At 53.3% G+C, this 55,650-nt stretch carries 62 protein-coding genes (1 of these 62 only partly in view); 37 read left to right on the forward strand and 25 right to left on the reverse strand.

Annotated elements, in window-relative coordinates; all coding sequences use genetic code 11:
* The first annotated feature begins 333 nt into the window (after positions 1–333).
* The 4 genes from ghrA (at position 334) to ACFX4U_RS00020 (ending at position 3,254) form a co-directional block, all read left to right on the forward strand.
* Entirely contained in the window at positions 334–1,272 is a 939-nt protein-coding gene (gene ghrA, locus ACFX4U_RS00005) for a glyoxylate/hydroxypyruvate reductase GhrA (RefSeq protein ID WP_313507190.1), read from the forward strand.
* An 85-nt stretch (positions 1,273–1,357) separates the two neighbouring features.
* Positions 1,358–2,095: a phosphatase gene (locus ACFX4U_RS00010; protein WP_175272494.1), complete on the forward strand. Its 738-nt coding sequence runs from the start codon at positions 1,358–1,360 to the stop codon at positions 2,093–2,095.
* Positions 2,096–2,114: 19 nt separating this feature from the next.
* Positions 2,115–2,669 (forward strand): molecular chaperone, encoded by a 555-nt coding sequence (locus tag ACFX4U_RS00015; protein ID WP_305736424.1) that lies wholly within the window; start codon positions 2,115–2,117, stop codon positions 2,667–2,669.
* A gap of 102 nt (positions 2,670–2,771) precedes the next feature.
* Positions 2,772–3,254, forward strand: coding sequence for a DUF1097 domain-containing protein (locus tag ACFX4U_RS00020; protein WP_305736423.1), 483 nt, complete (start codon positions 2,772–2,774; stop codon positions 3,252–3,254).
* 22 nt (positions 3,255–3,276) lie between these two features.
* Here the strand turns inward: ACFX4U_RS00020 and csgG are convergent, their stop codons facing one another.
* Genes csgG through csgD form a run of 4 tightly spaced genes read right to left on the reverse strand, consistent with a single transcriptional unit; the run spans position 3,277 to position 5,623 of the window.
* Positions 3,277–4,110 carry a curli production assembly/transport protein CsgG gene (gene csgG, locus ACFX4U_RS00025; RefSeq protein WP_305736422.1) on the reverse strand — a complete coding sequence of 278 codons (834 nt, stop codon included), beginning with the start codon at positions 4,108–4,110 and terminating at the stop codon, positions 3,277–3,279.
* Between the two features lie 25 nt (positions 4,111–4,135).
* The gene (gene csgF, locus ACFX4U_RS00030) at positions 4,136–4,549 is read right to left on the reverse strand and encodes a curli production assembly/transport protein CsgF (protein WP_020457403.1); all 414 of its coding nucleotides are present in this window, start codon (positions 4,547–4,549) and stop codon (positions 4,136–4,138) included.
* Between the two features lie 26 nt (positions 4,550–4,575).
* Positions 4,576–4,968, reverse strand: coding sequence for a curli production assembly/transport protein CsgE (gene csgE / locus ACFX4U_RS00035; protein ID WP_313507186.1), 393 nt, complete (start codon positions 4,966–4,968; stop codon positions 4,576–4,578).
* A gap of 4 nt (positions 4,969–4,972) precedes the next feature.
* Positions 4,973–5,623 (reverse strand): biofilm master transcriptional regulator CsgD, encoded by a 651-nt coding sequence (csgD, locus tag ACFX4U_RS00040; RefSeq protein ID WP_175272491.1) that lies wholly within the window; start codon positions 5,621–5,623, stop codon positions 4,973–4,975.
* 588 nt (positions 5,624–6,211) lie between these two features.
* On the opposite strand from csgD, the gene csgB reads away from it, so the two are divergent.
* The 5 genes from csgB (at position 6,212) to ymdB (ending at position 8,592) form a co-directional block, all read left to right on the forward strand.
* A complete protein-coding gene (gene csgB / locus ACFX4U_RS00045; protein ID WP_305737615.1) occupies positions 6,212–6,667 on the forward strand; it encodes a curli minor subunit CsgB in 456 nt (151 codons plus the stop codon).
* 40 nt (positions 6,668–6,707) lie between these two features.
* A complete protein-coding gene (gene csgA, locus ACFX4U_RS00050) occupies positions 6,708–7,157 on the forward strand; it encodes a curli major subunit CsgA (protein ID WP_313507184.1) in 450 nt (149 codons plus the stop codon).
* Positions 7,158–7,209: 52 nt separating this feature from the next.
* Positions 7,210–7,530 carry a curli assembly chaperone CsgC gene (gene csgC / locus ACFX4U_RS00055; protein WP_305736419.1) on the forward strand — a complete coding sequence of 107 codons (321 nt, stop codon included), beginning with the start codon at positions 7,210–7,212 and terminating at the stop codon, positions 7,528–7,530.
* A 190-nt stretch (positions 7,531–7,720) separates the two neighbouring features.
* Entirely contained in the window at positions 7,721–7,981 is a 261-nt protein-coding gene (locus ACFX4U_RS00060; protein WP_380217736.1) for a hypothetical protein, read from the forward strand.
* 80 nt (positions 7,982–8,061) lie between these two features.
* Entirely contained in the window at positions 8,062–8,592 is a 531-nt protein-coding gene (gene ymdB, locus ACFX4U_RS00065) for an O-acetyl-ADP-ribose deacetylase (RefSeq protein ID WP_305736417.1), read from the forward strand.
* A gap of 36 nt (positions 8,593–8,628) precedes the next feature.
* Here ymdB and mdoC read toward each other — a convergent pair whose 3' ends face one another.
* Positions 8,629–9,777 (reverse strand): glucans biosynthesis protein MdoC, encoded by a 1,149-nt coding sequence (gene mdoC / locus ACFX4U_RS00070; RefSeq protein ID WP_313507179.1) that lies wholly within the window; start codon positions 9,775–9,777, stop codon positions 8,629–8,631.
* A gap of 273 nt (positions 9,778–10,050) precedes the next feature.
* Between mdoC and mdoG the strand changes: the two genes are divergently transcribed.
* The 3 genes from mdoG (at position 10,051) to ACFX4U_RS00085 (ending at position 14,407) form a co-directional block, all read left to right on the forward strand.
* On the forward strand, positions 10,051–11,586 hold the full coding sequence (gene mdoG, locus ACFX4U_RS00075) for a glucans biosynthesis protein MdoG (RefSeq protein ID WP_020457411.1): 1,536 nt from the start codon (positions 10,051–10,053) through the stop codon (positions 11,584–11,586).
* The gene (gene mdoH, locus ACFX4U_RS00080) at positions 11,579–14,107 is read left to right on the forward strand and encodes a glucans biosynthesis glucosyltransferase MdoH (protein ID WP_313507177.1); all 2,529 of its coding nucleotides are present in this window, start codon (positions 11,579–11,581) and stop codon (positions 14,105–14,107) included. The genes mdoG and mdoH overlap by 8 nt, the downstream gene beginning before the upstream one ends.
* A gap of 72 nt (positions 14,108–14,179) precedes the next feature.
* Positions 14,180–14,407 (forward strand): YceK/YidQ family lipoprotein, encoded by a 228-nt coding sequence (locus tag ACFX4U_RS00085; protein WP_200552831.1) that lies wholly within the window; start codon positions 14,180–14,182, stop codon positions 14,405–14,407.
* Here the strand turns inward: ACFX4U_RS00085 and ACFX4U_RS00090 are convergent, their stop codons facing one another.
* The 3 genes from ACFX4U_RS00090 to ACFX4U_RS00100 all read right to left on the reverse strand — a co-directional run bounded on the left by ACFX4U_RS00090 (position 14,408) and on the right by ACFX4U_RS00100 (position 17,446).
* Positions 14,408–14,797 carry a MysB family protein gene (locus tag ACFX4U_RS00090; RefSeq protein ID WP_313507176.1) on the reverse strand — a complete coding sequence of 130 codons (390 nt, stop codon included), beginning with the start codon at positions 14,795–14,797 and terminating at the stop codon, positions 14,408–14,410.
* A gap of 342 nt (positions 14,798–15,139) precedes the next feature.
* Positions 15,140–16,387, reverse strand: a complete 1,248-nt coding sequence (gene mdtG / locus ACFX4U_RS00095) for a multidrug efflux MFS transporter MdtG (protein WP_313507175.1) — start codon at positions 16,385–16,387, stop codon at positions 15,140–15,142.
* A 138-nt stretch (positions 16,388–16,525) separates the two neighbouring features.
* Positions 16,526–17,446 (reverse strand): Kdo(2)-lipid IV(A) acyltransferase, encoded by a 921-nt coding sequence (locus ACFX4U_RS00100; RefSeq protein WP_313507174.1) that lies wholly within the window; start codon positions 17,444–17,446, stop codon positions 16,526–16,528.
* 217 nt (positions 17,447–17,663) lie between these two features.
* On the opposite strand from ACFX4U_RS00100, the gene ACFX4U_RS00105 reads away from it, so the two are divergent.
* Positions 17,664–18,713 carry a rhodanese-related sulfurtransferase gene (locus tag ACFX4U_RS00105; RefSeq protein WP_305736412.1) on the forward strand — a complete coding sequence of 350 codons (1,050 nt, stop codon included), beginning with the start codon at positions 17,664–17,666 and terminating at the stop codon, positions 18,711–18,713.
* Between the two features lie 34 nt (positions 18,714–18,747).
* Here the strand turns inward: ACFX4U_RS00105 and ACFX4U_RS00110 are convergent, their stop codons facing one another.
* The 10 genes from ACFX4U_RS00110 to mdtH all read right to left on the reverse strand — a co-directional run bounded on the left by ACFX4U_RS00110 (position 18,748) and on the right by mdtH (position 26,170).
* On the reverse strand, positions 18,748–19,323 hold the full coding sequence (locus ACFX4U_RS00110) for a YceI family protein (protein ID WP_020457417.1): 576 nt from the start codon (positions 19,321–19,323) through the stop codon (positions 18,748–18,750).
* A gap of 1 nt (position 19,324) precedes the next feature.
* Positions 19,325–19,891 carry a cytochrome b gene (locus ACFX4U_RS00115; RefSeq protein ID WP_305736411.1) on the reverse strand — a complete coding sequence of 189 codons (567 nt, stop codon included), beginning with the start codon at positions 19,889–19,891 and terminating at the stop codon, positions 19,325–19,327.
* Positions 19,892–20,139: 248 nt separating this feature from the next.
* Positions 20,140–20,265, reverse strand: coding sequence for a YceO family protein (locus ACFX4U_RS00120; RefSeq protein ID WP_313507173.1), 126 nt, complete (start codon positions 20,263–20,265; stop codon positions 20,140–20,142).
* A gap of 51 nt (positions 20,266–20,316) precedes the next feature.
* Positions 20,317–21,435 carry an N-methyl-L-tryptophan oxidase gene (gene solA / locus ACFX4U_RS00125; RefSeq protein ID WP_313507172.1) on the reverse strand — a complete coding sequence of 373 codons (1,119 nt, stop codon included), beginning with the start codon at positions 21,433–21,435 and terminating at the stop codon, positions 20,317–20,319.
* A gap of 120 nt (positions 21,436–21,555) precedes the next feature.
* Positions 21,556–21,810, reverse strand: coding sequence for a biofilm formation regulator BssS (bssS, locus tag ACFX4U_RS00130; protein WP_017456389.1), 255 nt, complete (start codon positions 21,808–21,810; stop codon positions 21,556–21,558).
* Between the two features lie 277 nt (positions 21,811–22,087).
* On the reverse strand, positions 22,088–22,333 hold the full coding sequence (gene dinI, locus ACFX4U_RS00135) for a DNA damage-inducible protein I (RefSeq protein ID WP_017456390.1): 246 nt from the start codon (positions 22,331–22,333) through the stop codon (positions 22,088–22,090).
* A 75-nt stretch (positions 22,334–22,408) separates the two neighbouring features.
* The gene (gene pyrC / locus ACFX4U_RS00140; protein WP_313507170.1) at positions 22,409–23,449 is read right to left on the reverse strand and encodes a dihydroorotase; all 1,041 of its coding nucleotides are present in this window, start codon (positions 23,447–23,449) and stop codon (positions 22,409–22,411) included.
* Positions 23,450–23,564: 115 nt separating this feature from the next.
* Positions 23,565–24,125, reverse strand: coding sequence for a lipoprotein (locus ACFX4U_RS00145; protein ID WP_305736407.1), 561 nt, complete (start codon positions 24,123–24,125; stop codon positions 23,565–23,567).
* Positions 24,126–24,248: 123 nt separating this feature from the next.
* Positions 24,249–24,896: a glutaredoxin 2 gene (gene grxB, locus ACFX4U_RS00150; protein ID WP_305736406.1), complete on the reverse strand. Its 648-nt coding sequence runs from the start codon at positions 24,894–24,896 to the stop codon at positions 24,249–24,251.
* Positions 24,897–24,961: 65 nt separating this feature from the next.
* Complete coding sequence (gene mdtH / locus ACFX4U_RS00155; protein ID WP_020457424.1) at positions 24,962–26,170, reverse strand: multidrug efflux MFS transporter MdtH; 1,209 nt, start codon at positions 26,168–26,170, stop codon at positions 24,962–24,964.
* A gap of 237 nt (positions 26,171–26,407) precedes the next feature.
* Between mdtH and rimJ the strand changes: the two genes are divergently transcribed.
* From rimJ to murJ, 4 genes are all read left to right on the forward strand, one after another.
* Positions 26,408–26,992 (forward strand): ribosomal protein S5-alanine N-acetyltransferase, encoded by a 585-nt coding sequence (gene rimJ, locus ACFX4U_RS00160; RefSeq protein WP_017456395.1) that lies wholly within the window; start codon positions 26,408–26,410, stop codon positions 26,990–26,992.
* 9 nt (positions 26,993–27,001) lie between these two features.
* The gene (locus ACFX4U_RS00165) at positions 27,002–27,649 is read left to right on the forward strand and encodes a YceH family protein (protein WP_305736403.1); all 648 of its coding nucleotides are present in this window, start codon (positions 27,002–27,004) and stop codon (positions 27,647–27,649) included.
* A 2-nt stretch (positions 27,650–27,651) separates the two neighbouring features.
* Entirely contained in the window at positions 27,652–28,575 is a 924-nt protein-coding gene (locus tag ACFX4U_RS00170; RefSeq protein WP_313507168.1) for a Gfo/Idh/MocA family oxidoreductase, read from the forward strand.
* A gap of 107 nt (positions 28,576–28,682) precedes the next feature.
* Positions 28,683–30,221: a murein biosynthesis integral membrane protein MurJ gene (gene murJ, locus ACFX4U_RS00175; protein WP_175272482.1), complete on the forward strand. Its 1,539-nt coding sequence runs from the start codon at positions 28,683–28,685 to the stop codon at positions 30,219–30,221.
* A gap of 80 nt (positions 30,222–30,301) precedes the next feature.
* Here murJ and flgN read toward each other — a convergent pair whose 3' ends face one another.
* From flgN to flgA, 3 genes are all read right to left on the reverse strand, one after another.
* Complete coding sequence (gene flgN / locus ACFX4U_RS00180; RefSeq protein WP_017456399.1) at positions 30,302–30,724, reverse strand: flagella biosynthesis chaperone FlgN; 423 nt, start codon at positions 30,722–30,724, stop codon at positions 30,302–30,304.
* Positions 30,725–30,728: 4 nt separating this feature from the next.
* Entirely contained in the window at positions 30,729–31,022 is a 294-nt protein-coding gene (flgM, locus tag ACFX4U_RS00185) for a flagellar biosynthesis anti-sigma factor FlgM (protein ID WP_017456400.1), read from the reverse strand.
* A gap of 94 nt (positions 31,023–31,116) precedes the next feature.
* Positions 31,117–31,776 carry a flagellar basal body P-ring formation chaperone FlgA gene (flgA, locus tag ACFX4U_RS00190; protein WP_313507166.1) on the reverse strand — a complete coding sequence of 220 codons (660 nt, stop codon included), beginning with the start codon at positions 31,774–31,776 and terminating at the stop codon, positions 31,117–31,119.
* 157 nt (positions 31,777–31,933) lie between these two features.
* Between flgA and flgB the strand changes: the two genes are divergently transcribed.
* The 11 genes from flgB (at position 31,934) to flgL (ending at position 41,860) form a co-directional block, all read left to right on the forward strand.
* The gene (gene flgB / locus ACFX4U_RS00195; RefSeq protein WP_313507165.1) at positions 31,934–32,350 is read left to right on the forward strand and encodes a flagellar basal body rod protein FlgB; all 417 of its coding nucleotides are present in this window, start codon (positions 31,934–31,936) and stop codon (positions 32,348–32,350) included.
* Between the two features lie 4 nt (positions 32,351–32,354).
* On the forward strand, positions 32,355–32,759 hold the full coding sequence (flgC, locus tag ACFX4U_RS00200; protein WP_020457431.1) for a flagellar basal body rod protein FlgC: 405 nt from the start codon (positions 32,355–32,357) through the stop codon (positions 32,757–32,759).
* 11 nt (positions 32,760–32,770) lie between these two features.
* Positions 32,771–33,451 (forward strand): flagellar hook assembly protein FlgD, encoded by a 681-nt coding sequence (flgD, locus tag ACFX4U_RS00205; protein ID WP_200552846.1) that lies wholly within the window; start codon positions 32,771–32,773, stop codon positions 33,449–33,451.
* 26 nt (positions 33,452–33,477) lie between these two features.
* The gene (gene flgE / locus ACFX4U_RS00210) at positions 33,478–34,755 is read left to right on the forward strand and encodes a flagellar hook protein FlgE (protein WP_305736399.1); all 1,278 of its coding nucleotides are present in this window, start codon (positions 33,478–33,480) and stop codon (positions 34,753–34,755) included.
* A gap of 20 nt (positions 34,756–34,775) precedes the next feature.
* Positions 34,776–35,531 (forward strand): flagellar basal body rod protein FlgF, encoded by a 756-nt coding sequence (locus ACFX4U_RS00215; RefSeq protein WP_065368751.1) that lies wholly within the window; start codon positions 34,776–34,778, stop codon positions 35,529–35,531.
* A gap of 16 nt (positions 35,532–35,547) precedes the next feature.
* Positions 35,548–36,330, forward strand: a complete 783-nt coding sequence (gene flgG, locus ACFX4U_RS00220; RefSeq protein WP_020457434.1) for a flagellar basal-body rod protein FlgG — start codon at positions 35,548–35,550, stop codon at positions 36,328–36,330.
* Positions 36,331–36,387: 57 nt separating this feature from the next.
* Complete coding sequence (gene flgH, locus ACFX4U_RS00225; protein ID WP_040016541.1) at positions 36,388–37,086, forward strand: flagellar basal body L-ring protein FlgH; 699 nt, start codon at positions 36,388–36,390, stop codon at positions 37,084–37,086.
* Between the two features lie 12 nt (positions 37,087–37,098).
* A complete protein-coding gene (locus ACFX4U_RS00230; protein WP_200552848.1) occupies positions 37,099–38,196 on the forward strand; it encodes a flagellar basal body P-ring protein FlgI in 1,098 nt (365 codons plus the stop codon).
* A complete protein-coding gene (gene flgJ, locus ACFX4U_RS00235) occupies positions 38,196–39,152 on the forward strand; it encodes a flagellar assembly peptidoglycan hydrolase FlgJ (RefSeq protein ID WP_305736398.1) in 957 nt (318 codons plus the stop codon). Before ACFX4U_RS00230 ends, flgJ begins: the two co-directional genes overlap by 1 nt.
* A 75-nt stretch (positions 39,153–39,227) precedes the next feature.
* Positions 39,228–40,877 carry a flagellar hook-associated protein FlgK gene (gene flgK / locus ACFX4U_RS00240; RefSeq protein ID WP_305736397.1) on the forward strand — a complete coding sequence of 550 codons (1,650 nt, stop codon included), beginning with the start codon at positions 39,228–39,230 and terminating at the stop codon, positions 40,875–40,877.
* Positions 40,878–40,891: 14 nt separating this feature from the next.
* Positions 40,892–41,860, forward strand: a complete 969-nt coding sequence (gene flgL / locus ACFX4U_RS00245) for a flagellar hook-associated protein FlgL (protein ID WP_065368749.1) — start codon at positions 40,892–40,894, stop codon at positions 41,858–41,860.
* Between the two features lie 80 nt (positions 41,861–41,940).
* Here flgL and ACFX4U_RS00250 read toward each other — a convergent pair whose 3' ends face one another.
* The gene (locus ACFX4U_RS00250) at positions 41,941–43,152 is read right to left on the reverse strand and encodes an MFS transporter (protein ID WP_313507162.1); all 1,212 of its coding nucleotides are present in this window, start codon (positions 43,150–43,152) and stop codon (positions 41,941–41,943) included.
* 161 nt (positions 43,153–43,313) lie between these two features.
* Between ACFX4U_RS00250 and ACFX4U_RS00255 the strand changes: the two genes are divergently transcribed.
* The gene (locus ACFX4U_RS00255) at positions 43,314–44,216 is read left to right on the forward strand and encodes a LysR family transcriptional regulator (RefSeq protein WP_380217723.1); all 903 of its coding nucleotides are present in this window, start codon (positions 43,314–43,316) and stop codon (positions 44,214–44,216) included.
* 39 nt (positions 44,217–44,255) lie between these two features.
* On the opposite strand, the gene rne is transcribed toward ACFX4U_RS00255, so the two are convergent.
* A complete protein-coding gene (rne, locus tag ACFX4U_RS00260; protein ID WP_380217721.1) occupies positions 44,256–47,390 on the reverse strand; it encodes a ribonuclease E in 3,135 nt (1,044 codons plus the stop codon).
* Between the two features lie 570 nt (positions 47,391–47,960).
* On the opposite strand from rne, the gene rluC reads away from it, so the two are divergent.
* Positions 47,961–48,914, forward strand: coding sequence for a 23S rRNA pseudouridine(955/2504/2580) synthase RluC (rluC, locus tag ACFX4U_RS00265; RefSeq protein WP_017456416.1), 954 nt, complete (start codon positions 47,961–47,963; stop codon positions 48,912–48,914).
* Positions 48,915–48,956: 42 nt separating this feature from the next.
* Here rluC and ACFX4U_RS00270 read toward each other — a convergent pair whose 3' ends face one another.
* Positions 48,957–50,108 (reverse strand): alpha/beta fold hydrolase, encoded by a 1,152-nt coding sequence (locus tag ACFX4U_RS00270; protein WP_313507159.1) that lies wholly within the window; start codon positions 50,106–50,108, stop codon positions 48,957–48,959.
* An 85-nt stretch (positions 50,109–50,193) separates the two neighbouring features.
* Positions 50,194–50,778, reverse strand: coding sequence for a nucleoside triphosphate pyrophosphatase (locus ACFX4U_RS00275; RefSeq protein WP_313507158.1), 585 nt, complete (start codon positions 50,776–50,778; stop codon positions 50,194–50,196).
* 141 nt (positions 50,779–50,919) lie between these two features.
* On the opposite strand from ACFX4U_RS00275, the gene yceD reads away from it, so the two are divergent.
* The 7 genes from yceD to acpP all read left to right on the forward strand — a co-directional run.
* Positions 50,920–51,441 carry a 23S rRNA accumulation protein YceD gene (gene yceD / locus ACFX4U_RS00280; protein ID WP_065368743.1) on the forward strand — a complete coding sequence of 174 codons (522 nt, stop codon included), beginning with the start codon at positions 50,920–50,922 and terminating at the stop codon, positions 51,439–51,441.
* Positions 51,442–51,457: 16 nt separating this feature from the next.
* The gene (gene rpmF, locus ACFX4U_RS00285; protein ID WP_007374494.1) at positions 51,458–51,631 is read left to right on the forward strand and encodes a 50S ribosomal protein L32; all 174 of its coding nucleotides are present in this window, start codon (positions 51,458–51,460) and stop codon (positions 51,629–51,631) included.
* A 79-nt stretch (positions 51,632–51,710) separates the two neighbouring features.
* Entirely contained in the window at positions 51,711–52,799 is a 1,089-nt protein-coding gene (gene plsX / locus ACFX4U_RS00290) for a phosphate acyltransferase PlsX (protein WP_313507155.1), read from the forward strand.
* Positions 52,800–52,805: 6 nt separating this feature from the next.
* Complete coding sequence (locus ACFX4U_RS00295; protein ID WP_020457448.1) at positions 52,806–53,759, forward strand: beta-ketoacyl-ACP synthase III; 954 nt, start codon at positions 52,806–52,808, stop codon at positions 53,757–53,759.
* Between the two features lie 16 nt (positions 53,760–53,775).
* Positions 53,776–54,705, forward strand: coding sequence for an ACP S-malonyltransferase (gene fabD / locus ACFX4U_RS00300; protein ID WP_313507154.1), 930 nt, complete (start codon positions 53,776–53,778; stop codon positions 54,703–54,705).
* Between the two features lie 12 nt (positions 54,706–54,717).
* Positions 54,718–55,452, forward strand: coding sequence for a 3-oxoacyl-ACP reductase FabG (fabG, locus tag ACFX4U_RS00305; RefSeq protein WP_017456423.1), 735 nt, complete (start codon positions 54,718–54,720; stop codon positions 55,450–55,452).
* 154 nt (positions 55,453–55,606) lie between these two features.
* Positions 55,607–55,650 carry the start of an acyl carrier protein gene (gene acpP, locus ACFX4U_RS00310; RefSeq protein WP_000103754.1) on the forward strand. It continues 193 nt past the right edge of the window, so 44 of the gene's 237 nt are visible here — the first part of the coding sequence; the start codon lies at positions 55,607–55,609; its stop codon lies beyond the right edge, outside the window.

Consider the following 55,650-nt stretch of genomic DNA (forward strand, 5'->3'; position numbering starts at 1 on the left):
TCGAACCCCCGATACGTTGCCGTATACACACTTTCCAGGCGTGCTCCTTCAGCCACTCGGACACCTCACCACATTGTCTTCCCGATGTTGTCGGGACGGGCGCTAATGTAGGGAAAACCCCGAACGTCGTCAATCCTCTTTTTCAATAAATTAGCGCGTTTAGACAAACTTCAAACAACCTGCTTCTTAAACGTTCTGAAATCGTTTTTTTTCTCGTCACGGTACTTTCTCCGCGTGGTACGGGAGAAATTTGTTATGCTGATCGGCCTTTGCGAAAAAGCATAATTGTTCCGGAAAATAATCGGATACATCACATCAGGTTCTGGAGTTGATATGGAAATTATCTTTTATCACCCCTCATTCGATAATAACGACTGGATCCGCGCATTGCGGCAGGCGCTGCCGCAGGCCAATATCCGCGTGTGGACGCCGGGCGATAATGCCCACGCCGATTATTCGCTGGTCTGGCATCCACCGGTTGAGATGCTCAAGGGCCGACAATTAAAAGGCGTTTTTGCATTGGGGGCGGGTGTTGATTCGATTCTTAGCCAGTTGCAGGCCCATCCTGAGATGCTTCCTGAATCTATTCCGCTGTTCCGCCTGGAAGATACGGGCATGGGGTTGCAAATGCAGGAGTATGCCGTAAGCCAGGTGCTGCACTGGTTCAGACGTTTCGATGATTACCAGGCGCTAAAGCTGCAAGCGAAATGGCAACCGCTGGAGGAATACGAACGTGGAGACTTCACCATTGGTATCCTCGGTGCAGGTGTGCTCGGTGCGAAAGTGGCTGAAAGCCTGCTCCAGTGGGGGTTTCCGCTGCGTAGCTGGAGCCGCAGCCGTAAAAATATGCCCGGCGTGACTAGTTTTGCGGGTGGCGAGGAGTTGCCCGACTTTCTTCATGGCACACGAGTGCTAATCAATCTGCTGCCAAACACCCCGGAAACGGCAGGCATCATTAATGCTGCTTTGCTGAACCAGCTCGCTGACAACAGCTACGTGATAAACCTTGCGCGCGGCGTACATGTTGTCGAGCGTGATTTGCTTGCAGCCCTGGAGAGCGGCAAGCTGAAAGGCGCCATGCTCGATGTTTTTAGCCAGGAGCCGCTACCATCCGATAACCCGTTGTGGGCGCATCCCCGCGTGGCGATGACGCCGCACATGGCGGCGACGACACGTCGCAGTGAAGCCGTGGCTTTTATCGCGCAGGCTATTCAGGCTATTGAGCGAGGTGAAACGGTCAGCGGGCGGGTAGACAGAGCGCGTGGTTATTGACAGACGCCCGGCATCGCCGGGTTTTGTCATTAAACTCGCGAACGATAACTGCTATCCTTTGCAGAAATAACTACAGGAGTGAGTCATGTATCCCGTTGACCTGCATATGCATACCGTCGCCAGCACCCACGCTTACAGTACGCTTCACGATTATATTGCCGAGGCAAAACGCAAAGGGATCAAACTCTTTGCCATTACCGATCACGGCCCGGATATGGCGGATGCGCCGCACTACTGGCACTTCGTGAATATGCGCATTTGGCCACGTCTGGTCGATGGCGTGGGCATTTTGCGCGGTATTGAGGCCAATATTAAAAATACCGAGGGTGAAATCGACTGCACCGGACCGATGGTGACGTCGCTGGATCTGATCATTGCGGGTTTCCATGAGCCGGTATTTCCGCCGCAGGATAAAGCCACCCATACTCAGGCCATGATTGCGACTATCGCCAGCGGCAATGTTCATATTATTAGCCACCCCGGTAACCCGAAATTTGACATTGATATCCCGGCCGTTGCCGCTGCCGCCGCGAAATATGGTGTCGCGCTTGAAATTAACAATTCGTCTTTTGTCCATTCGCGCAAAGGCAGCGAGGCGAATTGCCGCGCCGTGGCTGCCGCAGTGCGGGATGCCGGCGGCTGGGTGGCGCTGGGATCGGATTCTCATACGGCGTTTACGCTGGGCGATTTCAGTGAGTGCCGTAAGGTGCTGGATGACGTCGGTTTCCCGGAAGATCGTATTCTGAATGTCTCGCCGCGTCGTCTGCTGGATTTCCTCGAATCCCGCGGCATGGCACCAATTCCCGAATTTGCCGAACTTTAATACTGACTGGAACAACTGAATGAACGAATTTTCAATTCTCTGCCGTGTACTGGGCTCGCTGTTTTACCGCCAGCCGCAAGATCCTCTGCTGGTACCGCTCTATACCATGATCCGGGAGGGGAAACTGGCGGAAAGCTGGCCGCTGGAGCAGGATGAGCTGCTTGAACGGTTGCAGAAAAACTGTGATGCGCAGGCACTGGCGGCCGATTACAACGCGCTGTTTGTCGGGGAAGAGTGCCGCGTCTCGCCTTATCGTAGTGCCTGGGTGGAAGGTGCTACGGAAGCGGAAGTGCGTTCATTTTTGTCCAGTCGCGGCATGCCGTTGACCGATGCGCCGGCCGATCACATTGGGACGCTACTGCTGGCGGCCTCATGGCTGGAAGATCAGGCCGCAGAAGATGAAAGCGAAGCGCAGGAAACCTTATTCGCCGATTATATTCTGCCCTGGTGCGGCACCTTCTTTGGCAAAGTTGAAGCCCATGCGACAACGCCATTCTGGCGCACCATGGCCCCGCTGGCGCGCGATGCGATTGCCGCAATGTGGGATGAGTTGCAGGAAGAATCAGAAGAGTAATTGTGATTTTAGTCACAATTAAAATGCAACAGAGATTTTTGGTTTTCAAAGAGTGTGCGCATTGTCGCATATCAGCGGCGCGCATCTGCTATGATGCGCGCCATGAACATTCTCCTTTCTATCGCAATTACGACAGGCATTCTCTCCGGCATCTGGGGTTGGGTGGCCGTCTCTCTCGGTTTATTAAGCTGGGCCGGTTTTCTCGGCTGCACCGCCTATTTCGCGTGCCCACAGGGTGGAGTGAAAGGGCTTCTTATTTCCGCCTGTACGGTGATGAGCGGTGTGGCCTGGGCGCAGGTCATTATTCATGGTGCAGCGCTGGCTCCGCATCTGGAGATCGTCGGGTATCTGATGACCGGTGTGGTGGCCTTTTTGATGTGTCTACAGGCGCGGAATCTGCTGCTCTCTTTTGTGCCGGGGACATTTATTGGCGCCTGCGCGACATTTGCCGGGCAGGGCGACTGGCGGCTGGTCATCCCGTCGCTGGCGGTTGGGTTAGTGTTTGGCTATGCCATGAAAAACAGCGGGCTGTGGCTGGCTTCCCGGCGCGCGCAGCCGCTGCTTAAAGAGCAAGAAAAAGCGTGACCGGAAGTCACGCCTTTCTTTTTCAGGACTCCGGCGGCACCGCCATTTCGCGGTATTTTGCCAGCACGGGGTTATGACGATCGGCGCCTTGTTGCAAATCCCATAGTCCCCGATCAATCCCGTCATTTATCAACAAAATCACCCCGGTTTCAATCGCCGACATCAGGCAGAGCATCACCGGTTCGTTGGCGGTATAGCCAATTTCTCCCTCCAGCAGCCGCTGGTAGTCAATAAAGCGAAATACCCCGGCTTGTACTTCATAGGAGAGGATGGTTTTACTGGTGTTGACCGACGAGAGTATTTCTCCGGTCGTGACATTAATCACCCGTAAATTCACCGCAATTTGATCCAACTGATATTGTGTATCTCCGCCAATGCCGAAATAACGCGCACCCACGCCGCCGGATTTTACATTGCTCTCGTAGCCAATAATGGACCCTTCAATCATGATATTTGCGGCAGTCAGCGAGGGCAGCGGGACGCGATTGTTGACGGCCACAGTTCCGTTTTCTTGCGCGGCGCGAATGATTTTTCGTTCATTTAGCAGATTCTGCAAACCCTGGCGTTCCAGCGGTACAAACCAGCGCGAATCTTTCAGCGCCGTAACTAACATTGCAGTCGCGCTTTGCGGGACTGCAGTGGAAAAGTTACTAGCCGGGTAGGGCTTAAATTGTCCGGTTTCATCCTGGATGTTATACACCGAGACGAAAATTTTCCCGCTTGGCATCGGCAGATGTGTCAAGTCCTGATAACTTTGCGCCCGCGGCAACAGCGTCGGTTTAGCGGCTTGTTTTGGCGGCGCAGTCAGGCAACCGCTTAATAAACACACGGCGAATAAAATAAATAGACGCGACATAGTTGTTGTCCTGTTAGACAGTGGCTTAAAAGTCTGTTGAACCGCTTTGCAAGCCCGACACCTGAATTGTTGATGTCTTGCCGGTTTTTCTGTCGGTGACATTTAATTGCAGTTGTCCGTCTTTGTTGGAAATATCCACGATAAAATCGCTGGTCACCATTCGCCCCGGTTTACCGGTATTAATATTGGTAAGTAGCCCGCCTAATATTTGTGATTGTATTGCCTGGGTGAAATTATCCAGCGCGGAAGTGGTTTCCACGCCGTAATCCTTATAGCTGGGATCGGTATAAGAATTTTGTGCCTGGGCGCTATTTAATAAAAATGCACCGTTATTAGGATTGCCGCCGAAATTAGGATTACGAAACTGGAATGTCATGGTTCCCGCCCAGCATGCAGGCGCGATAAGCAACAGCGCAAGCAGGGTATATATGCTACGCATAATAGCCTCCGGAGATTTAATGTATTTTAGAATTCATCACTCGCCATATCGCCAACGCTCAGCAGCGCCTGGTTTATTTGCAGGTGATCGATCGCTTGCTGGGTTTGCGCCAACGCGATTTCAACATTTTTCTCAAAGTCGCGATGCGTAGGAAAAAGAAAAGTCTGGTATACGACACTCTGATTGACGATTATCGTTATCCAGCTTCCCCAACGGGCGCTAGGTCGTTCATTAATGGTTAAATTCCCTTTCCAGCTACTTTCCCACTTATCACTAAATGCACGATAAAAATCGTGTCCGACAGACGATACCGTGTGATCGGCTAACAGCCCGGGAACTTCGACTTCAACAGCCGATACGTTTACGCAGGCAACAAATAATAAAGCGGCGGTTGCCAGACGACACATATAGCGTTTCATGGTGTTAACGCCTGAGATTATCGTTAGCCCAGGAGACGGCTTGCGTACGGTTTTTTACCGCTATCTTCCTGAAAAGATTATAAAGATGGGTTTTAACTGTATTTTCACTAATGAACAGCGAACGGGCTATCTCAACATTTGATGCACCGATACGCAGCTTATTAAGGATCTCTTTTTCGCGGTGGGTAAGCAGTGCGGATTCAGTGCTGTAGTAACGATAATTCCCGGCATGAGTGATGAGATAACTCGCCAGTTTTTGCGAGAAATAGCACTCGCCACGTTGCACACCTTGTAACCCGTCGACCAACTGGCTTCTGTCCTCTGAAATGTAAAATACACCCGTAATATTTGGCCAGTTTTCTACGTCCTGGAATGGGTAATCAAGAGGGGTATTCATCAGCAATAGCTTAATATCACCATTCTTTTGTGACAGGATATTCTGCCATTGCTGAATCAGTTTTTTATCCGCATCCATCATGTCGAATAAGACGATGCTCAATGCGGGAATATCATCGAGAGGCCGTTGAATATTATGGAGCTTTCCGGGCAAAGAGAGCGCAAATTTTAAATGCTGGAGAAGCGCCGTTGCCTGTAATGAAGGTTTTGTTATTAATAATAAAACTGAAATAGCTGAACTATGGACTTCACTAAACATGATGAAACCCCGCGTATTTGTTTTTTGTTCATCAACTTCAACCCCGGTTATTCACCAGGGAAACCAGATGTACTGTCGGATGCGCTGTGCTGTGTTCAGGAATATGTGATCAGCCCGTGTAAGGGAGAAATAATACAAAGTAATGAGTGCTGCGAATTCAATCTAACGCTTGCTAACCTTAAAGCAAGTGTGAATCATGTAACAGAATGTAAAATTAAATATTGAAATGTTATTTTGATGTTCTGATACGTTGATATACAAACGCTAAAGCAGAGTGAGTTTCAAAAGGATGTTGTGCGAAAATTTATAATAAGAACAATAGCCTGACTTTTTTGGCTTCAGGTTTTCCTTATTTTTGCGTTTTGCTGTTGCCACCTATCATTTGCATTGACAGTTATAGCATCGGGATGACTATTTAAGAAAAATCATCTGATGCGGTCTCTGCTGCAAATGGGGGATAATTTTTCTTCATGCTTAAGAATGATATGAGTAATGAAAATCCAACTTGCTGGTGAGATATTTTCTTTTTATCCACGGCATACTCAGTTTTGCAACCCGGTATTAACAAATGAGTTTGGCGGTGACAGCATGAAGAACAAAATAGCCTTTATGATGTTAACCCTGCTAGGAATGCCGTGCCTCGTAACAGCAGCCGGATATGACCTGGCAAACCCGGAATATAATCTGGCGGTGAATGAACTGAGTCAGGCGCCTTATAATCAATCAGCCAATATCGATCAACATGGTGCGAGTAATAATGCGCATATTGATCAACGAGGTTCGAAATTATTAGGTGTTGTTTCGCAAAATGGCGGAAACAATTCAGCGCAAATTAACCAGTCCGGAAGTTATAACCTTGCTTATATCGATCAGGCTGGTAGTGCCAACGATGCGAGTATTACGCAGGGTGCTTATGGTAATAGCGCAGTTATTATTCAGAAAGGCTCGGGCAACCGGGCAAATATCACGCAGTACGGTACGCAAAAAACGGCAGTAGTGGTGCAACGACAGTCGCAAATGGCTATTCGCGTTATTCAACGTTGAAAGTCTTGCGGCTTTAATCTCAATCCAACGGGGGTTTACCATGAAACTTTTCCAAGTGGCAGCATTCGCAGCGATCGTTGTTTCAGCAGGCGCATTTGCAGGCAGTGTCCCGCAGTATGGTAATGGCGGCGGACATGGCGGCGGTAGCAATGGCCCCAATTCTGAACTGAGCATTTATCAATATGGCAGCGCCAACGCCGCCCTGGCTCTGCAAAGCGATGCACGTGAATCTGACCTGACTATTCATCAGTATGGTTCCGCCAACGCCGCCGATGTGGGCCAGGGTTCGGATGCCAGCTCTATCGATCTGGTGCAGAACGGATCGCAAAATAATGCCACTATCGATCAGTGGAATGGCCGCAACTCTGATATCTCTGTGAGCCAGTATGGTGCGGGTAACGGTGCGCTGGTGAACCAGACCGCATCGGGTTCTAGCGTCACTGTCCAGCAAACCGGCTACGGTAATCACGCTACCGCAAATCAGTACTGATCCCCCGGGCAGGAATAAACAGGGCTGCGGCCCTGTTTTTTTTGGAGGCGCGATGCATACCTTATTATTGCTGGCGGCGTTATCCAGCCAGATCACGTTCAATACCACCCGCGACGGCGACAATTACACCATTACGCCGCTGGTGCAGGTTACGCAGGATTGTGTTTGCCAGGTGCAGGTTATAACCGAGCGCGAAGGCGCTGCGGGTGTGAGCCAAAGCCGGCAACGAAACACGATGACTCTCCCGGCGAATCAAACGACCGCGGTTTCGCGTATTCGCTTGAATATTTCCGCGCGCGATAACGTCAAAATTATCGTCACGGTGTCTGATGGTCAGTCGCTACATCTCGCTCAGCAGTGGCCTGCCGAATAATAATTTTCATAATCCACTCAGTGACAAACATATTCCCCGTCTGAATGCTAATTTTAATTAAGGAACGTGCTAACGGCGCCGATATTTAACGTATCAATAGCCGAAGCTCAACCGTCAGGGATGAGTGACTCACGAGGTGTTTATGCGTCTGTTTCAAGCGTTCGTGTTCCCTGTTGTCTGCTTTTGCATAATGTCATCTGCCTATGCGGGAACCCAGCCGGCGGGAGGGGCGATCCATTTTCGTGGTGCCATCGTTGAAGGCGGCTGCGAAACTGACACTCAGAACCAAAATCTGCGGCTCTCCTGTCTGCAAAACAATAAAATGCAGACTCAGCAAATCCATATCACCGATGTAACCGGGCAATCACTCTCTCCACAAGTTGCGCAAGTCCAGATGCGCTATCTCGATGCGCAGCAATCCCGCGCCGAGGTTACCATCACCTATAACTGATGATTTTGAATATGTTGCCCTTGCTATTTCCGGGTACACTTAACGGTGTTAACGGGTTACTGGCCGGAAAGGGGGCAAGAATGCAACCACGTATGCAGGTGCTTCAGGGGGATATCACCACGCTTGAAGTGGATGTGATTGTGAATGCAGCAAACTCATCACTGCTTGGCGGCGGCGGTGTGGATGGCGCGATCCATCGTGCCGCGGGCCCAGCTTTGCTCGACGCGTGCCGACAGGTACGTCAGCAGCAGGGAGAGTGTCCACCAGGCCATGCGGTGATCACGGCGGCAGGAAATTTAAAGGCGAAGGCGGTGATCCACACGGTTGGACCGGTCTGGCGTGGCGGAGAGGAGAATGAAGCTCGCTTGCTGGAGGATGCATACCGCAATAGCCTTCTGCTGGCGGAAGCCAATAGTTACACGAGCATTGCTTTTCCCGCCATCAGTACTGGCGTGTATGGTTACCCAAAAGCCGCGGCGGCAGAAATCGCCGTTAATACCGTCGCTGCGCACCTCATACGTCGGCCTCAACTCCAGCAGGTGATCTTTGTTTGTTTCGATGACGAAATGACGCAGCTTTACCAGCGCTTACTGACTCAGCACATTCAATAAGGCGCGGCTGCTCTGCGGGCAGGGCAGCCGGAAACGTTATCTGGCGTGAGCATGACGCTTCGCGTCGTTTTGTTGCGGCTTACCGGAAAAAAGGAAGCGCAGCAGCGGAATGCGCAGATGGATTTCATACAGCAGCACCGCAATACCAATGACGAAGACCAGTCCGGCAAGAAAACCAAGGAGATTGGACTGGATATGCGGTGTGATCCACGCGCCAAATAGCAACGTCAGCGGATGGTGTACCAGATAGATAAACAGGGACGCGTTCACAAAATAACTGACGCGTGCTGACTGGAAGTTCAGCAATTTGTGGCCTAATGAAAAGACCACATTCACCATCCACAGCCCCAACAGCATGGTGATAACCGCCTCGGTTTCGTACATCCAGCCATCACCATTGCCATAGCGCTGGTTAAGCAAATAAGCACCAAATGCCAGAACCGAGCCGAACATGCACCATGGAGAAGGCGTAGTAAACAGTGACTTCAGACGCGAGTTAATGAACGCCAGCGCACCAAGAATGAAGAACGGAATGTAGAACAAGGTCTGCATGACCGCAAAATTAAACAGCGCGTCACGTAATATATCCGGATACATCATCAATACAATTCGACGCAACGCAGCCCAGGCGATACCTAACAGCAAGAACCAAAGCGACAGTTTCGCCAGCGAAATATTGCCAGCCAGCCGGTTAGCGCTATTTTTTAGTTTTTTAAACAGCACCATGCTAACCGTGGTTAATACCACAAGGACTAATAAGAACCATAAATGGGAGATGAGTTCCCATGACAGCGTGTTGAATTTGTCATAAGTCGATAGGGTGTGCCATTCCGCTGTTTTATCTTTCACATATTGCAACATAATAAATTGAGGTAGCGTCAGCAGCGGGATCGCGGTGAGCATTGGGATGCCGACGCGCTCAACACGCAGTTTCCACCAGCGCTTAAGCGGGTAACGTAAATACAACATGTATGAAAAATAGCCGGAAATAACAAAAAACACCTGCATACGGAACGCATGTATGGCGTCATTGAACAGCGTTAGCCACCATGAAGGGTAGGCGCTGTTTACGTGCCACATATGGCTGGAGTAGATCAGCGAAATATGAAACGGGATCCCAAGCAGCATCAACCACGCGCGTATGGAATCAAGGAAATATTCTCGTTGTGCGGGGGTTTTGGTCATATCACTCCGTACATTCTCAGACTTTTCGTCTTATCCATAAGACAAATAATGATTACATTCGCAACCAACCCTACACTATGACCGATAACCTGTCTCCAGGATAAGCCTGCAAAACGATAAAGGGTTAGTTTCATTTGCTTATTCAATGAGCCTGCATGGAGAACAATGCGGGGATTCAGTTGTCGGATTGCCTGAGTTTCCATTAAAATGGATCGGATCGATTTAAGCACACAAAGGGGGAAGTGCTTAGTTATTATGAAACCTAAATTACGAATGATGAAAATGCGTTGGGTAGGTGCTGCTGTTCTGTTGTCACTTTATACGTCATCAGGCTGGGCCTTTTCTATTGACGATGTCGCAAAACAGGCACAATCACTGGCCGGTAAAGGCTACGAAGCACCCAAGACCAATTTGCCCTCTGTGTTCCGTGAGATGAAATACGCGGACTATCAGCAGATCCAGTTTAACCACGACAAAGCCTACTGGAACGCGATCAACACCCCATTTAAGCTTGAGTTTTATCACCAGGGTATGTACTTCGACACGCCAGTGACCATCAACGAAGTGACGACCACTGCCGTACGTAAAATCAAATACAGCCCGGATTACTTCAATTTCGGCAACGTCCAGCACGATAAAGACACGGTCAAAGACCTCGGTTTCGCCGGTTTCAAAGTTCTGTACCCCATCAATAATAAAGATAAAAACGATGAAATCGTCAGCATGCTGGGCGCAAGCTACTTCCGCGTGATTGGTGCAGGGCAGGTATATGGTCTTTCCGCCCGCGGTCTTGCCATTGACACTGCGCTGCCATCTGGCGAAGAGTTCCCGCGTTTTCGTGAGTTCTGGATTGAGCGTCCAAAACCGACGGACAAACGCCTGACCATCTACGCGCTGCTGGATTCACCGCGTGCAACAGGCGCATACCGTTTTGTGATCATTCCAGGCCGCGATACCGTGGTGGATGTGCAGTCCAAAGTTTACCTGCGCGACAAAGTGGGCAAACTCGGTGTTGCACCGCTGACCAGTATGTTCCTGTTTGGGCCGACTCAACCCTCTCCTGCAACCAACTATCGCCCGGAATTGCATGATTCCAACGGCCTATCGATGCTGGCAGGCAACGGCGAGTGGATTTGGCGTCCGCTGAATAACCCGAAACATCTTGCTGTAAGCAGCTATGCGATGGAAAACCCGCAGGGCTTTGGCCTGCTGCAGCGTGGTCGTCAGTTCTCCCGTTTTGAAGATATCGATGACCGCTACGATCTGCGCCCGAGCGCGTGGGTAACGCCGAAAGGCGAGTGGGGCAAAGGTAAAGTCGAACTGGTCGAAATCCCGACCAATGACGAAACTAACGATAACATCGTCGCTTACTGGACGCCGGATCAACTGCCGGATCCGGGTAAAGAGATGAACTTCAAATACACCATCACCTTTAGCCGTGACGAAGACAAGCTGCATGCGCCAGACAATGCGTGGGTATTGCAGACACGTCGCTCCACAGGGGATGTGAAACAGTCAAACCTTATCCGTCAGCCTGACGGAACTATCGCGTTTGTGGTGGATTTCACCGGCCAGGATATGAAAAAGCTGCCGAAGGATACCCCAGTAACCGCGCAAGCCAGCATTGGCGATAACGGTGAGATTGTGGAAAACACCGTTCGCTATAATCCGGTTACGCAAGGTTGGCGTTTGATGTTGCGCGTGAAAGTGAAAGATCCGAAGAAAACTACGGATATGCGCGCGGCGCTGGTCAACGCCGACCAGAACCTGAGTGAAACCTGGAGCTATCAGCTACCTGCCAATGAATAAGACAACTGAGTATATCGACATGCTGCCGCTTTCCGGGACGGAAAAAGCGGCGCTGCCGACAGAAAGCATTCGCAGCGTGCATGAAGCGCTGGATAAAGAGCATACGAACTGGACGCGTGATGATGATACGCCGCTGGGTTCTGTGACGGCACGTCTGGAACATAGCTGGCCGGATTCGCTCGCCGAAGGGCAATTGATCAAAGACGATGAAGGGCGCGCACAGCTCCAGGCGATGCCGAAAGCCAAACGCTCTTCAATGTTCCCCGATCCGTGGCGTACTAACCCGATTGGTCGTTTTTGGGATCGTTTGCGCGGACGCGAAGTTGCGCCGCGTTACCTTGCGCGTTTGACCAAAGAGGAGCAAGCGCACGAGCAGAAATGGCGCACTGTCGGTTCTATCCGTCGCTATATCCTGCTGGTGCTGACGCTGGCGCAAACCGTCGTCGCCACCTGGTATATGAAAACCATTTTGCCTTATCAGGGCTGGGCGTTGATCAATCCAACGGATATGGCGGGCCAGGATCTGTGGGTTTCCTTTATGCAACTCCTGCCGTATGTGCTGCAAACCGGTATTTTGATCCTGTTCGCAGTGCTGTTCTGCTGGGTTTCCGCCGGGTTCTGGACCGCGTTGATGGGCTTTCTGCAACTGTTGATTGGCCGCGATAAATACAGTATTTCGGCCTCGACGGTGGGCGATGAACCGCTAAACCCGGAGCATCGTACGGCGCTGATCATGCCTATCTGTAACGAGGACGTGGATCGCGTTTTCGCAGGTTTGCGTGCAACCTGGGAATCCGTGAAAGCCACCGGCAACGCGGCACACTTCGATGTCTACATCCTGAGCGACAGCTACAACCCGGATATCTGCGTAGCCGAGCAGAAAGCCTGGATGGAACTGATTGCGGAAGTGCAGGGCGAAGGGCAGATTTTCTACCGTCGCCGCCGTCGTCGCGTAAAACGCAAAAGCGGTAATATCGATGACTTCTGCCGTCGCTGGGGCAGCCAGTACAGCTACATGGTGGTGCTGGATGCGGACTCCGTGATGAGCGGCGAGTGTCTGACCGGGCTGGTACGCCTGATGGAAGCGAACCCGAACGCCGGGATCATCCAGTCGTCACCGAAAGCGTCCGGGATGGATACGCTCTATGCGCGCTGTCAGCAGTTTGCGACCCGCGTTTACGGGCCATTGTTCACCGCGGGTTTGCACTTCTGGCAACTGGGTGAATCCCACTACTGGGGTCATAACGCGATTATCCGCGTGAAACCGTTTATTGAGCACTGTGCGCTGGCACCGCTGCCGGGTGAAGGCTCGTTTGCCGGTTCGATTCTGTCGCATGACTTTGTCGAAGCCGCGCTGATGCGCCGTGCCGGTTGGGGGGTATGGATTGCGTACGATCTGCCTGGCTCGTATGAAGAGCTGCCGCCGAATCTGCTCGATGAGCTGAAACGCGACCGCCGCTGGTGCCACGGCAACCTGATGAACTTCCGCCTGTTCCTGGTAAAAGGTATGCACCCGGTTCACCGCGCAGTGTTCCTCACTGGCGTGATGTCCTATCTCTCAGCACCGCTGTGGTTTATGTTCCTTGCGCTTTCCACGGCTTTGCAGGTGGTGCATGCGCTGACGGAACCGCAATACTTCCTGCAACCGCGCCAGTTGTTCCCGGTGTGGCCGCAGTGGCGACCGGAGCTGGCTATCGCGCTTTTCGCTTCGACCATGGTGCTGCTGTTCCTGCCGAAGTTGCTGAGTATCATCCTGGTGTGGTGCAAAGGGCCGAAAGAGTATGGCGGTTTTATTCGCGTAACAATTTCTCTGCTGCTGGAAGTGCTGTTCTCGGTGCTGCTTGCGCCGGTGCGTATGCTGTTCCACACCGTGTTTGTGGTCAGCGCGTTCCTTGGCTGGGAAGTGGTATGGAACTCGCCGCAGCGTGACGATGACTCCACGCCGTGGGGGGAAGCCTTTATGCGCCACGGTTCTCAGCTGCTGTTGGGGCTGGTGTGGGCTGTCGGGATGGCGTGGCTTGATCTCCGCTTCCTGTTCTGGCTGGCACCAATTGTCTTCTCGCTGATCCTGTCGCCGTTTGTGTCGGTTATCTCCAGCCGATCTACTGTCGGCCTGCGCACCAAACGCTGGAAACTGTTCCTGATCCCGGAAGAGTATTCACCGCCGCAGGTACTGGTGGATACGGATAAATATCTGGAGCTGAACCGCTCGCGCAGCCTGGAAGATGGTTTTATGCATGCGGTGTTTAACCCGTCATTCAACGCGCTGGCAACGGCGATGGCAACGGCTCGCCACCGCGCAAGCCACGTGCTGGAAATTGCCCGCGATCGTCATGTTGAGCAGGCGCTAAACGAAACGCCAGAGAAGCTGAACCGCGATCGTCGCCTGGTGTTGCTGAGCGACCCGGTCACGCTGGCGCGTATGCATTATCGCTTATGGGCGGCACCGGAGAGATATCTGTCATGGGCAAGCTACTATGAAACGCTGAAGCTTAACCCGCTGGCATTAAAGACAAAGTAAGCCGACATTAAGGAAAATACCGGCCTGAGAGCCGGTATTTTTTTATCTGTATCAAACGAGAAGAGGTTGCCTGTGAGAGTGATTCTGGTGGTAGTCATAGCGTGCCTGCTGAGCGGTTGTGGCAGCATCGTCAGCCGGACAATCCCCGGGCAGGGACACGGGAATCAATATTACCCCGGTGTTAAGTGGGATGTCCGCGATTCAGCGTGGCGCTACATTACCGTGCTTGATCTACCCTTTTCACTGGTGTTTGACACACTTTTGTTACCACTGGATGCTAATCACGGCCCTTACGAGTAATCAGCGCTCATCCCACTCATCAGCGGCTGTCTGTCCTTCTTCGGTATCAAGAGGCGGTTCCAGCTGGAATTCACCTTCGTCCCATTCGTGCAGCGTATTCTCTTCCTGCCACTCCTGGCTTATCTCGATTTCATCGAAATCACCGTCAAAGACACTTTGCGCGGCTTCACCGCTCAAAAGAGGCAGACATTCACCTGGCTCTTCTTCATCCGCAAAAAACTCAGCGCGCCACGCGATATCGCCATCCTGAAGAACATACTTTTGCACATTGAATTGCTGCACGCTGATTTCTTCTTCATCAAGATCCGGGTTATCGGCAATAAATAATTCCCGCGCGGCATCAATTGCTTCCGACAGTGTTGAGTAATACTCCAGTTCAGTTTCGGGCATATCATCGCTCCTGAGATAACAGTAAAAAAGGTATGCACAAACCTATAGACGCTGGTTTTGCGAGCGTCAAATTTGTCATAAATGAATCAGCGATTTCATGGCATAACGAGAAACGTGTAGTGCTGAATAGTAGTACGCTTGCAGGAACAGTGAGTGATGTTTGTGGCTGCGTCTTATGTTTAATGTGTCGCAGTAGAGATATTGTCAGCCGCGCCGTTATCCCGCTTTCGGCTTTGATTAACCCGGGAAATATGCACGAAACAGCATTGTTTTTGCGCGCGGGGCAGCATGGATGTAAGGCAAATATCTATTGTATCGGGTGTGCGATTACGCTTTTCAGCGCTACTCCTGGCGCTGAACGCTGCGGGTTGCCTCTGCTCTGGCGCGGCGGGCAGGGCGCTGCAAACTGAACCATGAATAAATGGCATTAAACAGAACAACGCCCGCCGTCACACAGAATACCGCACGAAAACCGTAGCTGGCCGAAACCGCCGCACCCATCAGCGGACCGGTCACATTCCCAATATCGCGAAAAGACTGGTTGTAACTGAATATCCGCCCGGCAATTTGGTTAGTGGAGTTATAGACCAGCAAGGTTTGCACCGCAGGAAGCAGCGCGCCGTCTGCAGCACCGAGCAGGAAGCGCAAAATGCCCAGTTGCCATGGAGTTTGCACCAGGGACATTGGCAGCAGTAACAAGACGGAGATTATCAATGCTGCGACCAGAATTTTCTCCGGGCCGATTTTGTCTCCCAATTTGCCCAGACGGGGGGCGCTAAGTAGTGCCGCTACGCCAGGCACGGAGGCAATCATGCCGCTGATAAAAGCAATATTGCTGACATTACCGGCCAGATCGCGCACATAAAGAGTGAGAATCGGCGCAATAGAACCCGTCGCCACCTGGATGATCATGGTGGTAATAAACAGGCTCAGTACCAGTTTGGGGCTTTTTAGCGAGGCGAAAACCTCTTTGAAGTGCAACATCTCGCGTTTTGCCACCGGGGTGAAATTTTCGCGGATGCAAAGTAGCGTGAGCAGAAAACAGATAAAAAGCACAGACGCGGTAATAAAAAAGACCATCCGCAAGCCCCAGGTATCGGCCAGCAAACCGCCGGCCAGTGGGCCAAGCAGCGCGCCGCTGACGCCTCCCGTCGAGAGCGTACCCAACGCCCAGCCGCTTTTGTTGCGCGGCATTTGCGTAGCGATCAAGGCATTGGCGTTGGGGATAAAACCGCCCAGTAAACCGAGCAGCGCCCGCAGCACCAGAAGTTGCCAGACATTTTGTGCAATGCCCATTAACGCCATAACAATCGCCATGCCGAGAGCGGAGCGCAGCAGCATGATTTTCCGCCCTTTACGGTCGGCAAGGCCGCCCCAGAAGGGGGACGCGATAGCAGAGAACAGGAAGGTGATGCTAAAGACTAAACCGGACCACATATTGAGCACGCCGGGATCGGTGATGCCAAGCTGCTCGACATAGAGGGGGATAAAAGGCATCACCAGGCTAAACGCCGCACCAGTGAGAAAACAGCCAAACCAGGCAACAGTGAGATTGCGCTTCCAGTTTATTGGGGCATCAGAGTGAGACATAACCGTCCATAACAGCAAACATTAATAATAGTCGATAGTAAGCATGCTAATTATGCGCCCGGGTTATGATTGCCGCAATGCGCTGACGCAGGTTTGTATGACAAAAAAAGAGCCTGCATTTGCAGGCTCTTTATCGATTCAGTAGCGAGAGGGGACGTCTTCCGGGCGCGTTTTGAAGCGGCGATGCAGCCACATATATTGCTCTGGCGCCATCATAATGCAGCGCTCAACCACTTTGTTCATCCATGCGGCGGTGGTTTCTGCGTCATCGAGCGGAGGGGAGCACTCCGGCTCGAGAATAATCAGTTCATACCCTTTGCCACCCGGTTTACGACGTGGAACAAAAGGTACGATACAGGCCTGAGACATGCGGGCCAGCATCCAGGTTCCGGACGTAGAAGCCGCATCTTTAACGGCAAAGAAAGGGGCGAAAACGCTGGCGCGCGGGCCGTAGTCATGATCGGGTGCGTACCAAACGACATCGCCCGCTTTCAGGGCGCGGATCATGCCTTTGAGATCTTTACGGTCGATCATGCTTTTATTGGAACGCATGCGGCCCCAGGTTTGCAGCAGGTCAATAACCGGGTTGTCATTCGGGCGATAGACACCAATCCCTGGCTCGTTCAGACCAAACATGCGGGCACCAATTTCCAGCGTCAAAAAATGTACGCCGATCAGCAAGATTCCTCGCCCTTGCGCCTGTACGCTTCTGACATGTTCAAAATCGATAACGTCCATCCAGCGTGACATCCGACGATCGGACCAGAACCAGGCCATGCCGGTTTCCATCAAACCCATGCCAACCGATTCAAAATTTTTCGCGACCATTTTCTGGCGCTCTGTTTCGCTCATGTGCGGAAAGCAGAGTTCGAGATTGCGCTGCGCAATACGCGCACGGCGTCTCATCAGGCGCTGCGCCAGATGGCCAATGCTGCAGCCGAGGCGGTAAATCACGGGATAGGGGAGTTGAACAACTAACCACAGCATGCCGACCCCGAACCAGAGAGCCCAGTAGCGCGGGTGTAGCAGCGATGCCGTAAACTTGGGTAAATGCGTCATGACTGTCCTGTTTGAAGCAACAATTCCCTGTATTCTCGCATTTTTTTGGAATTAACCAAAACCAGGGCGCACAGAATGCCTGCTTTGTCAGGAATTGTTGCGTCGTAATCGTTAGAATGAGAGAAAATGTAGCGCAAAATGTGTGGATGTAAATTATCAGTATTTGCTTTATGATGCCGCCGTTTTTTCACCCCTAACTTTGCAGGACACGTACACCATGCCAGTGTTACATAACCGCATCTCCAATGATGAACTGAAGGCGCGGATGCTCGCGGAAACGGAACCCCGCGTCACCGTCTCGTTCTATAAATATTTCTCGATTATCAACCCACAAGCCACGCGCGACGCGCTCTATCAGGCGCTTAGCCAGTTGAACGTGTTTGGCCGTATATACCTTGCCCATGAAGGTATCAATGCGCAAATCAGCGTGCCACAAAGTAAATTCGACGCCTTTCGCCAGGCGCTTTATGCGTTCGATCCGGCGCTCGACGGCCTGCGTTTAAATATCGCGATTGATGATGACGGTAAATCCTTCTGGGTGCTGCGCATGAAAGTCCGCGACAGGATTGTTGCCGACGGTATCGACGATGAGAGTTTTGACGCCAGCGATGTGGGGGATTATCTGAAAGCGGCGGAAGTGAATGCTATGCTCGACGATCCTGATGCAGTGTTCATTGATATGCGTAATCACTACGAATATGAAGTCGGGCATTTCGCCGGTGCGCTGGAGATCCCGGCAGATACATTCCGCGAGCAGTTACCGAAAGCAGTAGAAATGATGCAGGAACATAAAGATAAAAAAATCGTTATGTACTGCACTGGCGGTATTCGCTGCGAGAAAGCAAGCGCCTGGATGAAGCATAACGGTTTCAATAAAGTGTGGCATATCGAAGGCGGTATTATCGAATATGCGCGCCGCGCGCGCGAACAGGGCTTGCCGGTGCGTTTTATCGGTAAAAACTTTGTGTTTGATGAACGTATGGGAGAGCGCATTTCCGATGACGTTATTGCTCATTGCCATCAGTGCGGCACACCTTGTGATTCCCATACCAATTGTCGTAATGACGGCTGCCATTTGCTGTTCATTCAGTGCCCGGCCTGTGCTGAGAAATTTAACGGTTGCTGCAGTGAGCTGTGTAAAGAAGAGAGCGAACTGCCGGAAGAAGAGCAGCGCAAACGCCGCGCCGGTCGGGAGAATGGCAATAAAATCTTTAATAAATCCCGTGGTCGTCTGAATACCAAACTGGGCATTCCGGATCCGGAATAAAATTTGAGGAGAGGGTTGCCCCTCTCCCGTAATCTTACTTCTGACGCACGCCTTCCACGGAAATAATCAGCTCAACATCCTGAGACGCCGGACCCAGATCGGTGGTGATATTAAAGTCTTTCAGCTTAATTTTGCCGGAAGCCTCAAAGCCTGCGCGCACGCCGCCCCACGGATCATCGCCCTGGCCCATCAGTTTCGCCGCCAGCACTACCGGTTTGGTGACGCCGTTCAGTGTCAGGTTGCCGGTGATATCCAGCCCGTCACCCGCTTTTTTCACCTCAGTTGACGTAAAGGTCGCCTGCGGGAATTTCGCAACATTCAGGAACTCAGCGCTGCGCAAGTGTTTATCACGCTCTGCGTGGTTGGTATCGACACTGTTAGTGTTAATGGTGACGTTCACTTTGTCCGAGGCCGGGTTGGCTTCGTCGAAGCTAAAAGTCCCGTCGAAATCTTTAAACGTGCCATAGAGCCAGCTATAGCCGAGGTGCTGGATCCGAAAATTAACGAAGGCGTGTTGACCCTCTTTATCAATTTTGTAATCCGCAGCGATAGCAGAACCCGTAGTGAACAGCAGCGAAGCGAGAGCGAGTCCCGGCAGGATTTTCTTCATATTATGCTCCAGAGTCAGGCGACGATTTTCCCAGCATGCGCTTGAGAGTGACGTCTTTATCGATGAAATGGTGTTTAACCGCGGCAAGGCCATGCAAAACGGACAGCACGACGACTGTCCATGCCAGCCAGAGGTGAATATTTCCTGCAAGGTCGGCTTGCGATCCGGCATCGGCAAGCGTTGCGGGGATCTCGAAAAGCCCGAAAACGCTGATGGGTTTACCGTCGGCCGTGGAGATCAAATAGCCGCTGAAAAGAATACCGAACAACAGCAAATAGAGTGCGATATGGACAAGTACAGCGCTGATATGCGTCAGACGTGAATAGCTGGCAAGCGGCTTTGGCGGTGGGGAAAGAAAACGCCAGAGAACCCGGTACACGAGGCCCAGCATGAGCAAAATGCCGATGCTTTTATGTAGCTCAGGCGCTTTATGATACCAGCCGTCGTAATAGCTCAGCGTCACCATCCACAGACCCAACGCGAACATACCATAAACCACAATGGCCACCAGCCAGTGCAGCACAATGGAAACGGCGCCGTAGCGCTCAGGTGAATTGCGTAATGGCATAATTGTTAATCGTGGTTAATAACTGGTTAAATTAAAATGGCGGGAGAGAAACAATATTGCAACTCAAAATTACGATATTGAATCGTTATTTTTTCTATATCATCGTTTTTGAATGACTTTGTGGAATAACATTCAGAACATTAGATTGACTGAGGTTTAACTCCTGAATTTATTAAGGTTTTGTTGCGGTGTTAATGTTTAAATATTCTGCCCCGGAAATATATTTTATAAATCTTTGTCAGTTTTTGTCAGTATTTATCAGGGGGCAATACGATATAGATAACATCGAACAGCGCGATAAGTAACCACAGCGAAATATAAATCATCAAATGTTCACGCACGTTATTTATTAAGAAATGAAACAAACGGCGCATATTCTCTCCGCAAAAATGCAATAAGCGACCCCGAATGAGGCCGCGGAAGGTTTACCCGGCAAAGCGGGACAGTGAGAAAGGTTGTAAATCAAAACGCGAGCTTTTGCCGTGGGCAAATTCACAGGCAATTTCACCCAACACGGGCGCAAATTTGAAACCGTGTCCACTAAGACCAGTGACAATCAGCGTGTCGGGGAAGCCCGGCAGCGTATCAATAATAAAGTCTTCATCCGGAGAGTTATCGTAAGTGCAGGATGCACCGTACAAACACCCACCGATGCCGGGCAGGAACTGGCGCAGAAAAGCGAAACATTCGGAACCATCTCCCGGCTCTTCGCCAAACGGCGTACGCTGCTGCGCTTCGCTGATAAGCTGCCCGCCGTTGTGTCGGCCGATTTTTAATTCATTATCTTCTGCCGGGAAACCGTAATACTGGTCGCCATTGGGCATTTCGCCGGTAAACGCCGGGAATGTGTTCTTGGTGCTGTAGCGGCCGTCGGCCTGGAACCATGCAAAAACTTTGCGGACCGGTTGTATTGGCAGTTCAGGCAGCAGTTTTTGCACCCATGTACCCGCGCTGACAAGAACTTTTTTGCCGTGGAATGTCCCTTCCTGGGTATCGATGCTGATGCCGTCATCATGATGATGGAGCGCGGTCACCGGGCAATTAAACAGCTGAGCGCAGCCCGCCTCTTTGGCAAGACGGATCCAGGTTTTTACCGCCAGCTCGCTACGCAGTACACCGGAGTCGGTTTCAAACAGGCCGATGTAATCGTCGGGTACGCGGATTTCCGGCCAGCGTGCCATCAGTGACGGAGCATCGAGTTTTTCGACGGCCAGCTGCCACTGCGCTGCGCTTTGCGCGACGTTAGCCAAAAAAGTGGAATCAGCCGGACCAATGTTGATAACGCCGGTACGGTCAAACACCGCTTCGCCGCTTTCCGCCGCCAGTTGTTCCCACAACTGCTGGGCGCGCAACACCAGCGGAACATATTTCTCGCCTTCGCCGTAAGCGTGGCGAATTAAACGCGTATCACCGTGGTGACTGCCTTCCTGATGGGGCGGCAGGTGAGCGTCGGTCATCAGCACGTTCAGCCCGCTTAGTGTGGCGTAATAGCCTGCCGCAGCGCCGACAGAGCCGCTGCCAATAATAATGAGATCGTATTTCATGGGGGTGTTCTCCAGGCAAATGCGTGTTCAGGAGGGTAATTAACCTGGGAACGTTATACAAGGGCAGAAATAAGAAAGGCACCACGAGGGTGCCTGTTGAGTCTGTATAGCGCATTGTTACTAATGCCTGCGATACTCATCTTCCTGGTAATCGCCCGATTCAATCTTGGCAATGCCCGCTTCGAGTATCGATATAAACTGGCGGGCAACATCGGTCGTTAACCACAACGTCTGGCCGACTTCGGTCTCTTCCTGAGCGGCTCTGTTTGGGGTCTGGTAATGCAACCGGAGCATCAGTGCGTCGTAGCTATCCACGGTGCTGATGTCCCATCCGACCAGTGGATGGGTCTGGATGACTTCATTATTCTTTACCATCATAACCCCCTTTATTGGCGTGTTTAATTCGACAACGACTCTTGAGGTTCAATGCGTGTTTTATTTGAAGCTTTTTCAGTATACCAACAAGTGGGGGAGTAGATCGAATAATTAAACACTCTGCAACATGTTTTTTCGACCGTTAGATTTTTTTGAATAAGAAAACGGACTCTTAACCATATATTTTTATTAAAAAAGATCTGCACCAGGATTGTGCTTAAAAAAACAACAAAAAAAGCCGGGGCGACCCGGCAATAAGCACAAACTTAAAGAGAAATTAGTCGGTGATAAACCAGTCGTCGGCGCTTTCCCAGGTTTCCTGCAAAATTTCAGTTATGCGATCTTTATCTTCTTTTGCACCGCCTAAAACCGAAAGATTATTTGCTGCGGCATAGCGAACCGTAATTTTATTTTCGCGATCGGGGTAACAATTGTTCAGACGACGAGATAACTCGCCCGCCAGCGCATCAACAGCGCCAGGCGGTAAGGGTGTGGTTTTGGCGATAGTCACTTCAATGCGCATAATAGCCCCCTGTGTAATTTACTGTATGTTTATACAGTTAAGCGGAAAATATTACAACAGGGAGCGATAATTTTTTTATTTAACGCGCCAGCGCACGGTTTCACCCGCCAGGAACGGCACCAGCGAATCTTCCGGCAGCGCAATTGTCTCTGGCACCAGGCACTCTTCACGCACCAGTTCAACAAACGTTTCGTTCACCGGTAAGCCATAGAATCGCGGCCCGTTGACGGAGCAGAACGCTTCAAAATGCTGAAGGGCGTTCATCTCTTCAAACACGGTTGCATAACTGCCAAGCGCGGTGGGGGCGTTGAAACAACCGGCGCAGCCGCAGCTGGTCTCTTTACGATGACGTGCATGCGGCGCGGAGTCCGTCCCGAGAAACGCGCGCGTAAAACCGCTGGCAATCAGTTCGCGCAGCGCCTGCTGGTGAATATTACGCTTCAGGATCGGCAGGCAATAAAGATGCGGGCGTACGCCACCGACCAGCATATGGTTTCGGTTAAACATCAAGTGTTGAGGGGTGATGGTCGCGGCCAACAGCTCATTGCCTTCACGTACATAGTCTGCGGCATCTTTGGTCGTAATATGCTCAAACACCACTTTCAGCCCCGGCAGGCGCTGGCGCAGAGGTTCCATGACCGTTTCGATAAACCGCGCTTCGCGATCGAAAATATCAATATCTGCGTGTGTCACTTCGCCATGCACCAGCAGCGGCATCCCCAGTTTTTCCATCCGTTCCAGTACCGGCATGATCGCATCAATGCTGGTAACACCATGGCTGGAGTTGGTCGTGGCATTCGCCGGATAGAGTTTCGCTGCCGTAAACACCTGCTCGTTAAAGCCGCGTTCAACTTCATCGGCGTTCAGACTGTCGGTCAGGTAACAGGTCATTAATGGCGTAAAATCATGCCCGGCGGGCACAGCATCAAGAATACGCTGACGGTAGGCGATAGCCGCATCCACGGTGGTAACAGGGGGAGCAAGGTTCGGCATGACAATGGCGCGGGCGTAAGTTTTGCTGGTCCACGGCACCACGGTTTTTAGCATTTCGCCATCACGTAAATGGACATGCCAGTCGTCAGGACGGCGGATTTTCAAAACCTGGGGTTGAGTCATTGGAGTGCTCCGGCTGGTGAGAAACAGGTGTTTTTGCCGGGCACTAAGAATAAGCGGAAACGTTTTCGTTTGCATCCTTTTCCTGAAAAAAAGGGCGCTCGCGGCGCCCTGTCATTTAGTCGGTGAGGGGGATAATAATTTCGCCCGGTTTCACCTCAATCCCTTTGGCATATTTTTTCGCCAGCGCCTCGCCTTTGCTGCTGTCTTCTTTCAGCACATAAGCAGGACGTTGGTTAAAGTAATTGCGTAGCGACTGATTAAGATAGGGCATCAGCGTTTGTAACACGGTCTGCATTTTTTCCGGTGTCACGGTGGCATTCACCACTTCCATCTCCTGCAGGTAAATCGCGCCTTTTTCCTTATCAAATACCGGCAACGCTTTGAGCTTTAATTTGATGGTGGCTTTCTGGTTACCAAATAGCGAGGTCATATCCAGATTCGCATCACCGGTCAGCGTGATTTTATTGGGTTCTTCGCGACCGATTTCACTGGCCAGGTTATTCAGCACAATATGGGCATCCGCAACGCCGGGCACACCAATGTCTTTGGCGAAGTCGTTACGTTTTTGTAGCGCCTGGTTAATCTCCTGTTCGCTGATAGAATATTGGGTCAGTTGATTGCACCCCACCAGCACGCCGCTCAACAGTAATGCTGCGGCAAAAATGATTCTCTTCATGAATTCCTCAACGTGATCGCCATGCTACGACGCAGGGGCGTAGCATGCGACACACGCTAAATAAAGGCCAGCGGAAAAAGCTGAAAGGCATGACGGAAGCGGGCGCGCCTCCGTCACGGGCGGTTAAATAGCCATCGATGACAGCAAGTTAATTTGTGTCTGTTTCGCCATATTGTCACGGTACGCTGCAACCCGGCTGGGCCAGTTGATACCGCTTACCAGCGTCAGGTTACGCAGCAGCGGGAAGAGATGAATATCATCATCGGATAGTTCACCGTTCACCGCGTTGGGCTGAACAATCAGTTTATCCAGCGCGCGTAAATCGTCGCTGATATTTTTCGCTAATCCTGTGGAATGGCTGAGGTGCTCGGCAAAATCGCCAATGGCGGCCTCTTTTTTGGCTACAAACCCGGCGCGCGCCTGTGGCGTGGAAAATTCGTCAAACGCCGATTTGGCGAAGCGGGGAATCAACAGCTTATTAACGTAACCATTGACCTTGCGCAGCCATTCTTCAATTTTCGGGTTTTGCTTGCCGGTGAGCAGCGGTTTGCCATCAAGCTTATCGACATAGTGAACAATATCCATGCTTTCTGGCAGATAGCGGCTGTCATCCTTTTGCAGGATCGGCACCATTTTCTGGCCAATCATTTTCGTGGGAGTGGCTTCGTCATCATTGAGCAGGATTTTGAGTTCGACGGGGATGTTCTTGAGGCCGAAAATCATGCGGGCTTTAATGCAGAACGGGCAGTGATCGTAAATGTAGAGTTTCACGTTTCTCCTCCATACTGGCTTATCCATCAACTACCAGTATGGAAGAGGGAAAACCTGCGCGCAAATCAGGCGCCAGGCTCGAGCATGGTTGGGCGAATGCGTTTGTGACTGAATTGCCACAGCAGCGCCATAGAGGTGATCATCCCGATAACGCCCAGCATCATCCACGGCAGCTCCGGCTGATTAAATGCTTTCCCGGCGTCAAACAGCCAGCCGCCACCGGCATAACCAAGCGCGCCACCGAAGGCCAGCCCAAGACGGCTGAAACCCATATAGCTGCCGCGCGCACGGGAATCGGCCAGTTGTGCGCTTAACGTTTCGCGCGCGGGCTCGGCAATAATGGAGCCGATATAGAAGGTACAAATCAGCGTAAAGAGTTGCTGCAACGTGCCGACCATCCCCACAGGCAAGAGGCTGAAGGACATCACCAGCAGACCCGCCATCAGGCGATGCTCAAGGCGAAAGCGTTTTTCGCTCCAGCGCGCAATGGGGTAGAGCAGCGTCAGCGACAGACAGGCTTCAATGGCGTACATCCACTTCACTGCCGCCGGGGAACCGGCAATGTCGTTCACCATAATCGGCAGCATCAACATGACCTGCACCGCCAGCATGTAATAACCGGTAAGGGTCAGTACGTAAGTCACAAAGCGCTTGTCACGCAGTACGCGCGTCAGACCTTCGCGTACCGGCGCTTTCACCGTCGAGAGTTTCCAGGCAGGCAGCAGCCAGGCGTTAAACGCGGCGCATAAGATAAACATCAACGCACCGGCTGCGCACACCAGACGAAAGTCATATTGCAGCAGCCAGCTGCCGAGCAGCGCGCCAATAACCGCGCCCGCGCTGTCCTGCATCATTAACAGCGAAAAAAAACGGCTGCGCTGATTGGGGCGCACCAGTTTCACCACCAGCGCGGAGCGCGGCGGATCAAACAGCGTGCCGCCCAGCCCGGAAAGAATACAGGAGAGCCACAGCAGCCAGGGTTCATGCGCCACCGCCATCGCGGCAAAACCGCCTGCGCGCATCAGCATGCCGGTGACAATCAGCGGCTTGGCACCGAAACGGTCGGCAATCGCACCGCCGAAAATCCCCAAACCTTGTTGAATAAACTGACGCAAACCGAGGGCAATGCCGACCATTAGCGCCGCCCAGCCAAGCTGGTCAACAAAGCGGATAGAAATCAGTGGGAAGACAACGAAAAAGCCGAGAACAACCAGCATATTATCGACAAGCAGGAAATATTTACCCAGGCTCCTTGCCTGCGATATGCGCGCCATTTCCCCTCCGGGAAATAAGAAAGATAAGACCTTCTTATTCTGCGGTTTCGTCGGGCCTTTTCCCATCGTCGCGGTGACAATATTTTTTTATCAATATCTGCCTTTGATTGAGACTTTTCATCGAAAATGGTGTTTGACGCAGAAAATGCCATGTTGCTGTTTTCCCACAGCGCCAGAGCAACTGTATAGTAAAGGGAAGGGGTTAAAAGTGTCGTAAAACGGAAGGAGTGGTAATGCATGTTTGGCTATCGCAGTAACGTGCCGAAAGTACGCTTGGTAACAGACCGCCTGGTGGTTCGCCTGGTGCATGAGCGCGACGCCTGGCGGCTGGCGGATTATTACGCCGAAAACCGCCAGTTTTTAAAGCCCTGGGAACCCGTGCGCGATGAAAGCCATTGTTATCCTTCCGGTTGGCAGGCGCGCCTGAGCATGATCAATGAATTTCATAAGCAGGGTTCAGCGTTCTATTTTGCGTTGCTCGATCCGGAAGAGAAAGAGATAGTCGGCGTGGCGAATTTCTCAAACGTGGTGCGCGGCTCTTTTCATGCCTGTTATCTGGGGTATTCCGTCGGTCAGAAATGGCAGGGGCAGGGGCTGATGTTCGAAGCGCTCACCACGGCAATTCGCTATATGCAACGCACGCAACATATGCATCGCATTATGGCGAACTACATGCCGCACAATAAACGCAGCGGTGATTTGCTGGCGAGGCTTGGCTTTGAAAAAGAGGGCTATGCCAAATCGTATCTGTTAATTGACGGGCAATGGCGCGATCACGTGCTTACCGCATTAACCACGCAGGAATGGACCCCCGGTCGCTAAGGAGTTTTGATGAAGTATCAATTAACCGCCGTAGAGGCGCGTGTGATTGGCTGTTTACTGGAAAAACAGGTGACGACGCCGGAGCAATATCCGCTCTCCATTAATGGTGTTGTCACGGCCTGTAATCAAAAAACCAACCGTGAACCGGTGATGAACCTTGCCGAACACGAGGTGCAGGCGGTGCTGGATGAGCTGGTTAAGCGCCATTATCTGCGCACGGTAAGCGGTTTTGGTAACCGGGTGACAAAATATGAGCAGCGTTTTTGTAATTCTGAATTTGGGGATCTCAAACTGAGTTCTGCCGAGGTGGCGCTCATCACCACGCTGTTACTGCGCGGGCCGCAAACGCCGGGCGAGTTGCGCACCCGCGGCGAACGCATGCATCAGTTCAGCGATATGGCTGAAGTGGAAAATGCGTTAGAACACCTGGCGACGCGCGAAGACGGGCCGTATGTGGTGCGTCTGCCGAGAGAGCCAGGCAAACGCGAAAGCCGTTTTATGCATCTTTTCAGTGGCGATGTGCAGACGCTGGTGAATGTTGTGGAAGCCGTCAGCCCGCCGGACGCGTCTCTGGCGGCGCGCGTCGACGCGCTGGAAGAGGAAGTAGCTGAACTGAAGCAGCGTCTGGATTCACTGCTCGCACATCTGGGGGATTAACAGTGACAACTTTACGTATCGGTGTGGTAGGGCTTGGCGGGATTGCGCAAAAAGCCTGGTTGCCGGTGTTAGGCGCGGCAACTGACTGGACGCTGACGGCGGCCTGGTCGCCAACGCGGGAAAAAGCACTGCGCGTGTGCGAAACCTGGCGCATTCCGTATGCAGATTCTCTGACTTCCCTGGCGGCACAATGCGACGCGGTTTTTGTCCACACCTCAACGGCTTCCCACTATGCGGTTGTCAGTGAGTTGCTCAATCTCGGTGTACACGTCTGCGTGGATAAACCGCTGGCGGAAAACTTACAGGACGCGGAGCGGCTTATCGAACTGGCCGCGCGTAAAAAACTGACGCTGATGGTCGGGTTTAACCGCCGTTTCTCCCCGCTTTACCGCGAGTTAAAACAGCAGATACCGCAGGCCGCCTCGCTGCGAATGGATAAACACCGTACCGACAGCGTTGGGCCGCATGATTTACGCTTTACCCTGCTGGATGACTACCTGCACGTTGTGGATACCGCGCTGTGGCTGGCGGGCGGTGCCGCGCAATTAAAAAGCGGCACGCTGCTGACCAATGACGACGGCGCCATGATTTATGCCGAGCACCATTTCAGTGTTGAACACCTGCAAATTACCACCAGCATGCATCGCCGGGCAGGCAGCCAGCGTGAATGGGTTCAGGCGGTGACAGACGGTGGGTTGTTCGACATTACCGATATGCGCGAGTGGCGCGAAGAGCGCGGGCAGGGCGTTGTCGCGCGTCCGGTGGCAGGCTGGCAGAGCGTGCTGGAGCAACGCGGTTTCGCCGGATGCGCTCGCCATTTCATTGAATGCGTGCAAAATCAGACAGTTCCGGAAACCGCCGGCGAGCAAGCGATCCTCGCCCAGCGCGTTGTAGATAAGCTCTGGCGCGAGGCGATGAGTGAATAATGCCCGGTAACATCTGGCGATAGTAATTCGCCTTTTTCCCTGTAGACTAAGCGCTTCGCTGTACATCAACGCCTGCATTGCAGGCGTTGTGTCTTATGGAAACCAGAATGAACCTATTAAAATCGCTGGCGGCTGTCAGCTCCATGACGATGTTTTCCCGCGTGTTGGGTTTTGCGCGCGATGCCATTGTGGCAAGGGTATTTGGCGCGGGAATGGCGACCGATGCCTTTTTCGTGGCGTTCAAACTGCCGAATTTATTACGCCGCATTTTTGCAGAAGGGGCGTTTTCTCAGGCCTTTGTGCCGATCCTCGCCGAGTACAAAAGTAAACAGGGTGAAGATGCGACGCGGGTTTTTGTCTCCTATGTCTGCGGGTTGCTGACGCTGGCGCTGGCGATTGTCACCGTGGCCGGGATGCTGGCGGCACCGTGGGTGATCCTCGTCACCGCTCCGGGTTTTGCCGATACGGCGGATAAATTCAACTTAACCTCGCAGCTGCTGCGCATTACCTTCCCTTATATTCTGCTGATCTCGCTGGCGTCGCTGGCCGGGGCGATCCTCAATACCTGGAACCGTTTTTCGGTGCCGGCGTTTGCGCCGACGTTCTTAAACATCAGCATGATTGGCTTTGCGCTATTTGCTGCTCCCTATTTTCATCCGCCGGTACTGGCGCTGGCCTGGGCCGTTACGGTCGGCGGTGTGCTGCAACTGGTGTATCAACTGCCGCACCTGAAGAAAATCGGCATGCTGGTGCTGCCGCGCATCAGCTTCCGCGATGCCGGAGCGATGCGGGTGATCAAACAGATGGGACCGGCGATTCTTGGGGTTTCGGTCAGCCAGATCTCACTTATCATCAACACCATTTTCGCGTCGTTTCTGGTTTCCGGTTCCGTATCGTGGATGTATTACGCTGACCGCCTGATGGAGTTTCCTTCCGGCGTGCTCGGCGTGGCGCTTGGCACCATCCTGCTGCCATCGTTGTCGAAAAGTTTCGCCAGCGGTAACCACGACGAATATTGCCGCCTGATGGATTGGGGCCTGCGGCTCTGTTTTCTGCTGGCGTTGCCCAGCGCCGTAGCGCTCGGCATTCTGGCGAAACCGTTGACCGTTTCGCTGTTCCAGTACGGTAAATTCACCGCATTTGATGCGTTAATGACGCAACGCGCGCTAATCGCCTATTCGGTGGGGTTGATGGGGCTTATCGTGGTGAAAGTGCTGGCGCCAGGCTTCTACTCGCGACAGAACATCAAAACGCCGGTGAAGATTGCCATTGTCACGCTGGTGATGACGCAATTGATGAACCTTGCGTTTATCGGACCGCTGAAACACGCCGGGTTGTCGCTGTCGATTGGTCTGGCGGCCTGTCTGAACGCCGGGTTGCTTTACTGGCAGTTGCGTAAGCAGCAGATCTTTACGCCGCAGCCGGGCTGGGCAAGTTTCCTGCTACGTCTGGTTATCGCGGTGCTGGTGATGGCTGCGGCGTTAGTGGGCATGCTGTATGTCATGCCGGAGTGGTCAACAGGCACTATGCCTTATCGCCTGCTGCGGTTGATGGCCGTTGTGCTGGTCGGCGTGATGGCCTATTTCGCCACGCTTGCGCTGCTGGGCTTTAAAGTGAAAGAGTTTGCGCGTCGGACCACGGCGTAAACCTGGTCAGCGAAGTAGAAGCGAGAAAAGAGAAAAGCAAATTGCCAGGGAATTATCCCTGGCAAAGAAGACGGGTCTTGTTAAATCGAGATTTTCTTTCCGCCACGGCTGGCGGAAGCGGTATAACCATTCGCGCCGTACAGGCTCGGTTCCTGATGCGGCTTTAGCAGTTCCAGCGCTTGCTGGTTACGCGCAATTTGTCCTTCCAGCAGCCATCCGTTGTGCTGGTTAAGGTCGCGCAAATGCTGCGTTTTCTGCGTAATAGTTTGCCAGCGATCGGCGATATCGTCGTTCGCGCTATGTTGCGCTTTTTGTGTCGAACGACGCTGTTGCTCCAGGTAATCCAGTGTCGCGAGCAATGAGCTTTTTTCTTCCGTGATACGCTGCAGTGCGCTGCTTTGAATGTTACCTACGGAAAGCTGTTTTTGCTCAGCATCCATCACGTCTTTAAGAGCGCTCAGGATAACTGTCATTTGATCAAGAATGTCTGACAGTCGATTCATACTGTTATTTACTCTGCAAGTAACTCTTCGCTTCATCAATCAGGGCATCGGCGATTTTGCCGGTGTCCATCTTCAGTTCACCATTACGGATCGCGGTTTTCAGCTGTTCCACGCGTTCCATATTGATGTCATTAGCGCCCGCCTGCATCAGCTTGGTTTGCGCGCCGCTGAGGGTCACGCTGGTGCTGTTTGCCGTAGCCGCTTTTTCCAGACGCGTTTTCTGCGTTTGGGTCTCGTTAGTTTCGCGCTGTTGAACGGAACTAACCGGTTTTAAAGACGATGTGCGATCAATGCTCATAGTGTTGTCCTCATCGAGGTATCCCGGCGTTTCGGGCCTGATATCTTTAGTCGTTGCTTAATTATCGGCAGGCGACATGAATTCTTTAAAAAGATTATAGGTTAATCAGAATATTCCCATCAGCGTTCACTGTACCGCTGACAATCTGCCCTGAAGCCATGCGCACACGGGCGTTTTGCGCCACTGCCGCATTGTTCAGTGCCTGACCTTCGCCGTTCACACTAAAGCCATCGCCCGACGCCACGACCTGTACACGCTGACCCGCTTTAACCCGCCACGCCTGGCGCAACATTGACAGTTGAATCGCCTGGCCTGGGGTAAGATCGCGCAAACTGACCGCATCCTGCGCCTGGGTAATATCCAGCATCGTTCTCGGCGGCAACTGATCGAGACGGCCGCGTTTTAGCGTCACGCTGCCGGGCTGCAACATGCTGCCACGGGCAACGGACTGCGCTGCCACCACATAGTTACCGGTCGCCTGAACCTCCACCTGCAAATAACGCTTAACACCTGCGCAATTCGCCAGCACGTTCAGGTTCCCCCACAGTTTCGCGTTACCGAGCACGCTCAGCGCTGGCTGCTCGCAACTGGGCAACAGATTTTGCGGGGTGCGTATATTTACCACTACCTCGTCACTAAAGCCAGCAAGACGTTGAGCAAAAAATGACGCCAGCTGTGATTGCAAGTCAGCAGCCTGAGCAAAGGCGCTTAATAACAGTAAGGTCGCGGCTAAACCGCCTTTCAACGTGTTCATCGCAGACTCCTGCCTGTTGAGTGGTTGAGGGGATTTTAACCGCATGGTCAACCTATCAACGCAATAAATAGCGACGCATTTTGCCCTTATTCCAGCGATAAGTTTGTCAGCGGAGATTTAAGCTGTTGGCTAAATAATTGTCATCAGTGGGGGAGCCATGCTCGATAAACTTGATGCCGCACTTCGTTTCCAGCAAGAAGCGCTGAACCTGAGCGCCCAGCGTCAGGAAATTCTGGCGGCAAACATCGCCAACGCCGATACCCCGGGGTTTCAGGCGCGCGATATTGATTTCGCCAGCGAATTGAAAAAAGTCATGGAGCGTGGGCGGGCTGAAGGCAGCGGCGTTGCGTTGACTTTGACCTCTTCGCGCCATATCCCGGCGCAGGCGATGAGCGGACCGTCTACCGAGTTGATGTACCGCATTCCGGATCAGCCCTCGCTGGATGGCAACACCGTGGATATGGATCGTGAACGTACGCAGTTCGCTGACAACAGCGTTAAATACCAGACCGGCCTGACCGTGCTGGGTGGGCAGATCAAAAGCATGATGAGTGTTCTGCAACAGGGGAACTAATTAAATGGCATTACTGAATATCTTTGATGTCGCAGGCTCCGCGCTGACCGCGCAGTCCAAACGTTTGAACGTGGCCGCCAGTAACATGGCGAACGCCGACAGCGTGACCGGACCCGATGGTCAGCCGTATCGCGCTAAACAGGTTGTGTTCCAGGTGGATGCTGCGCCCGGGCAAGCGACCGGCGGTGTAAAAGTTGCTGATGTGATTGAAAGCCAGGCACCGGACAAACTGGTTTACGAACCAGGTAACCCGCTGGCTGATGCGAATGGCTACGTCAAAATGCCCAATGTTGATGTGGTCGGCGAAATGGTGAACACCATGTCTGCGTCCCGCAGCTACCAGGCGAACGTTGAAGTGCTTAATACCGTTAAGAGCATGATGCTCAAAACCCTCACGCTCGGACAGTAAAGGAGACGCGCATGTCTATCGCCGTAAGAGTGGATGACCCGACAAATAGCGGTGTCTCCTCGACCAGTAACAACACCAGCACAACCGGAACAAACAGTGCATCCGACCTGCAAGGCAGCTTTTTAACGCTGCTGGTCGCGCAACTGAAAAACCAGGACCCGACTAACCCGCTGCAGAACAACGAACTGACCACTCAGCTGGCGCAAATCAGCACCGTGAGCGGGATTGAAAAACTGAACACTACCCTCGGTTCAATTTCCGGACAGATCGACAACAGCCAGTCGCTGCAGGCGACAAACCTGATTGGCCATGGCGTGATGATCCCGGGACAGACTGTTCTGGTGGGTAAAGAAACCTCAACGCCATTTGGCGTGGAACTGACGCAAGCCGCCGATAAAGTGACCGCTACCGTGACCAGCAAAGACGGTACCGTGGTGCGCACTATCGATATTGGCTCGCTGACTGCCGGTGTCCACACCTTCAGTTGGGACGGCAAGATGACGGATGGAACAGCGGCACCTGATGGCTCTTATAAAGTCTCTATCGCCGCCAGCTCTGGCGCAACACAGCTGGTTGCCCAGCCGCTGCAGTTTGCACTGGTGCAAGGTGTTACCCGCGGCAGCAACGGTAGCACACTGGATTTAGGTACTTACGGTACCACCACACTCGACGAAGTACGGCAGATTATCTAAGCCAAAACACTTATCAGGAGTAAGTCATGGCCTTTTCACAAGCGGTCAGCGGCCTAGATGCTGCGGCCACCAACCTCGATGTCATTGGTAACAACATTGCCAACTCCGCCACCTATGGCTTTAAATCCGGCTCTGCGTCCTTCGCCGATATGTTTGCCGGTTCTAAAGTGGGTCTGGGCGTAAAAGTTGCCGGTATCACTCAGGACTTTACCGACGGTACAACGACCAACACCGGTCGTGGTCTGGACGTTGCGATTAGCCAGAACGGTTTCTTCCGCATGGTTGATACCAACGGTTCTGTTTATTACAGCCGTAACGGCCAGTTCAAGCTGGACGAGAACCGTAACCTGGTCAACATGCAGGGTATGCAGCTGACCGGTTACCCGGTTGCGGGTACACCGCCGGTAGTGCAGACCGGTGCTAACCCGACGACGATTAACATCCCAACGACCGTGATGTCGGCGCGTGCCACCACCACGGCGACGATGCCGATGAACCTGAACTCGACGGCGACCATTCCGACGACGACACCGTTCGATCCGACTAACTCGGATACCTACAACAAAAAAACCACGGTAACGTCTTACGACAGCCTGGGTAACGAACATGCGGTTGACTGCTATTTCGTTAAAACCGCCGCTAACACCTGGGATGTCTACACCAAAGACTCCAGCATCTCCGGCTCTTCTTATGAAAAAGCCGCGCAGATGTCGTTCAGCTCCAACGGTACGCTCACTTCCGTGACTAACTACACCGAAGTGCTGCCGGCCACTACGCCGCGTACCTGGAACCTGAACGCCGCACCGAACGCGCAGCCGCAGATCAACGTCGCGCTGGCCAGCCTCAACGGCTCCGCGGCCAGCACTTACTCGCTGAGCTTCCTGAACTCCATGCAGCAGAACACCGGCAGCAGCGGCGCAGCCTCTGTTGACCAGGATGGTTACCCGCCAGGATCGCTGGTGAGCTACGCCATCAACGATGACGGTACCGTGGTGGGCAGCTACTCCAACGAGAAAACTCAGGTGCTGGGTCAGATCGTGCTGGCGAACTTTGCTAACAACGAAGGCCTGAAATCCGAAGGGGATAACGTCTGGTCTGCGACCACCTCTTCCGGCGTTGCTATCGTGGGTACAGCGGGTTCCGGCAACTTCGGTAAGCTGACCAACGGCGCACTGGAAGCATCAAACGTGAATCTGAGTAAAGAACTGGTGAACATGATCGTCGCGCAGCGTAACTATCAGTCGAACGCGCAGACCATCAAAACCCAGGATCAGATCCTTAACACGCTGGTTAACCTGCGTTAATCGTCTGACGGGATGGCTTAATGGATCACGCAATATACACCGCGATGGGCGCAGCCAGCCAGACGCTGAATCAGCAGGCTGTCACCGCCAGCAACCTCGCGAATGCGTCCACGCCAGGCTTTCGCGCGCAGCTCAATGCGCTGCGTGCGGTACCGGTAGAAGGGCTTTCACTGCCTACCCGTACGCTGGTAGTGGCTTCTACGCCTGGCGCCGATATGACGCCAGGGCAACTTGACTACACCTCGCGTCCGCTGGACGTGGCGTTGCAGCAGGACGGTTGGCTGGCAGTTCAAACGGCGGACGGCTCAGAAGGATATACCCGTAACGGTAATATCCAGGTGAGTTCAACCGGCCAGTTGACCATTCAGGGGCATCCGGTGATTGGCGACGGCGGCCCGATTTCGGTACCGGAAGGTTCGCAAATTAGTATCGCGGCTGACGGTACGATTTCATCGCTGAACCCTGGCGATCCGGCGAATACTATCGCGCCGGTCGGCAAGCTGAAGCTGGTGAAAGCGAACGCGCAGGAAGTGGTGCGCGGTGATGACGGGCTGTTCCGTCTGAGCCAGACCGCACAAGCGACCCGTGGTACGACATTGCAGGACGACCCGTCTATTCGCGTGATGTCAGGTGTGCTGGAGGGCAGTAACGTCAAGCCGGTTGCCGCGATGACCGACATGATCGCCAGCGCCCGTCGTTTCGAAATGCAGATGAAAGTCATCAGCAGCGTCGACGATAACGCCCAGCGCGCCAACCAATTGCTGTCAATGGGCTAATTAAACAGGACTACTTATGATCAGTTCATTATGGATCGCAAAAACCGGCCTCGACGCCCAACAAACCAATATGGATGTCATCGCCAACAACCTGGCGAACGTCAGTACCAATGGTTTTAAGCGCCAGCGCGCGGTATTTGAAGATCTGCTGTACCAGACAATTCGTCAGCCTGGCGCGCAGTCTTCAGCACAAACAACGCTGCCTTCGGGTTTGCAGATCGGTACCGGTGTTCGTCCGGTAGCCACCGAGCGTCTGCACAGCCAGGGCAACCTGTCTCAGACCAACAACAGTAAAGATGTGGCGATCAAAGGGCAGGGCTTCTTTGAAGTACTGCTGCCGGACGGCACCTCGGCGTATACCCGCGATGGTTCCTTCCAGGTCGACCAGAACGGCCAGCTGGTAACGGCGGGCGGTTTCCAGGTGCAGCCTGCGATCACCATTCCGGCGAATACCCTGAGCATCACCATTGGCCGCGACGGCGTGGTCAGCGTGACGCAGCAGGGTAACGCCGCGCCGGTTCAGGTTGGCCAGTTAAACCTGACCACCTTTATGAACGACACCGGTCTGGAAAGTCTTGGCGAAAACCTGTACGCAGAAACGCAGTCGTCTGGCGCGCCGAACTCCACGACGCCGGGGCTGAACGGTGCGGGGATGCTGTATCAGGGGTATGTGGAAACCTCGAACGTAAACGTGGCGGAAGAGCTGGTGAATATGATCCAGGTTCAGCGCGCTTACGAAATTAACAGTAAGGCAGTATCGACCACCGATCAGATGCTGCAAAAACTGACGCAACTCTAAGGCGTTATCCGGTGCGGTAACTGCCGCACCGGAACCCTGATTTCGAAGATGAATGCAATGCAAAAATACGCCGTGCGCAGCTATCCGATTATGGCTTTAGTGGCATTAACCCTGACGGGATGTGCCTGGGTTCCATCAACGCCGTTGGTTCAGGGGGCGACCACCGCTCAACCGATTCCGGGACCGGTGCCGATGGTAAATGGATCGATTTATCAGACTGCGCAGCCGATAAACTACGGCTATCAGCCACTGTTTGAAGACCGCCGTCCGCGTAACGTGGGCGATACATTGACGATCGTACTGCAAGAGAACGTCAGTGCCAGTAAGAGCTCGTCGGCAAATGCCAGCCGTGATAGCAAGGCCAGTTTCGGCATGGATACCACGCCGCGCTACCTGGAAGGTCTGTTTGGTAATTCCCGTGCCGATCTCTCTGCTTCCGGTGGCAATACCTTTAACGGCAAAGGTGGCGCCAATGCCAGCAATACCTTTAGCGGCACGTTGACCGTGACGGTCGATCAGGTGCTGATCAATGGCAATTTACATGTGGTGGGTGAAAAACAGATAGCCATCAACCAGGGCACTGAATTCATCCGCTTCTCGGGTGTCGTGAACCCACGCACCATCAGCGGCAGCAACACGGTTCCGTCCACACAGGTGGCGGACGCGCGCATCGAGTATGTCGGCAACGGCTACATCAACGAAGCGCAGAACATGGGCTGGCTGCAACGTTTCTTCCTCAACTTATCGCCGATGTAACCGGGGTGAATTATGTTTAAGTATTTGACTGGTATCGTGTTAGCGCTGGTGGCGACCTTCGCCCAGGCTGACCGTATCCGGGATCTCACCAGTGTACAGGGCGTACGTGAAAACTCCTTAATTGGTTATGGCCTGGTCGTGGGGCTCGATGGTACAGGTGACCAGACGACCCAGACGCCATTTACCACCCAAACCTTAAACAACATGTTGTCGCAGATGGGAATTACGGTTCCTACCGGCACCAACATGCAGCTGAAAAACGTGGCGGCGGTGATGGTCACCGCGCAGTTCCCGGCGTTTGCGCGCCAGGGGCAAACCATCGATGTGGTGGTCTCCTCAATGGGTAACGCAAAAAGCCTGCGCGGCGGTACGCTGCTGATGACGCCGCTGAAGGGCGTTGACAGCCAGGTTTATGCGCTGGCGCAGGGTAACATTCTGGTCGGCGGTGCGGGTGCTTCCGCAGGCGGCAGCAGTGTGCAGGTTAACCAGCTTAACGGCGGGCGTATCACTAACGGTGCGGTTATCGAACGTGAATTGCCGACCCAGTTTGGCGCAGGCAATACTATCAACCTGCAACTGAACCAGGAAGATTTCAGCATGGCGCAGCAGATTGCCGACACCATCAACCGTAACCGTGGTTACGGCAGCGCCACCGCGCTGGATGCGCGTACCGTGCAGATCCGTGTTTCTAACGGCGGTAGCTCGCAGGTCCGTTTGCTGGCAGACATCCAGAATATGGAAGTTGGCGTTACGCAACAGGATGCGAAAGTCATAATCAACTCGCGTACTGGCTCGGTGGTGATGAACCGCGAAGTGGCGCTGGATAACTGTGCTGTCGCGCAGGGTAACCTTTCAGTGACGGTGAATCAGCAGGCTAACGTGAGCCAGCCGAATACGCCATTCGGTGGCGGTCAGACGGTGGTGACACCGCAAACACAAATTGATTTGCGCCAGAGCGGTGGTTCGCTGCAAAGCGTCCGTTCCAGCGCCAACCTGAACAGTGTGGTCCGCGCGCTTAACGCGCTCGGTGCTTCCCCGATGGAACTGATGTCCATCCTTCAGGCGATGCAAAGCGCAGGCTGCCTGCGTGCGAAACTGGAGATCATCTAATGTTGACTGACAGCCGGTTGTTGACGAGCGCGGCATGGGACGCGCAATCACTGAATGAACTGAAGGCGCAAACGCGCCAGGACCCTGGCGCGAACCTGCGCCCGGTTGCCCGCCAGATGGAAGGGATGTTCGTGCAGATGATGCTGAAAAGCATGCGCGAAGCGTTACCGAAAGACGGTATTTTCAGCAGTGATTCAACGCGGCTGTACACCAGCATGTATGACCAGCAAATTGCACAACAGATGACCGCGGGCAAAGGTCTTGGCCTGGCCGATATGATGGTTAAGCAGATGGCGGGCGATCAGGCGCCTGTTGAGCCTGCCGATCAGATGCAGCAGGTGCCGATGAAGTTCCCGCTGGAAACTGTGACGTCCTATCAAAACCAGGCGCTGACACAACTGGTGCGCAAAGCGATGCCAAAAGTACCGGAAGACGGCGACGAGCCGTTAACCGGTGACAGCAAAGACTTCCTTGCCCAGCTTTCACTGCCGGCGCGTCTTGCCAGTGAGCAGAGCGGCGTTCCGCACCACCTGATCCTCGCGCAAGCTGCGCTGGAATCCGGCTGGGGCCAGCGCCAGATCCCGCGTGAAAACGGTGAGCCGAGCTTTAACATTTTTGGTGTTAAAGCCACGCCTGGCTGGAAAGGGCCGACCACGGAAATCACGACGACAGAATATGAAAACGGCGAAGCGGTGAAGGTGAAAGCCAGGTTCCGCGTTTACAGCTCGTACCTTGAAGCGCTCTCCGATTATGTGGGCATGCTGACGCGTAATAAACGTTACTCGGCGGTGACCACTGCTGCGACGGCAGAGCAGGGCGCGCAGGCGTTGCAAAACGCCGGTTATGCGACCGATCCTAACTACGCCCGTAAGCTGACCAGCATGATCCAACAGCTTAAATCGATGGGTGAAAAGGTCAGTAAAGCCTACAGCACGGATATCCAAAATCTGTTCTGAAATATCTCAAGTTTTGCCCTGGGTTGCCGATAATCGTCAACAGGACTCATGTCTGAAAGTGTATAAGGAACCTCCATGTCCAGTTTGATTAACAGCGCCATGAGTGGGCTCAACGCAGCCCAGGCCGCGCTTAATACCGCAAGTAATAACATTGCCAGTTATAACGTAGCGGGTTATACCCGTCAGACGACGGTGCTCACCTCAGGCAACAGTACCCTGACCGGTGGCGGCTGGGTGGGTAACGGTGTACTCGTTACCGGTGTTCAGCGTGAGTATGACGCCTTTATTACTAATCAGCTGCGTGCAGCGGAAAACCAGAACAGCGGTTTGACCACGCGTTACCAGCAGATGTCAAAAATTGACGATGTGCTGTCGGATACCACTAACTCGCTGTCGACCAGCCTGCAGAGCTTCTTTTCCAGCCTGCAAACGCTGGTAAGTAACGCCTCTGACCCGTCATCCCGTCAGGCGATGCTGGGTAAAGCGGACGGTCTGGTTAACCAGTTCAAAGTGGCCGACCAGTACCTGCGTGACCAGGATAAACAGGTAAACCTGTCGATCTCTTCAAGCGTTGATCAGATCAACAACTACTCCACGCAGATTGCCAAACTTAACGATCAGATTTCCCGTCTGACCGCGGTAGGCGGTGGTGCTTCCCCGAACGACCTGCTCGATCAGCGCGACCAGCTGGTCAGCGAACTGAACAAAATTGTCGGTGTTGAAGTCAGCGTCCAGGATGGCAACACCTACAACATCAGCATGGGTGATGGTTACTCTCTGGTGCAGGGCAGCGATGCGCGCCAGTTGGCGGCCGTCCAGTCCAGCGCCGATCCGGCACGCATGGCCGTGGCGTATGTTGACAAAACCGCAGGCAATATTGAGATCCCGGAAAAACTGATCACCACCGGTTCACTGGGCGGTTTGCTGTCGTTCCGTTCGCAGGATCTTGACCAGGCGCGTAATACGCTTGGGCAACTGGCACTGTCGTTTGCTGATGCGTTCAACAAACAACACGAACAGGGCTTCGATACAACAGGCACTCAAGGCGGCCAGTTCTTTACCATTGGCGCACCATCAACCACCAGCAACTCCAAAAACACCGGTGATGCGGTACTGACCGCTGCGGTCAGCGACAGCTCGGCGGTGCAGGCGACGGATTATAAAGTGGCCTACGATGGGACGAACTGGAAAGTCACCCGACTGTCCAACAATACCACTACCACCGTGACGCCAGATCCTTCCGATGGCACGCTGAATTTCGACGGTCTGAAAGTTAGCATCAACGCCACCACAGGCCCGAAAGCCAACGACAGCTTTACCGTTCGTCCGGTGAGCAATGCGATTGTGAATATGAGCGTGGCGATTACCGATGAGTCGAAAATCGCCATGGCTTCTGTCGCCGGTTCCGGTGCGAGCGATAACCGCAACGGCCAGGCGATGCTGAATCTGCAAAGCGCGAAAGTCGTCGGCGGCAACAAAACGTTTAACGATGCGTATGCCACGTTGGTCAGTGATGTGGGTAACAAAACCTCGACGCTGAAAACCAGCTCCACCACGCAGACGAACGTGGTGACGCAATTGACCAAGCAGCAGCAGTCCATCTCCGGGGTTAACCTCGATGAAGAGTACGGTAACCTGCAGCGTTATCAACAATATTACCTGGCGAATGCTCAGGTTTTACAAACTGCAAGCACGCTGTTTGATGCGCTGCTCGGCATTCGCTAAGTAAGGGGTGAAAAATGCGTATCAGTACTCAAATGATGTACGAACAAAGCATGCGCGGCGTGACCAACTCGCAGAGCGCGTGGTTGGGTTACGGCGAGCAAATGGCGACCGGGCAGAAAGTTAACCGCCCGTCGGACGATCCGATTGCCGCTTCGCAGGCCGTGGTGATTTCGCAGGCGCAGGCGCAAAACACCCAGTATGAGACAGCGCGTACTTTCGCCAAGCAGAAAGTGTCGCTGGAAGAGAGCGTATTGCAGCAGGTGACGACCGCTATCACTGGCGCACAAGGCACCATTGTTAAAGCGGGCAACGGTTCGCTGAGTGATGATGACCGCGCTTCTCTGGCAACCGAGTTGCAGGGCTACCGCGATCAGCTGCTGAACCTTGCGAACAGTACCGACGGTAACGGTCGCTATATCTTTGGCGGCTATAAAACGGAAAGCGCGCCGTATGATGCCACGGGCACATATAGCGGTGGTAACCAGGCGATTTCCCAGCAGGTTGACGCCTCGCGTACCATGGTTATTGCACATACGGGCACTGAAGTTTTCAACCATATCAGCAGCAACGCCACGCCAGAACCGATTGATCCAGCTACCGGCCTGCCGGGCACGTCGGAAACCGATCTGTTCAAAATGCTCGATACGGCGATTACCGCACTGAAAACCCCGGTCGCGGGTGATGAAACAGCCAAAGCGGCAGCGCAGGCAGTAGTGGATAAAACCAGCCGTGGTTTGGGTAACTCCCTGAACAACGTGTCGACTGTCCGTGCTGAACTGGGTACACAGCTGAACGAACTGGACACCCTCGATGCGCTGGGCGATGACCGTACTGTCGCGCTGAAACAGCAGAAGAGTGATTTGATTGACGTGGACTGGAACTCGGTGATTTCGTCTTACACCATGCAACAAGCCGCGCTGCAAGCGTCCTACAAAGCGTTCACCGATATGCAAGGTCTGTCGTTGTTCCAGATGAATAAGTAATGTTTTCATTTTGAGCATGTCTGGAAACTGGGTATGTTCGGTATGCCCGCTCCATCACCCCGGAGCGGGTTTTTTTTATCTTACGCTTTCTGCGCAGCTTGCTGGAGTTGACGGGCGTCGAACAGACGGATCAGCAGAGCAACCAGACCGGAAACCGTTGCCAGTACCACCACACCCTGCCAGGACGCGACGGAGTACAGTTTGCTGCCCAGCGCAGAGCCCAGCGCCATACCAATGAACACCCCGGTAAACAGCAGCGCATTCAGACGACCACGCGCTTGCGGTTCAAGACCGTACACCAGATTCTGGTGAGCAACCAGACTGGATTGCAGACCCAGGTCGAAGCCCACAGCAGAGAGCGCAATCAGTGCCAGTTGACCATGCGGCGGCAGTACCGGCAGCAGAAACATCAGGGCGAAGGAAATTGTCACCAGACCCGCGCCTAATTGTGTAACTTTTTCTGCGCCAACTTTATCCGCCAGACCACCCGCCAGCGGTGCTGCTAACGCACCCGCCGCACCGGCGATGCCGAACGTACCCGCTACTGCGCTGCCTAATTGATATTTTTCCAGCAGCATTAACGCAAGGGTTGACCAGAAAGCGCTAAAAGCGATGGATAAAAAGCCCTGGGCGAAAGCGGCGCGGCGCAGTGCCGGATAGCGTTGCCACAGGTGCGCCATCGATTTCATCAGCGCCGGGTAGCTCAGCGTGGAGTGCGTTGCAAAGCGCGGCAGCACCGACCACATCAGCACACCAATCAGCGCAATGCTGACTGCGGCAAGCTGGTACATGATACGCCAGCCGAATGCCGCGCCGACAAAGCCGCTAACGGTACGCGAAAGCAGGATCCCGAGCAGTAAACCGGTCATTACCGTGCCGACCATTTTCCCCTGTTTGCCTTCCGGCGCGAGGATTGCCGCCGCCGGGACAATATCCTGCGCCATCGTTGCGGCCATGCCCAGTAACAGGCTGACGATCAGTAATGAAGGCAAATTGCTGGTCAGGCTACAGGCCAGTAACAGCAGCGCCAGCGCAGCGCTTTTAAACAGGATCAGGCGGCGACGGTCGTGGCGGTCACCCAGCGGCAGCAGGAACAAAATACCCAGCGCATAACCGGCCTGTGTGAGCGTCGGAACCAGCCCCATACCGTTGACGGTTAAGTGCAGGTCGCTGCCCATTAATGGCAGCAGCGGTTGTGAATAGTAGATAGCCGCGACGCTGAATCCGGCGCCGAGCGCGAGGGCAAAAATGACCCAGCCAACAACATCTGACGAAAGAGAATGACGGTTCATAACAGTTTTCCCGCAAGGATATGGAGTGAATAACAAAGTGAGGCCATTTTTACGCAGCAGAGCATGGCGCGGTAGCCAGCGGAGTGGTAAAACGGTTATACGTGAAACGTATAGGTAAAATAATAATGAAGCGGCAAGAGCGTATAGATAGGGTGGATTTGATGCGGACGTATATCCGTATCGTGGAGGCCGGGTCGCTGTCGGCGGCGGCGCGTCAGCTGGAGACAACTCAGGCGACGGTCAGCCGTCGTTTGCAGTCGCTGGAGTCGCTGCTTGGCGTCAAGCTGCTATTGCGCACCACCCATGCGATGAAGCTGACGGATGATGGTGAACGCTGCTACCAGCATGCAAAGCGCGTTGCGGATGCCTGGGTGGCGCTGGAAGATGAACTGAGCCAGTCTGACGACGAGCCGGTAGGGATTTTGCGCGTACGCGCCCCACATGCCTTTGGTCAGGAGCAACTGCTCGGTCCGTTGACTCAGTTTCTTGAACGTCACCCACAACTCTCCGTTGAATGGATGCTTAATGACAAGAATGTTGATTTTCTCAGTGCCAATATCGATTGTGCCATTCGCGTTGGGGCAGAAGTGGACCCGGCGACGGTGTCGGTGCTGCTGGCAGAAGTTCCCCGATCTATCGTGGCGTCACCGGCGTTGCTGGCGCGCTTTCCCGCTGTCGACACACCGCAGCAGCTCTCCGCGCTGCCGTGGATTGCGCTCAGCACGTTCTACCAGCATGAAATTCAGCTTAGCCATTTGCAAAGCGGCGATACGGAGCAGGTGGCGATTGCGCCACGGCTTTATACCGATAGCCTGTATGCTGCCCGCAATACTGCCCTTGGCGGGCTTGGTGTGACATTGATTTCCAGTTGGGCGGTGGAAGAGGAGTTACGCAGTGGCAAACTGATAGCACTGTTGCCGCAGTGGCAGGCTGCGCCGCTGCCGGTTCACCTGGTCTATCCGTGGGCGCGCTATTATCCCGCGCGGTTGCGGAAATTTTTACAACTGATGCGTGAAGTGATGCCGGGGCTTGGCGGTATGCGTTATCCGGTACGACAGGCATAAAAAAGCCGACCCGAGGGTCGGCTTTTAACTGCCAGTGAATTACTCAGCAGCTGGCGGTTTCGTCGCAGGTGCGGTCGCGGCGTGCGTGGCACTGTGTCCACCCGCAGAACCTTTACCTTCGAAGACGAAGTCCGGGCGTACCCAGTCACTGTGACGCGGCGCTTCCGGCACATAGGCAGGCGCTGGCGCTTTGGTCATTGGCGCGGTAGCCACTTTGTGAGCCGCTGGAGCAACCCGCGCTACTACCGGCGCTTTCACCGGCTCGGCAACAACTGGCGCAGCCGCTTCCTGTACAGCTTCAGTGGCTGGCGTTTCTGCTGCTGATGCAACTTCCTGCTGTGCCGGTTCGGCTTCTTCTGCCACTTCCTGCGCAACGGTACGATCTTCTTCAGCAATCAGCTGCGGTTGTTCATCCACCGGCGTGTCGATGACTTCCGGGTGGGTGGTTTCAACGGCAACTGTCTGCGGTGCTTCAACAGCGACTTGCGGTTCAACCACTACCGGCTCGGCATTTTCAACCGTCGCCTGTGGTTCAACAACTTCCGCTTGCTGATGCGCAACCAGTTGCGCCTCAGCCATAGCCGGAGCGATATCCTGCTCAGGGGCGGCGTTGTTTTCAACGGTCAGTTCCTGAGTCTGCTGTTCTTCCTGCTGGCGCGGAACCGGGTAGCGGATCCACACTTTACCGGACGCCATTTCCGGTGATGCACAAGCTACGGTCAACGGCATGGCAGATTGCAGCGGGTAGCGCTCATCACGGTAGCGACGGCGACGCTGACCACTCACGCGCAGGTGGCGCGGAGAACGGCGTGAACGGCGCGGCATCGCATTTTCGCGTGCTTCAGCGCTTTCATCCTGTTCCTGTACCGGTGCGGTTTCAACCACAGCTGGCAGGTCGACCTTAGCCAGCTGTGTGTTTTGCACTGCGGCGTCCTGTACTGGGGCTTCTTCAACGCGGTTTTCTACGTTGCTATCACCGCCAATACGCACTTTCTGGCTGAGCTGACGCTGTTTACGACGCGGCATTACCTGTACGCGCTCTTCCTGTTCAGGTTCCTGAGCAGGTTGCTCATCGCGGTTCAGCTCTTTGACATCCTGCTGTGCCTGGCGTTTGTCATCGTTACGACGACGGTTACGCTCACGGCGTGGTTGCTGCTGCTCGTCACGAGATTTCGCTTTTTCCGTTTCATCAACAGCGACTGGCTGGCGAGATTCGCGGACTTCGGCGTTCTGCGGTGATTTCTCGCGGCGGTTACGGCGATTATCTTCGCGACCTTCGCGGTTATCACGGCTTTCGCGCGCCTCGTTGCCCTCACTGCGGTTGTCACGGCGGTCATTACGATCGCGGCGGTTGCCCTGGCGTGATTTACGGCGATCCTGCTGACGCTCTTGCTTCTCGTCTTTTTTCTCTTCTTTCACTTCAACCGGCGCTGGCGCGGCTTCGCCTGCGAACAAGCCTTTCAGTGCAGAGACGAAACGACCCAGCAAGCCTGGCGCGGCAACAGGTGTTGTGGCAGGTTGCGCCTGGCTCGGTGCTGCGGCTGGCGCTTGTGGTGCTGGCGGAACGTCCGGCATAACGAAGGTGGCCAACGCGGGTTGTTCAGGTAACTTACGTTCGGCGTGCTCTTCTTCAGACGGCATTGCCATCTCTTCTTCATGCAGTTTCGGCAGCAGATAGCTCAGCGTTGGCGTCTCTTCGCCTTTACGCACGCGCAGCACGGAGTAGTGCGGCGTTTCCATCTGGTCGTTTGGCACGATCACGCAGCGTACGCCGCCCTGGCGCGCTTCGATAGCGCTTACCGCGGCGCGTTTTTCGTTTAACAGGTATGACGCGACCGGAACCGGCACAATCGCATGCACTTCCTGGGTGTTTTCTTTCAGCGCTTCTTCTTCAATCAGACGCAGAATCGACAGCGACAGGGATTCGTTATCACGAATAGTGCCGGTGCCGCTACAACGCGGGCAGACATGATGGCTGGACTCACCCAGTGACGGGCTCAGACGCTGGCGGGACATCTCCAGCAGGCCGAATCGGGAAATATGGCTGATCTGAATACGCGCACGATCCTGACGCACCGCTTCACGCAGGCGGTTTTCCACCGCGCGCTGGTGGCGCACCGGCGTCATATCAATAAAGTCGATAACGATCAGGCCACCCAGGTCACGCAGGCGCAGCTGGCGAGCGATCTCATCTGCCGCTTCCAGGTTCGTGTTAAAGGCGGTCTCTTCAATATCACCACCGCGCGTTGCGCGAGCGGAGTTGATATCGATGGCAGTCAGCGCTTCGGTGGAGTCAATAACGATAGAACCACCGGACGGCAGACGGACTTCACGCTGGAAAGCTGATTCAATCTGCGACTCAATCTGGTAATGGCTGAACAGCGGGATTTCCCCGGTGTACAGTTTAATTTTGCTGCTGAAATCCGGACGACCCAGCGCAGCAATATGCTGGCGAGCCAGCTCAAGCACTTTCGGGTTATCGATAAGGATTTCGCCGATATCCTGACGCAGATAGTCACGGAAGGCGCGCACAATTACGTTGCTTTCCTGATGGATCAGGAACGGAGCAGGGCGATTTTCAGCGGCTTTCTGGATAGCTTCCCAGTGTTTCAGACGGAAGCTCAAATCCCACTGCAGCGCTTCGGCGGATTTGCCCACGCCTGCGGTGCGTACGATAAGACCCATACCATCCGGTAATTCCAGGCTGGAGAGTGCTTCTTTCAGCTCGGTACGATCGTCGCCTTCAATACGACGAGAAATGCCGCCCGCACGCGGGTTGTTCGGCATAAGCACCAGGTAGCTGCCCGCAAGGCTGATAAAAGTGGTCAGTGCTGCGCCTTTGTTGCCGCGCTCTTCTTTATCAATCTGGACGATAACTTCCTGACCTTCACGCAGTACGTCTTTGATGTTCGGACGTCCATGAGCGTTGTAATTAGCTGGGAAATATTCGCGGGCGATCTCTTTGAGGGGGAGGAAACCGTGACGCTCGGCACCGTAATCAACGAAGGCGGCTTCAAGGCTGGGTTCAATGCGGGTGATTTTACCTTTGTAGATGTTCGCTTTTTTCTGCTCGTGTCCCGGGCTTTCGATATCCAGGTCGTACAGGCGTTGTCCATCAACAAGTGCGACACGCAACTCTTCTTGCTGAGTTGCGTTGATTAACATTCTTTTCATCGTAACTTACTCATTATTCTTACATTGACGACTAAGCTGCGGGCAAGATAACGCCTTTCCGGGGGAGAACCGATGGCCTCGAGACTATTCGCGTCGCCAACCTCACGGTTGTCGCTCGCTAAAGAGGCGCAGTGTGTCGGTTGCCTGTGTTTCCTGTGGAAAACACAGCGCAATTATCAGGGGAACAGCCTGGGAAAAACTCTCCAGAGAAGATTCCATCTACCGGTAAGGACTGCAACCCGCAGCCCGCTAACTGCCTGAAAGTTCAATACGTCTTACGCCATTGCTGCGTGTATGATCGGACAGGCAAAACTGGTCATTCCGCTCATTTACTTGTTTTAACAAGATTCAACACGGAAAACCGCAACATTATTCCTTGCGAACCCTGTTATAGCAAGCTGACTTTTACCATTTATCACCCGGTTACTCACAGTTTTTTCACCTTTGCCCGGAGATTGGTTTAATAACCGCCGAATCAACTGTGTAAAACAAAGTTACCGAGTCAATTGTAAATATAAGCATAGAAAAATGAGTGGCGCTATTCAGCGTGGCTATTTAGAATCGCCTCCCATGAAAACTGAGACACCATCCGTAAAATTTGTTGCTATTACCGCTGATGAAGCGGGGCAACGTATCGATAACTTTTTGCGTACCCAGCTCAAAGGGGTACCTAAAAGCATGATTTACCGCATCCTGCGCAAGGGTGAAGTGCGGGTGAATAAAAAACGCGTAAAACCGGAATATAAACTGGAAGCGGGGGATGAAATCCGTATTCCGCCGGTACGCGTGGCTGAAAAAGAAGAAGAGGCGGTTTCTCCACATTTGCAAAAAGTTGCCCAGCTAACCGACGTGATTCTCTATGAAGATGATCATATCCTGGTGCTGAATAAGCCGTCGGGCACGGCGGTTCACGGCGGTAGCGGGCTGAGCTTTGGCGTGATTGAAGGCCTGCGAGCGTTGCGCCCGGAAGCCCGTTTCCTTGAGCTGGTTCACCGTTTAGATCGTGATACCTCCGGCGTTTTGCTGGTGGCAAAAAAGCGTTCCGCGCTGCGTTCGCTGCATGAGCAGTTGCGCGGTAAAGATATGCAAAAGGATTATCTGGCGCTGGTCCGCGGCCAGTGGCAGTCGCATGTCAAAGTAGTGCAGGCACCCTTGCTAAAAAATATTCTGCAGAGCGGCGAGCGGATAGTGCGGGTGAACAGCGAAGGCAAGCCATCAGAAACGCGTTTTAAAGTTGAAGAGCGCTACGAATTCGCGACCCTGGTGCGTTGTAGCCCGGTGACCGGACGTACGCATCAGATCCGCGTACATACTCAGCATGCCGGCCACCCGATTGCTTTTGATGATCGCTATGGCGATCGCGAATTTGATAAGCAACTGGCGTCGACCGGGCTGTCACGTCTGTTCCTGCACGCTGCGGCACTCAAGTTCACGCATCCACATACGGGCGAAACATTGCGTATAGAAGCGCCGCTTGATGAGGCACTCAAACGTTGTCTGCAAGTATTACGCAACGCGAAGTAATCTCTTTCCCCTCGCGTCTGCGAGGGGGAAAACGGGGTTGGCTTACGGCTTCAGCCACCTGTCCAGCCACGGAAACACTTCATTTTGCTGCTCCTGATAAAAGACGTGTCCCAGCTCAGGCCAGCTTTTCGTCACCAGTTTGTCGTCTGCCTGCTGCGAAGACCAGACCCGATGCATTTTGTCGAAAGCGTCTTTTACCGCCTCTGCCGGAAAGAGTTTGTCTTTGCCGCCGCTGAATATCAGCATCGGCTTCGGCGCGGCGATACTGGCGATATCAGGAATATCCAGGTGGGCGGGCATCCCCGGATGTAACATATAGAACGCGGATTGACCGCGGAGCACGTTATTGCCGGGTTGCATCAAACCGTTATAAGTTCCAAACCACGAAATAACCGCTGTAGCAGCGACTTTTTCGCTCAACGCCGCCAGTTGCCAGGCGCGAAAACCACCCATTGAGAAACCCAGTACGCCAACGCGTTTACTGTCCACCCCTGCGTGCGCGGCGATAAAATCGACCGTGCGCATATCCTCATAGGCTACTTCGCCTGCCAGCGAGCGCCCCAGATTGAAGTAGTTGCTGGCCAGTGCTTGTTGCTGCTCATAAACCATCGGGCCGCGATCGCCCCATCCGGGGCTGTCGATCGCGATAACCGCATAACCCCGGCTCGCCAGTTCATCGCCAATGAATTTCCCGCTGAAGAATTTGTCAGCCCATGCTTGCGCACTGGCGAGTTGTTCCGCGTTACCCCACGGGCGGATCAGCTTCTCTTTGCCGATATCAAATTTCGAACCATGATCGTGCAACAGAACGATAGCAGGATGCGGGCCGGGTGTTTTCGGCATCAATAACAGGGCGGAAATGCGGTTATCATCCGTAATGTTCAGCGATAATTTTTCAGCGGTATAGCTGCCGCGATCTTCTTTGGCTATCGAGTGAGGGGAAAAAGGTATAGTGGCATTCGGGGTGAGCAGGGCGCTGCGAAATAGCTGGCGGCTGTGTGCTTGCCATTGGTGGAAATCTTTGAAGTGGCCTGATAACCACGAGTCGGGATAGTGCATCTGCGCTTTCAGTGTTTGCCAGCTTGCCGGAAGATTGCCTTCAACAACGCCCTCTGTTTGCCACTCATCTTGCGCATACACATTGCCGGACGTCAGCAGTGCAAACATTAGTGGCAACGTACGTAAAATCTTCATCACCTCTCCTTGAATTAAAACGGCGTTTTAATATTGGTGATGAATGTAACGTCTGACTAAAAAAGAAACTGTGATCACGAAAGCATTAGCTTAACAACGGGTTACAATGTTCACGCCGCAGCATCTGGCACAACGCGATCAGCGGCAGACCTACCAATGTATTTGGGTCGCGCCCTTCAAGTCGTTCAAACAACGCAATACCCAGCCCTTCGCTTTTGAAACTACCGGCACAGTTCAGCGGACGCTCTTTGCGAATATAGTCGTCGATTTCCTGTTCACTTAAGCGGCGAAAATGGACGTCGAAAGGCTCACATTCCTTTTGCAAATGACCGGTTGCGGAATTAAACAGCGCCAGGCCAGTATAAAAAGTCACAATATTGCCGCTGGCCTTCATTAATTGCTGGCGGGCATTCTCTTCCGTATGCGGTTTCCCGGTAATTTCGCCGTCAAGCACGCACACCTGATCGGAACCAATAATCAAATGTTGAGGGTATTTTTGCGCCAGTGATTGCGCCTTTTCCTGCGCCAGTCTGAGCACTAAATGGCGAGGCGCTTCGCCTGCATGCGGTGTTTCGTCTGTCTGCGGCGCGGCGCATTCGAAGGGTAAACCGAGCTTGTCGAGCAGGGCGCGGCGGTAGGGAGAAGTGGAAGCGAGAATAATTTGCGACATATTTTTTTCACCAAATATGGCTTAACAATGACAGGCATTTTAAACTGTAGGCCGCAATGTGTGCGAATTATTGGCAAAAGGCAACCGCAGGCTGCCTTTTTCTTTGACTATATGACGTTACAAAGTTAATATGCGCGCCCTATGCAAAAGGTAAAATTACCCCTGACTCTTGATCCGGTTCGCACGGCTCAAAAACGCCTTGATTACGAGGGTATCTATACTCCCGACCAGGCGGAGCGCGTCGCTGAATCTGTAGTCAGCGTAGACAGTGATGTGGAATGCTCCATGTCGTTCGTTATCGACAACCAGCGCCTTGCCGTTTTAACCGGCGATGCAAAGGTAACGGTATCGCTCGAATGCCAGCGTTGCGGGAAACCGTTCACTCATCAGGTCTACACCACGTATTGTTTTAGTCCTGTGCGTTCAGACGAACAGGCTGAAGCACTGCCGGAAGCGTATGAGCCGATTGAGGTTAACGAATTCGGTGAAATCGATCTGCTGGCGCTGGTCGAGGATGAAATCATTCTCTCCCTGCCGGTAGTTCCGGTGCATGATTCTGAACACTGTGAAGTGTCCGAGGCGGACATGGTCTTTGGGGAACTGCCTGATGAAGCGCAGAAACCAAATCCATTTGCCGTATTAGCCAGCTTAAAGCGTAAGTAATTAAGGAGTAAGGTCCATGGCCGTACAACAGAATAAACCAACCCGTTCCAAACGTGGCATGCGTCGTTCCCATGACGCGCTGACCGCAGTCACCAGCCTGTCTGTAGACAAAACTTCTGGTGAAACCCACCTGCGTCACCACATTACCGCCGACGGTTTCTACCGCGGTCGCAAGGTTATCACTAAGTAATCACGCGCAAGCGTGATGAAGCTTAGTGAGGATTTCCCCGCGTAAGCGGGGATAGACCGAACCAGGCTGCGACGATACCTTGACACGTCTAACCCTGGCGTTAGATGTCATGGGGGGAGATTTTGGCCCATCCGTGACAGTGCCTGCAGCTTTGCAGGCACTGAACTCTAATTCTCAACTCAACCTTCTTTTAGTCGGCGATCCCGACGCTATCACGCCATTACTTGCCAAAGCTGATTTCGAGCAACGCTCGCGCTTGCTTATTGTTCCTGCCCAGTCAGTTATTGCCAGTGATGCGCGCGCCGCGCAGGCTATTCGTAATAGCCGTGGTACCTCTATGCGCATGGCGCTGGAGTTGGTCAAAGAAGGTCGCGCCCAGGCCTGTGTGAGTGCGGGAAACACCGGTGCACTGATGGGCTTAGCGAAAATGCTGCTCAAACCGATTGACGGGATTGAGCGCCCGGCGCTGGTAACCGTGTTGCCTCATCAACAGAAAGGCAAGACCGTTGTGCTGGATCTCGGGGCAAATGTCGATTGTGACAGCACGATGCTGGCGCAATTTGCCGTGATGGGCGCGGTGATGGCTGAAGAGATTCTCGGTATTGCCAACCCAAGAGTGGCGCTACTGAATATTGGTGAAGAAGAGACCAAAGGACACGATAGCATTCGTGATGCTGCGGCATTATTACGCGCCATGCCCTCAATGAACTACATTGGTTATCTTGAAGCGAACGAATTATTGACCGGCAAAACGGATGTGCTGGTGTGTGACGGTTTTACCGGAAACGTCACATTAAAAACCATGGAAGGTGTTGTCAGAATGTTTCTTTCGCTGCTGAAATCGCAGGGTGAAGGAAAAAAAAGGTCGTGGTGGCTGATTTTATTAAAGCGTTGGTTACAAAAAAGCCTGACAAGGCGATTCAGTCACCTCAACCCCGACCAGTATAATGGCGCCTGTCTGTTAGGATTGCGCGGCACTGTGATTAAGAGTCATGGTGCGGCGAATCAGCGCGCATTTTGCGTAGCAATTGAGCAGGCAGTGCAGGCGGTGCAGCGGCAGGTTCCACAACGGATCGCCGCTCGCCTGGAATCTGTGTATGCACACTCGTCTTCGTCTGCAACGGATGGCGAAAATCAGAGCGTGTGTATATTACCCAAGAGTGACTGAGCGTACATGTATACGAAGATTATTGGTACCGGCAGTTATCTGCCTGAGCAGGTTCGGACAAACGCCGATTTAGAAAAAATGGTGGAAACCTCTGACGAGTGGATTGTCAGCCGTACAGGGATCCGTGAGCGCCGCATTGCCGCTGCAAACGAAACAGTTTCGACCATGGGCTATGAAGCCGCTAAGCGTGCGCTTGAGATGGCGGGCATCGATAACGATCAGATTGGCTTGATCATTGTTGCTACCACTTCTGCAACGCATGCTTTCCCGAGTGCCGCTTGCCAAATCCAGAACATGCTGGAAATCAAAGGCTGCCCGGCGTTTGACGTTGCTGCTGCCTGTGCGGGCTTCACCTATGCGTTGAGCATTGCCGATCAGTATGTTAAATCCGGTGCGGTGAAACATGCATTGGTTATTGGTTCTGATGCGCTCGCACGCACATTAGATCCAGACGACCGCGGTACGATTATTCTGTTTGGTGACGGCGCCGGCGCTGTTGTGCTGGGCACTTCCGAAGAACCAGGCATCATCTCCACACATATGCACGCAGACGGGAGTTACGGCGAGCTGCTGACGCTGCCGAATCTTGATCGTGTGCATCCGGAAAACCCGACCTATCTGACGATGGCGGGTAACGAAGTATTCAAAGTTGCGGTGACAGAGCTGGCGCGTATTGTTGATGAAACATTGACGGCCAATAATCTTGAGCGTAGCGAGCTGGACTGGCTGGTGCCGCATCAGGCTAACTTGCGCATTATCAGCGCGACAGCGAAGAAGCTCGGCATGTCGATGGATAGCGTCGTCGTTACGCTGGATCGCCATGGCAACACCTCCGCAGCTTCCGTTCCCAGCGCGCTTGATGAAGCGGTACGCGACGGGCGCATTAAGCCGGGACAACTTGTCCTGCTGGAAGCGTTTGGTGGCGGGTTCACCTGGGGCTCGGCGCTGGTTCGTTTCTGAGTATAAGGATAAAAAAATGACGCAATTTGCTTTTGTGTTCCCGGGACAAGGCTCCCAAACCGTCGGTATGTTAGCTGATATGGCTGCGGCTTATCCGGTGATTGAAGAGACATTCGCAGAGGCATCTGCTGTTCTGGGTTATGATCTCTGGTCTCTGGTGCAACAAGGCCCGGCGGAAGAACTGAACAAAACCTGGCAGACACAACCGGCGTTGCTGGCCGCTTCTGTCGCGCTTTGGCGAGTATGGCAGCAGCAGGGTGGTAAGACGCCTGCGCTGATGGCGGGGCATAGCCTGGGCGAATACTCCGCGTTAGTGTGTGCGGGTGTTATAGCGTTTGCTGATGCGATTCGTTTGGTTGAACTGCGTGGAAAATTCATGCAGGAAGCCGTGCCGGCGGGCACTGGCGCGATGTCTGCTATTATCGGCCTGGATGATGCTTCTATTGCCAAAGCATGTGAAGAATCTGCACAAGGTCAAGTTGTCTCTCCGGTGAACTATAATTCGCCAGGCCAGGTGGTTATTGCCGGTCATAAAGAAGCCGTTGAGCGCGCAGGTGCTGCTTGCAAAGCCGCAGGTGCCAAACGTGCTCTGCCGCTGCCGGTGAGCGTACCGTCGCACTGTGCTTTGATGAAGCCTGCCGCAGAAAAACTGGCCGCTGAATTAAATAACATCACTTTTAACGCGCCGCAGATCCCGGTTGTAAATAACGTGGATGTGAAGTGCGAAACGACGCCAGAAGCGATTCGCGATGCGCTGGTGCGCCAGCTGTACAGCCCCGTGCAATGGACGAAGAGCGTTGAATTGATGGCATCGCAGGGTATTGAACACCTGTATGAAGTTGGCCCGGGTAAGGTCCTCACCGGCCTGACTAAACGTATTGTTGACACCCTGACTGCATCTGCGCTCAACGAGCCGGCTGCCGTGTCAGAGGCACTTGCGCAATAAAAGAGGAAGACCATGAGTTTTGAAGGAAAAATCGCACTGGTAACCGGTGCAAGCCGCGGTATTGGTCGCGCTATTGCTGAAACCCTCGTTGCCCGTGGCGCGAAGGTAATCGGTACAGCGACTAGCGAGAGCGGCGCGCAGGCGATCAGCGACTATTTAGGTGCGAACGGCAAAGGTCTGCTGCTGAATGTGACCGATGCTGCATCAATCGAATCTGTTCTGGAAAATATTCGCGCAGAATTTGGCGAGGTTGATATTCTGGTAAATAATGCCGGGATCACCCGTGACAACCTGCTGATGCGCATGAAAGAGGATGAGTGGAACGATATTCTCGACACCAATCTTTCATCTGTTTTCCGTCTGTCAAAAGCGGTAATGCGCGCTATGATGAAAAAGCGTCATGGGCGTATTATCACTATCGGTTCTGTGGTTGGTACCATGGGAAATGCTGGTCAGGCCAACTACGCTGCGGCGAAAGCGGGTCTTATCGGTTTCAGTAAATCGCTGGCGCGTGAAGTTGCGTCCCGCGGTATTACTGTAAACGTTGTTGCTCCGGGTTTTATTGAAACGGACATGACGCGTGCGCTGTCTGATGATCAGCGTGCGGGTATCCTGGCGCAGGTTCCTGCGGGTCGCCTTGGCGGTGCTCAGGAAATCGCCAGTGCGGTTGCATTTTTAGCCTCTGACGAGGCAGGTTACATCACTGGTGAAACCCTGCACGTCAATGGCGGAATGTATATGGTTTAATCACGATGAAAATTATTTGCGTTATTAGGGCGAAAGGCCTCAAAATAGCGTAAAATCGTGGTAAGAACTGCCGGGATTTAGTTGCAAATTTTTCAACATTTTATACACTACGAAAACCATCGCGAAAGCGAGTTTTGATAGGAAATTTAAGAGTATGAGCACTATCGAAGAACGCGTTAAGAAAATTATCGGCGAGCA

This window comes from Kosakonia sp. YIM B13588, assembly GCF_042788165.1.
In the GTDB taxonomy this organism is placed as follows: Bacteria; Pseudomonadota; Gammaproteobacteria; order Enterobacterales; family Enterobacteriaceae; genus Kosakonia; species Kosakonia sacchari.

Bases quoted from the DNA above. Each gene is read 5' to 3' on its own strand.
- flgL (WP_065368749.1), top strand. From the start codon at position 40,892: ATGCGTATCAGTACTCAAATGATGTACGAACAAAGCATGCGCGGCGTG.
- csgF (WP_020457403.1), bottom strand. From the start codon at position 4,549: ATGCGTAGCATATATACCCTGCTTGCGCTGTTGCTTATCGCGCCTGCA.
- ACFX4U_RS00250 (WP_313507162.1), bottom strand. From the start codon at position 43,152: ATGAACCGTCATTCTCTTTCGTCAGATGTTGTTGGCTGGGTCATTTTT.
- ymdB (WP_305736417.1), top strand. From the start codon at position 8,062: ATGCAACCACGTATGCAGGTGCTTCAGGGGGATATCACCACGCTTGAA.
- csgC (WP_305736419.1), top strand. From the start codon at position 7,210: ATGCATACCTTATTATTGCTGGCGGCGTTATCCAGCCAGATCACGTTC.
- ACFX4U_RS00255 (WP_380217723.1), top strand. From the start codon at position 43,314: ATGCGGACGTATATCCGTATCGTGGAGGCCGGGTCGCTGTCGGCGGCG.
- murJ (WP_175272482.1), top strand. From the start codon at position 28,683: ATGAACCTATTAAAATCGCTGGCGGCTGTCAGCTCCATGACGATGTTT.
- flgK (WP_305736397.1), top strand. From the start codon at position 39,228: ATGTCCAGTTTGATTAACAGCGCCATGAGTGGGCTCAACGCAGCCCAG.
- flgN (WP_017456399.1), bottom strand. From the start codon at position 30,724: ATGAATCGACTGTCAGACATTCTTGATCAAATGACAGTTATCCTGAGC.
- rluC (WP_017456416.1), top strand. From the start codon at position 47,961: ATGAAAACTGAGACACCATCCGTAAAATTTGTTGCTATTACCGCTGAT.
- flgH (WP_040016541.1), top strand. From the start codon at position 36,388: ATGCAAAAATACGCCGTGCGCAGCTATCCGATTATGGCTTTAGTGGCA.
- csgB (WP_305737615.1), top strand. From the start codon at position 6,212: ATGAAGAACAAAATAGCCTTTATGATGTTAACCCTGCTAGGAATGCCG.
- solA (WP_313507172.1), bottom strand. From the start codon at position 21,435: ATGAAATACGATCTCATTATTATTGGCAGCGGCTCTGTCGGCGCTGCG.
- ACFX4U_RS00105 (WP_305736412.1), top strand. From the start codon at position 17,664: ATGCCAGTGTTACATAACCGCATCTCCAATGATGAACTGAAGGCGCGG.
- fabG (WP_017456423.1), top strand. From the start codon at position 54,718: ATGAGTTTTGAAGGAAAAATCGCACTGGTAACCGGTGCAAGCCGCGGT.
- ACFX4U_RS00060 (WP_380217736.1), top strand. From the start codon at position 7,721: ATGTCATCTGCCTATGCGGGAACCCAGCCGGCGGGAGGGGCGATCCAT.
- bssS (WP_017456389.1), bottom strand. From the start codon at position 21,810: ATGGTAAAGAATAATGAAGTCATCCAGACCCATCCACTGGTCGGATGG.
- ACFX4U_RS00165 (WP_305736403.1), top strand. From the start codon at position 27,002: ATGAAGTATCAATTAACCGCCGTAGAGGCGCGTGTGATTGGCTGTTTA.
- mdtG (WP_313507175.1), bottom strand. From the start codon at position 16,387: ATGTCTCACTCTGATGCCCCAATAAACTGGAAGCGCAATCTCACTGTT.
- pyrC (WP_313507170.1), bottom strand. From the start codon at position 23,449: ATGACTCAACCCCAGGTTTTGAAAATCCGCCGTCCTGACGACTGGCAT.
- ACFX4U_RS00230 (WP_200552848.1), top strand. From the start codon at position 37,099: ATGTTTAAGTATTTGACTGGTATCGTGTTAGCGCTGGTGGCGACCTTC.
- ACFX4U_RS00100 (WP_313507174.1), bottom strand. From the start codon at position 17,446: ATGACGCATTTACCCAAGTTTACGGCATCGCTGCTACACCCGCGCTAC.
- flgM (WP_017456400.1), bottom strand. From the start codon at position 31,022: ATGAGCATTGATCGCACATCGTCTTTAAAACCGGTTAGTTCCGTTCAA.
- flgE (WP_305736399.1), top strand. From the start codon at position 33,478: ATGGCCTTTTCACAAGCGGTCAGCGGCCTAGATGCTGCGGCCACCAAC.
- csgG (WP_305736422.1), bottom strand. From the start codon at position 4,110: ATGTCGCGTCTATTTATTTTATTCGCCGTGTGTTTATTAAGCGGTTGC.
- yceD (WP_065368743.1), top strand. From the start codon at position 50,920: ATGCAAAAGGTAAAATTACCCCTGACTCTTGATCCGGTTCGCACGGCT.
- dinI (WP_017456390.1), bottom strand. From the start codon at position 22,333: ATGCGCATTGAAGTGACTATCGCCAAAACCACACCCTTACCGCCTGGC.
- mdtH (WP_020457424.1), bottom strand. From the start codon at position 26,170: ATGGCGCGCATATCGCAGGCAAGGAGCCTGGGTAAATATTTCCTGCTT.
- fabD (WP_313507154.1), top strand. From the start codon at position 53,776: ATGACGCAATTTGCTTTTGTGTTCCCGGGACAAGGCTCCCAAACCGTC.
- ACFX4U_RS00115 (WP_305736411.1), bottom strand. From the start codon at position 19,891: ATGCCATTACGCAATTCACCTGAGCGCTACGGCGCCGTTTCCATTGTG.
- mdoC (WP_313507179.1), bottom strand. From the start codon at position 9,777: ATGACCAAAACCCCCGCACAACGAGAATATTTCCTTGATTCCATACGC.
- ACFX4U_RS00110 (WP_020457417.1), bottom strand. From the start codon at position 19,323: ATGAAGAAAATCCTGCCGGGACTCGCTCTCGCTTCGCTGCTGTTCACT.
- flgB (WP_313507165.1), top strand. From the start codon at position 31,934: ATGCTCGATAAACTTGATGCCGCACTTCGTTTCCAGCAAGAAGCGCTG.
- flgA (WP_313507166.1), bottom strand. From the start codon at position 31,776: ATGAACACGTTGAAAGGCGGTTTAGCCGCGACCTTACTGTTATTAAGC.
- rimJ (WP_017456395.1), top strand. From the start codon at position 26,408: ATGTTTGGCTATCGCAGTAACGTGCCGAAAGTACGCTTGGTAACAGAC.
- mdoH (WP_313507177.1), top strand. From the start codon at position 11,579: ATGAATAAGACAACTGAGTATATCGACATGCTGCCGCTTTCCGGGACG.
- ACFX4U_RS00015 (WP_305736424.1), top strand. From the start codon at position 2,115: ATGAACGAATTTTCAATTCTCTGCCGTGTACTGGGCTCGCTGTTTTAC.
- mdoG (WP_020457411.1), top strand. From the start codon at position 10,051: ATGATGAAAATGCGTTGGGTAGGTGCTGCTGTTCTGTTGTCACTTTAT.
- rne (WP_380217721.1), bottom strand. From the start codon at position 47,390: ATGAAAAGAATGTTAATCAACGCAACTCAGCAAGAAGAGTTGCGTGTC.
- ACFX4U_RS00020 (WP_305736423.1), top strand. From the start codon at position 2,772: ATGAACATTCTCCTTTCTATCGCAATTACGACAGGCATTCTCTCCGGC.
- ACFX4U_RS00120 (WP_313507173.1), bottom strand. From the start codon at position 20,265: ATGCGCCGTTTGTTTCATTTCTTAATAAATAACGTGCGTGAACATTTG.
- flgD (WP_200552846.1), top strand. From the start codon at position 32,771: ATGTCTATCGCCGTAAGAGTGGATGACCCGACAAATAGCGGTGTCTCC.
- csgD (WP_175272491.1), bottom strand. From the start codon at position 5,623: ATGTTTAGTGAAGTCCATAGTTCAGCTATTTCAGTTTTATTATTAATA.
- csgE (WP_313507186.1), bottom strand. From the start codon at position 4,968: ATGAAACGCTATATGTGTCGTCTGGCAACCGCCGCTTTATTATTTGTT.
- ACFX4U_RS00010 (WP_175272494.1), top strand. From the start codon at position 1,358: ATGTATCCCGTTGACCTGCATATGCATACCGTCGCCAGCACCCACGCT.
- ACFX4U_RS00295 (WP_020457448.1), top strand. From the start codon at position 52,806: ATGTATACGAAGATTATTGGTACCGGCAGTTATCTGCCTGAGCAGGTT.
- csgA (WP_313507184.1), top strand. From the start codon at position 6,708: ATGAAACTTTTCCAAGTGGCAGCATTCGCAGCGATCGTTGTTTCAGCA.
- ghrA (WP_313507190.1), top strand. From the start codon at position 334: ATGGAAATTATCTTTTATCACCCCTCATTCGATAATAACGACTGGATC.
- flgJ (WP_305736398.1), top strand. From the start codon at position 38,196: ATGTTGACTGACAGCCGGTTGTTGACGAGCGCGGCATGGGACGCGCAA.
- ACFX4U_RS00145 (WP_305736407.1), bottom strand. From the start codon at position 24,125: ATGAAGAGAATCATTTTTGCCGCAGCATTACTGTTGAGCGGCGTGCTG.
- ACFX4U_RS00275 (WP_313507158.1), bottom strand. From the start codon at position 50,778: ATGTCGCAAATTATTCTCGCTTCCACTTCTCCCTACCGCCGCGCCCTG.
- ACFX4U_RS00270 (WP_313507159.1), bottom strand. From the start codon at position 50,108: ATGAAGATTTTACGTACGTTGCCACTAATGTTTGCACTGCTGACGTCC.
- ACFX4U_RS00090 (WP_313507176.1), bottom strand. From the start codon at position 14,797: ATGCCCGAAACTGAACTGGAGTATTACTCAACACTGTCGGAAGCAATT.
- flgG (WP_020457434.1), top strand. From the start codon at position 35,548: ATGATCAGTTCATTATGGATCGCAAAAACCGGCCTCGACGCCCAACAA.
- flgC (WP_020457431.1), top strand. From the start codon at position 32,355: ATGGCATTACTGAATATCTTTGATGTCGCAGGCTCCGCGCTGACCGCG.
- rpmF (WP_007374494.1), top strand. From the start codon at position 51,458: ATGGCCGTACAACAGAATAAACCAACCCGTTCCAAACGTGGCATGCGT.
- ACFX4U_RS00215 (WP_065368751.1), top strand. From the start codon at position 34,776: ATGGATCACGCAATATACACCGCGATGGGCGCAGCCAGCCAGACGCTG.